Source organism: Escherichia sp. MOD1-EC6819 (assembly GCF_002965765.1).
GTDB classification, from domain to species: Bacteria; Pseudomonadota; Gammaproteobacteria; order Enterobacterales; family Enterobacteriaceae; genus Escherichia; species Escherichia ruysiae.
Window position 1 is genome coordinate 1 of sequence record NZ_PTRG01000008.1, and the last position, 57,671, is coordinate 57,671.

Genomic DNA, 57,671 nt, shown 5'->3' on the forward strand with positions numbered 1-57,671 from the left:
TCCAAACATAGGTCATCGAGATCATAAATACAAAGCCATTCTTAATGAGAGTATTAGGCTTTTCACGAAAGCTGGTTTAATTGTTTATAAAATAACAAATGGATTCATTGAAGGAACTCGATTCCCCCTAATTAAATTACGAAGAAAGATAACTAATAATATAAAAGTATCATATGCATTAACAGATATATCAGCAATGGAAGTTCAGTTTCACTCTCGTAAAATACCATGCGGCGTTATAGTCAATGGTAATTGTAAAGAAAATGTTTTTATTCCTAAAAAGCTATTATCTTATTATAAACATAATTTATTTCACATTAGTGATGACATATTAAATATTGAGTCTTGTCCTGAATATATTCAAAAATACCTTTTGTCATATTCATTTGCATCGCTTGAAAATATGAGTTTTAAGCAACGTGTTAGCTGGCTGTGTGAGTATTTAAAGGAAGATGCAAAAATTAAAAAAAATAAGTTAGAGAGTTTGTATTAATATATTGTAATTTGTTTTTTATAAAGTTAAGATATGTTCGTTTTTTGATTGTTTAATTAATAATCTTGACGTTTTTTATAATTGATAATTTCGTGTTTTTGCAGTTTGTTAAATAGTTAACAAGTACTGATTAGCCATGTTTTGTTAAAAATTATTAATCTTCAAACTTGACGTGTAAAACCAAAAAAATCCTTATCTTTCATTATGTTATGGTAAAAACATCTACCCCCATAATAAACCCCATTAACCTGCGTCCTCACCAATAAATACCCCCGAAACTTCTTAAACAGTTTCATATCCGGTTTAAAATCGGCCTGCCAGAACTGGTGCAAATGCCCTTGATACGTCAAGCCCTTGATATCGTACAGGGCATTGCCCATCACTTTAAGTGGTTTGTTATGAATCAGCGCAGAGATCCCCGCCGTACTGTTAATCGTCACCACCGCTTTTGCGTGGCGTAATAATTCCGGCATCGGGAGATCGTGCACGTATATGACTCGCTCACCTAAGCCATATTCCTTACTCAACCGTTTAATTAATGGTCGATAGAGTCTGTGACCACGATCCATCGGATGATGTTTGATCACCAAATAACTTTCTTTCGGCGCTTTACGCGAAAATGAGTACATGACTTCATTAATATAGTCACGCACATCGTTATAATTGCTGTGGTTACGAATCTGGCTATCGTTATATACCTGCAAAACGGCAAGATAATAACGCTGATCCAGCTCGTTCATTAACCTCGGTAATACCTTACGCTGTGTTACCTTGTAAAGTTGCTTGCGCCAGTACGCACGAACCCAGCAACGAGCCTCATACCAGGGAGAAAACGATTTGTGGTGGCGGTAGCGAGGAAACTCATGACGGTAATGCCAGCCCATCAGGTAATACCACATCGCATGGCCTATACGTTTCATCGTTGAAGGTGTTAAGTTCTCAACATGCGGCGCAGGCATATCTGGTAACTTACGATAAAAATCCGGATCGCGCGGTAGCGATGAATATGCGTTCACTCCGCCTTCTTCAACGGTTATAAATTGCGGGCGTAAATATCCTTCTTCAAATGCCAGAAAACGGATACCTTTCGACTTTGCCCAGCGTTTTGCTTCTTTATGCAATGGGCGGCAGTCGCCAAAGCAGAGGATAGTGTCAAAGTCATATTGCCGGTGGAGATCTCGCAACCATCCGGGAAACTCTTTCGGTGTCTGGTAGTAAGCCAGATAATGTCGATGGCGGCAGTAAAAACGATCCCCGCCGTTGAATACAACATTCACAGCGTTACGGCCTAATGACTCTAGCCACTCGGCGACATCACTGAAAAAGGGTCCCATTGGCCCCTGCAATAGCAGATATTTTTTACCGGATAATAAAACGGTTAGTGCATTACCTTGCATAAATAATTTGCGTAATAGTCAATAATGTAATTGTTTAGCCAAATCTGACCTTGCAGAACATAATTAATTTGCGGTAATAGCGTATTACTCGCCCCGCTTTTTTTCTGGTAATAAACATCGGCTTGCGCGGAGTCTGGATCAAATATTCCGCCGCCTCTTCAACCGTAATAGGTTGTAGCCGTGTTGGGTGGATATAGGTTGGATAAACAATTAGCGCCTGATATAGCAGATCCGCTAACGTTAATTTTCGCTCGCGACGCGGGCAGCGATGTTCATCAACGGTTAAACCCCAACCGGCATAGAAGGGCAGGCCGTAACAATGAACTTGCTTGCCATGTAATAACGCTTCAAACCCGGACAATGATGTCATGGTATGCACTTCATCTGCGCGTTGGATGCATTGAATAATATCTGCGTCCAGTGCCTGATAATCAGCTAGTTCAGCAGTCAGTTCTGCCGAAATATCGCCCTTGCGATTCCCCACCAGTACATCCGGGTGCGGTTTATAAATAATGTAGGCGTGCGGATTACGCTCGCGTACTGTGCGTAATAACTCAAGGTTGCTCTTAATCGAGACGGTGCCTGTTTTAATAGATGCATCGTCCTCTACCTGACCCGGCACCAGGATAACTTTTTTACCTTTGGCTTCGGCTGGTAGAGAGAAATCGGCTCCCAGGTTGTACTTGCTCAGTTTGCTCTCAACCAGTCGCAGGCGTAATTTTTCCGCTCGCATCTTCTGCGCCAGCGTTAGCTGGCTATCATTCAGCAGCACTTCCAGATCGCTGGGGCGCGTGGCGTCATAGTAAATACCGCGTTTATCCAGCACCAGCGATAGCGGCGGCAGCAGGTCAGAGCCAAGTCCGGATGAACGCAGAAAACCATCTTCCATTCGCCATAATGGCAGTGATTTTCGCTGCGCTTCGGCTCGCCATTGCTGTTCTCCTTTTACACCCCATACCACGCAGGCGCTCGCCGCAGTACAGCGACGTGAAAAACTCAGCCGGTTTGTCGCCGTTCGTAAGAAAGGTTTCAGGATCGCCGACTTCCACAGCGTTAAGCCTGGCGCCCATAGATAGCCATTACGCTGTTGCTGATGGCGGCGTTGTAATTGCAGCCATTGCAGCACGGTAAACAGATCGCTTACTGCTCCCGTTTGCGGATCGATATAGCGACAGTAACGCAGGTATGCAGCGGCAAAAAGTTCTTCCAGCGTGGCAGAACCGCGTCGGGCAGATAACAAAGCGGACTGCGGATGACGATCGTCCGTTAACCCCCAGCCTGCATACCAGGGCTGACCGAAGCATGTCACTGGTTTTCCTGCCAGCAAGGCTTCAAAGCCGTACTGGGAGGTCACGACGTAAACCCTGGAAACGTGTCGCAACAGCGAGTGCGGACTGACATTCTCCGCAATCAAACGTACTCGTTGCGTGGCGCGCAGATCGGCGAAATAACCTGTTTTCTTTCCTTCCAGTACATCAGGGTGCACCTTCACCCAAATTGTCGCTTGAGGATTTTCCGCCATCGCGGCCTCCAGCATGGCGGCAAACTCATTCGGACCCGCATTACCATACGTCACTGACATATCATTAAATGTCTGATCGACAACCAGAACGATGTCTGAATGTTCTGATTCATCAGCCACAAACGCAGGCGCCAGATTATATTTCGACAAATCTTCGGCCACGATGGTGTGCATCGCTTCTCTGGCCTGATCTGCCAGTGCCGCATTTCCGGCTTTATCCTGTACCAGTTTCTCCAGCGCCGAAGGCTTGCTGGCATCGTAGTAAATGCCGCAATCATCCACCACCAAAGAAAGTGGCGGCGCGCCATTGACGCCAAGATCCAGCGAACGCACAAATCCATCTTCCAGACGGATGACCGGCTTTCCCGCTGCTTTGGCGATGGCGGCTGGTTTCGCCGCGCTGGGGCGATGTCCCCACACGGCGATAGCATCAACTTCTTGCGGAACAGGGCGCAGCAGAGAAAGTTTCTGGCACGGTTGCGCCAGAAATTTCTCCAGATTTGGAATACGCCAGATGCCGGACGAGAAAATGCCAATCATGCGTTTTCAGCCAGTTCCTGTGCCATCAGGGCGCGCACTTTTTCAAGACATGCAGGGGTGTCAACGCCCGGACCGGTTGCGGCAACCTCAAACGTGCGAATGTTGATTCCCGCGTTCATTAACCGTAGCTGCTCCAGTGATTCCGCCTGCTCCGGCATGGACTCCGGTAACTGGCTGTAGTTTTGCAGCACATCGCGACGATAAGCGTAAATACCGACGTGTTTCAGATAGCGTGCTTTTTCAGCATTACGCGGATACGGAATCGGCGAACGGCTGAAATAAAGTGCATCGTGGCGGGTATTCACAACCACTTTTACTGTGCTGGGTTCAGTCGCCTCTTCGGCAGAAATCGCGTGGCATAGCGTTGCCACCGGCAACGCGGGATCGTCACGCATTCCTTGCAGCAGCGTTTCTACATCCTGCGGGCGAATCATTGGTTCGTCGCCCTGCAGGTTAATGTAGATATCTGCCTCGACTTTATGCATCACTTCGACCAGCCGATCGGTGCCGGATTCATGATCGGTACGCGTCATAATGGCTTTCCCGCCAAACGCCTGTACGGCCTGTTCAACACGCGGGTCGTCAGTTGCCACCCAAACTTCAGCGACGCCCGCCACCTGTAACGCACGCTCGTAGACATGCTGGATCATCGGTTTGCCAACAATATCAAGTAGCGGCTTACCCGGCAGGCGCGATGAGCCATAACGAGCCGGAATGACAATAACTGCTTTGCTCATTTCAACTCCTTACAACGACAGAATTACTTTTGCACCCACCGCCAGCTGATAGAGGATGGTGGAAATACCACGGGTAACTTCAATATTTTTCGATTCATACTTCGGCAGAACCATAATCTCATCGCCCGGTTTGAGTGAATCCACATCTTCCGCGTTGACGGCTGCACCGTTCTGACGAATGACGATAATTCTGGCGTTACCCGATTTCTGCGTCAGGCCACCACATTTCTCGATGTAATCCTCGGTGGTCATCCCCTTCTGCCAGCTCACCGCGTTCGGGAACAGCACCTCGCCATGAACCATAACCAGCGATGTTTTCTCCGGAATATTGATGACGTCGCCATCTTCCAGCAGAACAGAGTCAATATTGGATTCGTTGAGGATCACTTCACCTTTCGGAACCACGGTGCGCGCTTTCGCCACAAAGCGGCTGATCAGTTGCGCTTCCTGCATTCGCAGGCTGGCTTCTTCTTTGGTGGAGGACTGGGCAGAAAGTGACGCTTCCTCCAGCTTTTGCAGCGAGAGATTCAGCATCTCTTTCTGACGCTGAGCCACTGATGGGCGATAAAGCTGAACCGCATTCATCTGCGACATGCTGTTCGGGCGGACTTTTTCCAGAACCGCACGCATGGTTGAACCATAAGGCAGCACCATGGCGTGTTCACCGGAGTGCGCGCCTTCAACCCGCACCTGAATGGTGCCGGCATAGCGGTCAGTGCTCACTATTAAGGTATCGCCGTTCTGCAACATGCGGCCTGGCGCAGAACTGATCGGATAGTATTCGCTACGTTTTTGCAGCCCCTGTTTACGCATAATCGTAATGTGAGTCGCGCCAGGCTTAGGGCGCGCCCAGCTCAACGCTTCTGTTACAGGAATGCTGCTTTCACGGAACTCAAAGTCGTAGCTGTTAAAGACATCGCCCTGAACGCTGAACGTATGTTGACGAGGCCCAACGATGATAGTGTCACCATCGGCGAACTGTGAAAGCCCCAGCTTACCGTTCAGCAGGAAGTCGTACAGGTTGACGTTGGAGCGCACGCGGTTGCCGCGCTTGACCACAATATCAACGTAGCTCCCACGCTCTGGATCAACGCCGCCAGCCTTGATCAGATAATTCAGTAAAGAATCGGAGGTCACGCCGCCGTACAGACCGGGATTACGTACAAAGCCGGTCACGTACACTTTTACTGGCTGCGCCTGTAATAAGGAGGCGTAGACGTTGACGTTGGACTGGTACACCTCCTTCACTTTTGATGTAACCAGAGTGTTCAACTGGCTATTGCTAACCCCGGCAACTTTCACTGGACCAACGTTCGGCAGGAAAATATTGCCTTTGGGATCAATCTGTAAGGCACCATCAAAGGTGAACGCACCCCATAAACGAACCTGAATGCTATCGCCCGGATTCAGAATATAGTCAGGGTTGAATCCCACTGTCGCACCGCTATCCGCGCTGGTGCCGTTGAAAAGTTGAGCACCAAACATACGGCTCATTACCACCGGCGGTGCGGGCGGCGGGGTATTGTCGAAGCCGCTCATGTTTTGCGTATCCGACTTTTGTCCGCTCAGAATACCGGGCAGTGGTGCGGCTCCTGTCAGGTTTGGGTCAGCGTTAATATCAATGGCCGCGCTGGCCTGCGCCGCGTGACAGGCGGCAATCAGTAAAATTGATTTAAATAATTTCATCACAAACTCATTCAGCGACAGCGTTAATCTCGGTGATCTTCAATAACAGCCAGCAACAGTTTCAGGGTGCCGAACAGCAGGCAGCACACCAGTAACCAACAGGCGATCAAATAAGGGATGTTTGGAAAAGATGATTCCTGCGGCAACTGTGGCGAACTGATAACCGACAGCACCTTGAGCTTACGAGCCGCTTCTACACGGGTCTTTTCAATGGAGGTCAGGGTCAGTTTGTACAGCTCGCTGTTGAACTCTACTTTTGATTTGATTTCTTCAAAATCCACCGCCATGCGGTTTAATTTGTCACCTTGTGGCGCCGTGATTTTGCTTTTTTCTTCGTCGATTTGTGCCTGCAATGACTGAATCGCATTACGCGCGCTCACCACTTGTGGTGCATCTTCACGCAGATATGTCAGCAAGTTACGCAGATCCGCTTCCATCTGGATCTTCTGACCCATCAGCGTATTGACTAATGTGCTCGCCGCCTCCGCCTGGGCTTGTGGGTCCAGGACGTTGTTGCTGTCCTGATAAGAGAGCAGTTCCGCCTTGCTGGCATCCAGACGCTGGCGCGCTTTTTCCATCTCGCTTTCTGCAAAGGCAAGCTGATCGCGCGCAATGCGATGCGACATCTCATTGATAAAGCGTTCTGACTCTTTCAACACGGTCTGGTTAAATTTAAGCGCAAACTCCGGGCTAAAGCCCTGCGTCTGAATATTCAGCAATCCGGTCTTATCGTCATACGAAACGTTGATACGATCCTTGTAGTACTTGAGGAAGCCTTCTGCGGTTTCATCCTTGCTAAGATGATTAAGAAAATCGAGCCCGCTGTGGCTAAACGCTTCACGAAAATTCAGTTGCTTATCCAGCGCCACCAGCATATCCGGCGAGTTGATGTACTCTTTCAGATACAGCGCATCTTCTGCGGAACTGGGGTTAGAGGCGCCCAGAAGCAGACCAAAATTCAGGCTGCCGCTGTTTAAATCATCTGAGCGTTTAATGGCGACTTTCGACTCGCTCATATAGCGAGGCTGGCTGAAGATGGCCAGATAGATCAGCAGCACCGCCATCGGTGCCAGAATGATGATTTTCGCCAGGTGTTTTTGGATATCTGCCAGTGAGATGGCAGACAGACGAGCACGCATCCAGGATACGGCAGACTTCACTTTTATCAACATGTAACGATTATCAAAGTTTCAGTGGGGCGCAAACTCAATGAGAGACTAAACTCTCGCACCCCGTTGCTTAATTAGTCGAAAATGCGCACAAGGCCAGTGACTTTATTTGCCTTGTTAGTCACCAATAACGTTGAGACGCGGTGCTTTTGCATTTTTTCTTCCGCTTCAATGATCATGGTGTCTTCCGGTAGCGTCAGCGGTTCACGCGTCATCATCTGCGCCGCCGTGGCGGACGTCAGAGAATCCTCTTTTTCCATAAAGCGACGCAGGTCACCGTCGGTGATAATGCCCGCCAGTCCGCCTTCTGCGTCTTCTACCATCACCATTCCCTGGCATCCGCTGGTGATACGTTGAATCACGGTTTTAAATGACGCATCCAGCTGCACCGCAGGAACATCATGCTGCATGACATCCGCAACGCGGGTCAGCAGGCGGCGGCCTAATGAGCCACCCGGGTGATAACGTGCAAAATCATTTGGCATAAATTTGCGCTGATGGATCATGGCAATAGCCAGCGCATCGCCGATCGCCATGGTCAGCGTGGTGGACGTTGTTGGTGCAAGATTATTCGGGCAGGTTTCATTCGCCATATGGAGTTCCAGCACGGCATCAGCATTTTTCGCCAGCGTGGAATTTCCATTATTAGTAATGGCGATAATTCGGTTGCCGAAATTTTTCAGTGAAGGAACCAGCTTGAGGATTTCATCCGTTTCACCGCTGGCGGAAATAAGGATCAGGAGATCGTAGGGCGTAATCATCCCCAGATCGCCATGGAACGCTTCTGCCGGATGAATAAAGAAACTCGGTGTACCGGTAGAGGCCAGCGTCGCTGACATTTTACGACCGACATGCCCCGATTTACCCATTCCCGAAAGAATAACGTGTCCTTTACAGTTCATTATCAAATTAAGGACACGCTGGTACTGCCCGGAATCAAGTTGTTTAGACAAGTTTTGTAATGCTGCGCCTTGTTCTGCCAGGGTCTGGCGAACAGAGGTAATTAAATATGGATCGATAGTACTGCTCTGGTCATCAGGTAAATGTCTTTCAGACATATCAGCTCCTTTGCACGGAAATAATGCCACAGTCACAACAAACCCGAACCAACAATAAATTATTGATATTAAATCAATGGGTTATAACGAAATATTTTTATGAATATAAAACCATGGTCAGCCCATGCGCTTATGCAGGGCTTATCACCTTCTTATTAAGTCGCAATGTCTCATGGGAGTGCGAAGATGCTGCAATATTACAGGCGAGAAGGGGGAACCAAATTTTGCCCACCTATTTAACACACCCCTACATTATGAACAAGGAATTTAGGATTTTTATCATTTATTAAAATGTTTCGCGCTTAACTATTAAGTCAAAAAACAATTTAGCAATTGATTGTTTCTTTGTAAAAAAAGAACGTATGGCACTGTTATCAATGAATAAAACACGTCAGCAATGGCGATGATGTTTTGTGATTAACTATTTAAACCGGACATAATAAACAGATTGACAATTTCCCTGTAAAGCAGAAGAAAATAATAAAATTTTAGCGGTGACTATTAAATGACATGATAGTTATAGGGTTGATTATTTCTGATGATGGATGCGGAATTAAGCCAGGCAGGATTGAATTTTGGCTATATCTATTTTTCAGGAGATTATTATTAAATAAAAAATAACGATGGTGATTATCATTGGTTGAGCTGGAGCCACATATGCCAGCGAGTACTTCCGTCCGGAGCCTTCCTTAATTTCAGAGAAAGAGCCGATGGAAGAACAATCATCAGGCTCTTTTAGAGTTATACGTGCCGATAAGGAGATGCCTTGTATGAAGGCGTTTCCGACAACCACCAGTCCACTCCTGACTCAGAGTGGTTTATTAATCGCGTCATAAAGATGGTTCAATGTTTTCAGGCGCTGCTTGTATGCTTTTGTCAGGCAGGTTATATCGCCACCACACTGGCGACGTTCAGCCAGCCATAGTACCTGTGAGTCATGCAGTTCCCCGGCGGCTCCCATCGCGTAAAGCCCATGAAGAAATTGATACTTAACGCTCATCTCCACATCCAAATCGTTCAGGCTATGTGATGAACAAATTGCTTTTTCATCCGCACTGCGGGACTGCCGACAGTCAAAACTGGCTGCTGTGGCGGAGAAAGCAGGGAGAGTGATGATGAGAAATGCGGTAAGAATATTTTTCACTGGCCGATCTCCCCGGAACGAATAACGGGCCCCGGAGCCATGGTCAGGGTTTTATTTCTCAACAGCCTGAATCCCATCGCCTCTCCGGTTTTCACTGACAGTTCACAGGCGAAGTGAAAAGTCGTCCAGTTAATCCCTCTACGGTACTGGCCATTACCTGTCAGCAGTGCAGGTGAGATCAGACGCTGCATATTATGTTTTCCCTGATCGAAAATAACCTTATCTACGTCGGTATACCGCTTCTGTAGTTCTTTCAGTGCGAGTGGTCGGCAAATAAATTCGGCCACACGTTGAGCTTCTGTCCAGTTGGTATAGACAAAATTACGGTCATCTTTCCCTTTTACCTCGTGATTAATGACGTTATTCAGGTGTTCTACCTGGGCAGGGTTCAATGTGACGTTCGCTGCAAATGCAAATCCGGTATACATACAGGATATTGCGGTAATTATAACCAAACGTTTAAAACTCATAAATACTCCGTTACGCATAAGTTTCTACATTTACTGTGCAATGACAATGTAAGATCCAGGAATAATTAACATGCTGCGCTGAATCAATTTTTTATGGTTAATCAGGTCGTTCGGGTGTAGGCCTGAATATGCTGTAATGCAAATTTCCGCTTGCCTAAAATAAAATCTCCTCGCCGATATTGAGACCTGTGGATACGGGGATGACCTGATTGCCGGACAAGAATTTAATGTCATTACACGGCGAATACTTATGAATTACTTAGGCAACATGGGTATAACTATCAGATAACAGTATCTGTGGCATAGGCGCAGGTAAGTCAGTATTTTGCACTATGTATAGCCTGTCTATTAACAGATGTTGTGGTAAATAAAAAACAAAATAACATAATAAAAATATAATTAGGAATATTTATAAAGACGTTTTTAATCAATTGATATGGCTGCGATTATTTTTATTGTCAGGCAATTTTCCCATTATTTTTTATTCTCAATATGTTGATCTGCATTGCTTTTTTGATTTCCACATTGCCTTAGCATCGAGTTAATGAAGTATTGTGATTAATTTGACTTTAATTGAATTACGAGAGGGAACTATGAGTGACAGCTTCCAGCGGGAGATACCGAAGGCCCGTATTAATCTGAAATTAGATCTGCACACCGGGGGAGCAAGTAAGAAAACAGAATTACCCCTGAAGTTACTGGTTGCGGGTGATTTTAGTAATGGTCAGGAATCCGCGCCATTATCTGAACGTAAAAAGGTTAATCTTAACAAAAATAATTTTGATGAGGTTCTTTCTGAATATTCCCCAAAAGTAAATCTTATCGTTAATAACACACTTGCTGATGACGGTAGTGAAGACAGCATCAGGTTGACATTCCAGAGCATAAAGGATTTCTCCCCGGAACAGGTCTCCCGACAAATACCACAGCTAAAAGCCATGCTTTCCATGCGTAATTTACTTCGTGATTTAAAAGCGAACCTTCTGGATAACCAGACTTTCCGTAAAGAACTGGAAAACATTTTGCTGGACCCGGCATTAAGTGCAGAACTCAGAGCAGAACTTTCCGCTCTGGCACCTAAACAGCCGTAACGGTCATGACGATTTAACGGATTAATAAGGAAAATGTTGATGTCTGTAAAAAATGAGAATGCCGCTGGTGGCGAGAGTGTGGTGCTTGAACATCCTGCTGCCGCTGGAGTTTATGCTTCCCTGTTTGAAAAAATTAATCTCAACCCGGTCTCTGAGCTGAGTTCTCTGGATATCTGGCAGGACGCACAGGCGATGTCGGATGCCACTGCGGATGAACGTTTAACGGCCGGGATGCAGGTGTTCCTGGAGTGTCTGACAAAATCGGGATCGAAAGTCGAAAAGCTCGACAAAAATCTGATTGACCACCATATCGCTGAACTGGATTACCAGATCAGCCGTCAGCTTGATGCCGTTATGCATCATGAGGACTTTCAGGCGGTAGAAAGTCTGTGGCGCGGCGTGAAATCGCTGGTCGATAAAACAGATTTCCGCCAGAACGTGAAAATTGAACTGCTGGATATATCTAAAGAAGACCTGCGTCAGGACTTTGAAGATAGCCCGGAAATTATCCAGAGTGGTTTGTACAAACATACCTACATTGATGAGTATGACACGCCGGGTGGCGAGCCAATTGCCGCGCTGATTTCCGCTTATGAGTTTGATGCATCTGCGCAGGATGTGGCGCTGATGCGTAATTTATCGAAAGTGTCCGCAGCGGCTCATATGCCATTTATCGGTTCTGCAGGTCCGAAATTTTTCCTGAAAGAGTCAATGGAAGACGTTGCGGCCATCAAAGATATCGGTAACTACTTTGACCGCGCCGAGTACATTAAATGGAAAAGTTTCAGGGATACGGACGATTCCCGTTATCTGGGGCTGGTTATGCCACGCGTGCTGGGTCGCCTGCCGTATGGCCCGGACACTGTACCGGTGCGTAGTTTTAATTATGTTGAAGAGGTGAAAGGCCCGGATCACGATAAATACCTGTGGACCAATGCCACCTTTGCTTTTGCGGCCAACATGGTGAAAAGCTTCATCAATAACGGTTGGTGTGTACAAATCCGTGGTCCACAGGCGGGTGGTGCGGTGCAGGATCTGCCAATTCACCTGTATGATCTTGGCACCGGCAACCAGGTAAAAATCCCCTCAGAGGTGATGATCCCGGAAACCCGTGAGTTCGAGTTCGCGAATCTTGGTTTCATTCCCCTGTCGTACTACAAAAATCGCGATTATGCGTGTTTCTTCTCGGCGAACTCCACGCAAAAACCCGCTCTCTACGATACTGCGGATGCTACTGCCAACAGCCGCATCAATGCGCGTCTGCCTTACATCTTCCTGCTGTCGCGCATCGCTCATTACCTGAAGCTGATTCAACGTGAAAACATTGGCACCACCAAGGATCGCCGGTTGCTGGAACTGGAGCTTAACACCTGGGTTCGTGGTCTTGTGACTGAAATGACCGACCCGGGTGATGAGTTGCAGGCATCTCACCCGCTGCGTGATGCGAAAGTTGTGGTGGAAGACATTGATGATAATCCGGGCTTCTTCCGCGTGAAACTCTACGCCGTACCGCACTTTCAGGTGGAAGGGATGGACATCAATCTCTCACTGGTTTCCCAGATGCCGAAAGCCAAGTCGTAAGGCGAGGGGAAATCAGGGATGAAAATTTTTCGCCCACTTTGGGAGGATGGGGCCGCGCTGGCCCCACAACAGTTCCAGCAGCAGGCTCGCTGGGACGAACATATTGCTGACACTGTTGCAGGAATGGGAATTTCCCATCCCTGGGGCGTGGTGAATGCTGAATTCGATACCGCAGCCCTTGTATTGTCACGCCTGAATGCTACCCGTCTGGTGGTACGTTTTCAGGACGGCACGATGGTTGATACTGACCTGGCGGATAATCTTCCACCGGTCTGTGATTTATCCGTCGCAAACGGCTCTGAGGTTGTTGAAGTCGTTGTGGCGCTGCCGTTGCTGAGTGCCAGTGGTGGCAATCTGGATAATGGTCAGGACAGTGAGCGCCCGCGTCGCTGGAAATCTGAACGCGTAGTGGTTCAGGAGCTTGCCGGGCATGAAAGTGGTGAACTGGCCATTTTGCGTAATGCCGTCACGCTTCGTTTATCTACGCAGGAAAATACCGCTTACCTGACTTGTCCGGTGGCTCGTCTGGCACGTAATGCGCAGGGACAGTGGAATCGTGATCCGTCTTTTATCCCGCCGATGCTCTCGATTGCGGCAAGCCCTTTGCTTGTGGCTGAACTGAGCGACCTGTTGGTTCGTCTGCAGGCACGACGTAAGCGTCTGATGGCGATGCGTCGTGAAAGCAACGAGCGTCTGGCCGATTTTGCGGTAGCTGATGTTTCTCTGTTCTGGCTACTCAATGCCCTGAATAGCGCCGAGCCCGTGCTGACCGAACTGATGCAGACTCCGGGACGCCACCCGGAGTTGCTCTACCGTGAATTGACCCGCCTGGCAGGCAGCCTGCTGACGTTTTCACTGGAGCACGATGCCAGTGATATTCCTGTTTATCAGCATGATACGCCTGAACGAGTGTTCCCGCCGTTGCTGGCTCTGCTCGATAAATTACTGGAAGCCAGTCTGCCCTCCCGGGTTATCAGTATTCAACTGGATCATGCCGATCAGTTCTGGAAAGGATCGCTGCATGATGCCCGCTTGCGTGAAGGAGCTGATTTCTATCTTTCCGTTCGCTCCTCCATGCCGAATCACGAACTGCAAGTGAAATTCCCGCAGCTTTGTAAGGCGGGCAGTCTCGATGACGTTTCAGATGTCGTGAACGTGGCGCTGAGTGGCATGGTTATAAAACCACTCAGCCATGTGCCTGCGGCGATCCCTCTGCGCCTTGAAAACCAGTTCTTCTCTCTGGATCTGAGTACCGATGCGGCGCGGGCGATGCTGGAGGCGGGTAGCTGTACCTTTTACACCCCGTGCTCACTGGGGGAGGTGAAACTTGAACTGTTTGCGGTGCTACGCGCATGAATAATTCCAGTCTCAGCCAGATTGAACAGATTTTCTATCCAGGCTGGTTGATGGCCAGCCAGCTACGCGGCGGGCAAGAAGTTCGGGACGGGGAAGGGCTTTATCGCCGGGCCTGTCGTCTGGTTCAGGAAGCGCGCAAATCGCTTTCGGATGCGGGCTACAGTGATAGCAGCCAGGAGCACATGGTATACGCGCTGTGCGCTTTGCTGGATGAAAGCGTTCTCAATCGCGGCACTTCTGACGATGGTTATCTGGCCTGGCGCCGTGATCCGCTGCAGGCGCATTTCTTCGGTACTTTGAACGCAGGTGAGGTGTTATGGGAGCGTATCCGCAACCTGCTGAAAGAGTCCGCACCGGACATGGCCGTGCTGACCTGTATGTACCGTACTCTACAACTGGGATTTGTTGGACAGTACCGGGCGCAGAACGACGAACGTCGTGAAGACGTGGTGCGTGCGCTGGGGGAACGAGTGCCCGCTTTTACGCTTGCTCAGGATGCGCCGATTGTCGCCAGGGTATCCAGTCTGCGCAGCGGTCGCCGACTGTACTGGCTTTCCTGGATTATCGGGGCGGCAGTACTGGCTGCGCTGTGGTACTTCTTCTCTTCCTCCCTCACCGAACTGGTGAGTCAGACGGTCAGGCCGGGGTAAAGGATGCGTGATGTTTACCGGAGTCTGTTAACCGTCCTGGCGGGCGTACTGGCACTGTGGCTTATCCTGGGATTCTGGTCACCGTCGGTCGGGAGCCGTGCGGCATTCAGCCTGCTGATTATTTTGGTCTGTGGGGGAATGCTCTGGCGTCAGTATCGGACATTACTGATACGGGCACCGGCGCTCAGAGATATTGTGGTTAAGTCTCTGCCACCGGAAGATTTTCAGGGTGCAGTCATTCTGGTGTGTGGCGATAACAGCGCATTATTTGCTGAGGGGACACGGCATCGTGAAACCCGTCAGGGCTGGTATCTGTGGGTAAAAGATGCAGAGCAGTTGCCATTGTTGGCTCAACACCTGAGTCAGATTCGTTCGGCTCTGGTGTCACAGATCTCGATATTGTTGGCTATCTTACCCGAACGCCACACCTCGGATGCGGAGTTAACCCAGAGTCTGCGTGGTTGGCAGCGTGCTGCTGCGCAATGCCATATCTCACTTGGTCAACTCCCGCCGCAGTGGATCGTTATCTGGCTGTCACCGCCAGTCGCTTGTGTTGATGCTGAGCCGGTCTGGTTTACTACTGTCAGCCAACGGGCAGGACTCCAGGTATATCAACCCGGTCAGGGGAATTTATCACTGACCGACTGGGCTCAAGAAACAACTTCGGGTGAGTGGCTGTCCCGCCTGAGCCAGGTGCTATGGCTGGACAGTGGACTTGCCTGGCTGAATACCGCAGTTAACAGTCTGCTGTCGGAGCGTCAGGGAGAACTGCCAGCTCTGAAGCCCTGTATACAAGGGCTGTGCATGGCTCCCGTGAGCGGTCTCGCCGGCAATCTCTGGCAACAACACATTGCCTCTGTTACTGCGCTGCCGCCTGATACGGTGGAGAGCGGTGAGCTTTTGCCGTTGCCTGAACTACTGCTGTCGGCGCTGCCGCGTCGTCGTGGCGTCAGTCGTCGGATGGTGTTCTGGCGCTATGCCGGACTGCTGGGGGGCATTTTTCTTGCACTGGCGATGCTGGCGTCCTGGGTTAACAATCAGCGTCTGATCCGCAATGTCGGCGACCATCTTGCCTTATACCACCGTCTCTCCGACGCCCCTCTCACGCCTAAACTCCAGGCACAGCAGCGTCTGCGCGCTGATGGCGCACTGCTGGAAGACTGGCAGCGGCGCGGTGAACCTCTGCGTTATCGCCTCGGGTTGTATCAGGGGGGGCGTCTGATACCTGCTGTTGAAGCCGCCGTGAATGACTTGCCGCTACCACCATCACTATCACCGTCACCGCAGACGGTTATCAAAAAAATCGTACAGGAGCCGAAGACTATCCGCCTTGACAGCATGTCGCTGTTCGATTCCGGCAAATCGGCGCTGAAAGCCGGGTCCACCAAAATGCTGGTTAATTCGCTGGTGGGCGTCAAGGCAAGGCCTGGCTGGCTGATTGTGGTCGCCGGTCACACAGATAACACCGGCAACGCACAACGAAATCAGACGCTTTCTCAGAAACGTGCCGAAGCGGTGCGCGACTGGATGCATGACACCGGTGACGTGCCGGAAAGCTGTTTTGCGGTGCAGGGCTATGGTGCAAGTCGCCCGCTCGCAACCAATGACACCCCGGAAGGCCGTGCGCTAAACCGCCGTGTCGAAATCAGTCTGGTATCACAGGCTAATGCCTGTCAGATACCGGGTCACACCCTGGCGTCATCGCAGGATGATGGCGCATCACAACATAATAGAGAGTAATTCCATGGCAATTCCTGTTTATCTTTGGCTGAAGGACGATGGCGGCGCGGACATCAAAGGGTCTGTGGACGTTCAGGATCGTGAAGGCAGCATCGAAGTGGTGGCTCAGGAACACAACCTGTACATCCCGACCGATAACAACACAGGCAAGCTGACCGGCACCCGAATCCACACTCCGTTCCTGTTTACCAAGGAAATCGATTCCTCCAGCCCATATCTGTACAAGGCGGTGACCACCGGACAGACCCTCAAGTCTGCAGAATTCAAGTGGTACAAAATTAACGATGCGGGTCAGGAGGTCGAGTACTTCAACACCAAACTTGAGAACGTGAAAGTGGTGAAGGTGAACCCTGTAATGCACGACATCAAAGATCCTTCTTTCGAGAAGCACAACCACCTTGAGCAGATCGAACTGCGCTACGAAAAAATCACCTGGACCTACAAAGACGGCAACATCATTCATTCCGATTCATGGAACGAACGCGCGACCGCGTAAGTCACGAGCGGGCAGAGATTCTCTGTCCGCTTTTTCGTTTTTGCTGAACGTCTGAAGCCAACGGGCTTTCAGCAAAGAACCCACAATCTGCCAGCCTGACCGTATGCGCTTTGGTCTCCTTCCTGGGAAACAGCGAGGGGCGGTAGCGTGTCCAGGAACCGACAAAGAGAGAAACTCATGGAAAATCCAGCCATCCTGCTGCGACGTTTGAACCCTTACTGTGCCCGTGCGATGGAAGGGGCGGCTTCGCTCTGCCAGACCCGTGCGCATACGGAAATTCTGCCGGAGCACTGGCTGCTGAAATTGCTGGAGCAGGGCGAGGGCGATCTCACTGTGCTGGCTCGTCGCTACGAGTGGGACATGGACAGCCTCTGGCAGGATTTGCTTGGCTGGCTCGACAAACAACCGCGCTCAGTGCGCCGTCGTCCGCAGCTTTCAGAAAACATCCAGACGCTGATGCAAGAAGCCTGGCTGATTGCCTCACTGGCGGGTGAGGCGCAGATCCGAAGTCATCACCTGATGATGGCACTGGTTGATAAGCAGAACCTGGTGCGTTGCGATGGTCTGTGGCCATTATTGACCCTGGGTCTGAGTCAGTTGGAACGCCTGCGTCCGTTACTGGATGCTCAGTCAGACGAGCGTCCTGAAGTGCAACAGGAAGCGGAGCTGGCGTTTGTTGGAAGTCCCGTTGTCGCGGAGATAAAAGAGGGAGAACTCAGCCCGGCACTGCAAAACGTGCTGGATAAGTTTACCCTCGACGTCACTGCCAAAGCCCGCGAAGGCAAAATCGATCCGGTATTTGGGCGTGATACTGAAATCCGCCAGATGGTGGATATTCTTTCTCGCCGCCGAAAAAACAACCCGATTCTGGTCGGTGAGCCGGGTGTCGGTAAAACGGCACTGGTAGAAGGGCTGGCGCTCAGAATCGCTGAAGGCAATGTGCCGGAGCCGCTCAAACCTGTCGTGCTACGCACTCTTGATCTCGGTCTGCTGCAGGCAGGAGCGGGTGTGAAGGGGGAATTTGAACAGCGTCTGAAAAACGTGATTGATGCAGTGCAGCAGTCACCAGTACCAGTTTTGCTGTTTATCGATGAAGCGCACACTATCATTGGCGCGGGTAACCAGGCTGGTGGTGCGGATGCCGCCAACCTGTTGAAACCGGCACTGGCGCGTGGTGAATTACGAACCATCGCCGCTACAACCTGGTCTGAATACAAACAATTTTTCGAACGCGATGCCGCACTTGAGCGCCGCTTTCAGATGGTGAAAGTGGACGAGCCCGACGATGACACCGCCTGCCTGATGCTGCGTGGCCTGAAATCTCGCTACGCCGGACACCATAATGTGCATATCACCGACGATGCGGTTCGCGCTGCCGTTACGCTTTCCCGACGTTATCTCACAGGCCGCCAGCTACCGGACAAAGCCGTTGACCTGCTCGACACCGCAAGCGCCCGTGTGCGCATGAGTCTCGACACCGTGCCTGAACAACTGACCCGTATCCGTTCCCGGATCACCGCTCTTGAAATGGAGAGGCAGGCACTACAGGAAGACATGGCTGTCGGTAGTCAAAACTACGGTGAACGCCTGACGGCAATAGAACAGGAAAAGAACACTTTCAGCGTTGAACTCAACGAACTGGAAACCCGGTACGGTCAGGAGCTGAAACTTACCGAACAACTGCTGGAAAGCCGCCAGGACATTTCCCGTCAGAGTAAAACGTACTCCCTGCAACAGGAGTTGAACGGTATGCAGCACAGCAACCCGTTACTTTCAGTCGATGTGGATGTGCGTACCGTTGCTACCGTGATTGCTGACTGGACGGGCGTCCCGCTGTCGTCGCTGATGAAAGACGAGCAGACCGAACTGCTGACGCTGGAAAACGAAATCGGCAAACGCGTAGTCGGGCAGAATGTGGCGCTTGAAGCCATTTCCCGGCGCCTGCGTGCCGCGAAAACAGGCCTCACATCTGAGAATGGCCCACAGGGTGTGTTCCTGCTGGTTGGCCCAAGTGGTGTAGGGAAAACCGAAACGGCGCTGGCGCTGGCTGACGTCATGTACGGCGGTGAAAAATCACTGATTACTATCAACCTGTCCGAGTATCAGGAGCCGCACACCGTCTCCCAACTGAAAGGCTCTCCTCCGGGCTACGTCGGCTACGGGCAGGGGGGCATTCTCACCGAAGCGGTGCGCAAGCGCCCGTACAGCGTGGTGCTGCTCGATGAAGTCGAAAAAGCGCATCGTGATGTGATGAATCTGTTCTATCAGGTTTTTGATCGGGGCTTTATGCGCGATGGCGAAGGCCGTGAAATCGATTTTCGCAATACGGTCATTCTGATGACCTCAAACCTTGGCAGCGACTATGTGATGCAGTTGCTTGATGAACAGCCTGATGCCAGTGAAGGCGACCTGCACGAACTGCTGCGCCCGATCCTGCGCGAACACTTCCAGCCTGCGCTGCTTGCCCGCTTCCAGACAGTGATTTATCGCCCGCTAACGGAAGCGGCGATGCGTGCCATCGTGGCAATGAAACTCTTGCAGGTCAGCACGCGTTTGCATCGTCACTATGGCCTGACCACATATGTTGACGAGAGTCTGTATGACGCTTTGACCAGTGCCTGCCTGCTACCGGACACCGGTGCGCGCAATATCGACAACCTGCTCAACCAGCAAATTTTGCCGGTACTGAGTCAGCAACTGCTGGTTCATATGGCGGCGAAACAAAAGCCGATTTCGCTGACGCTGGGCTGGAATGATGATGAAGGGATTGGACTGGAGTTTAAACCTGGCTAAAGGAGCTAAGTGATTATCCGATGGAACAGCAGGCACGGATTATTGCTGATAATTTTGTACTGCAAAAATTTGGGTATTTTGAAATGAGACTGTTGTTATTAAAGGTCATTATTAGTGCCGTTGGGCTGGAGCCATAATCACTCTTTTTCTTACCGGCTGAGTCCCTTATTTAATCCCGCAACCTGCCCGCCGGTAACAGCGTCATGGACAACGGGTTATCTCATGGAGTCAATATTATGAGTCTGACAGATACGCTGAATAACGCACTGTCTGCATTAACTGAAGGCGGGCTGAACCGCTACCGTCTGGATATTCCGTCCTGTACCGCATCGCCGGATGTGGAGTCCTTCAGGGGTGAGGAGCGCATGAGCGGGCTGTATCAGTACACCGTTCTGTTTACCTGCAGAGACCTGAACATCAGTGCATCGCAGTTACTGAGTAAACCGGCGACGCTGACCATGGGAACCGGGCCACTGACGGGGCTGAGCGGGCAGAAAGTGGTGCACGGGGTGGTGACAGATTTCAGTCGTGTCAGCGGTTCACGTGACCAGGCGACGTACCGGATAATTATTGAGCCGTTTCTGTCCCTGCTGGGCAGGCAGTACCGCACCCACCGTTTTTTCGTCAATAAATCTGTACCGGAAGTGGTCACCGAAGTCCTGCAGGAGCATGGTCTCAGAGGCTGGGAGTATGAATTCACTCTTAAAGCCGGTTATCCGAAGCGTGAGCAGATAAACCAGTACCGGGAAAGTGACCTGGCGTTTATTGAGCGCCTGCTGGCTGAAGTGGGGATATTTTATTTTTTCACCCTGCAGCCGGACACCCTGACGGAAGTGGTGCGCTTTGCCGACAGGCAGAGCGCCTGGACCTTCGGTAAAACGCTGGCGCTCAGCAGTCCGTCGGGGATGAGTGACAATGGCGCGGATTCGGTGTGGGGGATTCACGTCCGGCATCATGTGGTGGCGCGTTCGGTGACGGCGGATGATTACAATCACCGTGAAGCGCAGAACATCCTGACGTCGGTGCCGGCGGACATGACCCGTGGCGACGGGGAAGGGAACACCTACGGTGATGTGTACCATTACCTGCCGCGTCATCTTGAACGGGGCGACAAAATCACCCCGGCGGCGGAAACCGGCAATTTCTGGGCGCGGCTTGAGCATGAACGCTTTCTGTCCGGGCAGACAATGGTCAGCGGCAGCAGTAATGATGCCCGGCTTTCCCCGGCTCAGGTGCTGACCATCAGTGAACGGGCTGTTCCGCCGACCCTGCCGTCAGAAACGGACAACGGTATTGTGATTATCCGCACGGTTTACAGTGCGAGCCGTAAGGATGCCCTGACCGTGACGTGGGAAGGGATGCCGTATTACGAAAACCGCTGCTGGCGCCCGGCGGCTAAAAAACGGCCGGTGGTGAGCGGGACAATGACGGCGCGGGTGACCAGCGCCAGGGACAACGATATCCACGCGTGGCAGGATGCGTCGGGGATGTACCGGGTGAAGTTCGATGCCGACCGTGACGACAAAGGTCAGGGCATGGAAAGTATGCCGGTGCGCTTTGCCAGACCGTACGGCGGGGATAAATACGGTTTTCACTTTCCGCTGATACAGGGGACAGAGGTTGCCATCGCGTTCCATGAAGGCGACCCGGACCGGCCGTATATCGCCCATGCGCTGCACGACTCGCGCCACGCAGACCCCGTCACCGAAGCCAACAACACGCGCAATGTAATCCGCACAGCCGGCCTGAACAAACTGCGGATGGAGGACAGGCGCGGTGAGGAGCATATCAAGCTCAGTACGGAGTACGGGGGAAAGACGCAGCTGAATCTGGGGCATAACGTGGATGCCTCCCGCGAACTGCGCGGGGAAGGGGCGGAGCTGCGCACGGACAGGCATATATCCATTCGTGGTGGGGCAGGGGTATTTATCACCGCCGATAAACAGGCATTTGCCGGCGACAGGATGCTGTCAATGCAGGAGGCAGTTTCTCAGCTGGAAAATGCCCTGAGTATTGCCCGGAGTCTGTCAGATGCGGCAGAAACGGCGCAGGCGTATCCGGCGGATATCCGGAGTCAGAAAATGCTGACGGATGCCCTGACGGACCTGGCACAGCCGGGGATGGTACTGAATGCACCGCAAGGCGTCAGCATCAGCAGTCCGGAAGGTGTGCGCGTTTCCTCGGGCAGTGCCAGCGTGGGGATAATGTCCCGACAGAATACGGATATCAGTGCACTGAAACGTTTTACGGTGGCAGCGGGTGAAGCCATCAGTATGCTGGCCTGTAAGACGGGGATGAAACTGTTCGCCGCGAAGGGAAAGGTTGAAATCCAGGCGCAGGATGATGCGCTGGAAGCGGCAGCGAAAAAAGATGTGACCGTGACCAGTACAGAGGGAGGGGTTGAAATCACCGCCGCGAAAGATGTCGTGCTGAAAAATCTGGACGGGTCGTTCATTCAGTTGCAGGGTAAAAATATTATTCTGGGCTGTGAAGGTAATATTCTGTGGAAATGTGTTAATGCTCAGAAAATGGGAGCCGCTTCGCTGAATACGCCAGCCCCTGAATTTCCGAAAGGATACGGTGGTATTTATTCTCTGACTGATGAAAACGGGAATATTATCTCACAGACTGAGTATAAAGTGACGACAGCTGACGGGCAGGTGTTTCATGGTATTTCAGATGACAATGGTAAAACGTTGCCAATTTATACCTCAATGCCCAGCAAATTAAACATTGAGATCCTTGGAACCGGTAATTCTGCAGCAGGGAGAAAATAAGCATGAGTGATTTCCATGCTTGGGAAGCCAGTGAGTGCGAGCACTTTACTGATGTGAATGTGTCAGAGAAAACAGTTATCTGTAAGCGTAAACCTGTACCAGGTATTACGATTACTATCGGGATGTTTTTTGATGGTACAGGGAATAACGTCTTTAACATCGATAAACGCTTGCTGAGTACTTGCACAGATATGGATGTTGGTGTAAAGGAAGTTGATGCCGAATCCTGTATACATAAACTGGACATGAGTAGCAATGAGGCCGGGAGCTACCTTGGATATTACTCCAACATCCACTGGTTAAATAAATTATATGCCATTGACGGTCAAGTGATATCAGATAAAACATTATATCAACAGGCAATATATATACAAGGTATAGGTACTGCGAAAGATAAAGAGGATAGCCTTATTGGCATGGGTATAGGCGAGGTTTTTGAAGGTGTTGTTGATAAAGTCAACGAAGGGATCTCACAAATATCGGATGCAATTTGGCGAGTTTTTAGCAGTGATTCTAAAGTTGACTATGCTATCGAAAAAATCCAGTTTGATGTATTTGGCTTTAGTCGGGGAGCTGCGGCTGCGCGCCATTTTTCTAATCGCGTCAAAAATGGGGACAAATCAATACAGCAAGCAATAACTAAGGGATTAAACGGACGAAATCAACATGGAAAACCTACCGGAGAGATTCGCTTTCTGGGGCTATTTGATACGGTTTGTGCTGTTGGTTCAGTGAGTGATTTGTTTGATGTACATGGAGGTGTGAACCCAGGTATTGAGTTGGCATTATCGAAAGATATCGCACAGAAAGTCTTCCAGATTGCCGCCATGCATGAATGCCGCTATAACTTCAGTCTTAACAGTATAAAAGAAGCGTGGCCGGAACTCACTTTACCAGGTGTACATTCTGATATTGGTGGAGGATATAACCCCAATGAACAGGAATATTGTTTTCTGACAGAACCTCGTGGTGAGAAAGTTAAAAAAGATGTTATAAATGAAAGTACGCAGATTTATAAAAATATTGCCTCCAGGTTACTTGAGTTAAAGGTGGTGCCAGCTCTTGAATATATTTTACCATCTGGCGAAGTGAAGATGGAATGCTGGTATAACTATATTATAGATATGGATAAACAGCGTGTCGGAACGATAGAGAAACATGTTGGAGTAGGCATTACACTAAAGCGCATTGTGCCCAACGACTGGTCTAAAATTTCGCTAAGAGTAATGCTGGATGCAGCAAAAGAGGCAGGGGCAAGGTTCAAATATGTTGACCCCGAAGCCCCTGATATGAAGTTACCTGGCGAACTTGAATTATTGAGCCAAAAAGCAATCAAACAGGGGAGAATAATCAGGGCAGGAGGTATTCCCGTTCCATTCACTCCTGATGAATTACTAATTATTGGTAAATATATTCACTGCTCGGCAAACTGGAACGGTATAAAATTTAAAAGGGTCTGGTTGGATGGAAAACAGGTAAGAACAATCTACGGAGCAGAGAAAATGACACATCTTATTGGTTATGTGAATATGCCAAATAAAAACTGGATACGGTCCATCTGGAATATGAAGGGAGAAAAAGCATGAAGCTCATGATTCAGCTACTTTCATTTTTATTTTTAGTTGGATGCAATGACACTACTGCGCAGGATAAAATAAAAGTACCTTGGGATAAATGGTATTTCACGTTCAGTACTCCAAAAGCGCTTCCTGCAACGGTTACGTTGGTCAAATTGCTGGATGTTGACGGCTATGGTTATGTGTTCAAAACCATAGATCAGCCTCAAGGGAATAGTGTTGGAACATGGGGGACACATGTAGGAATACCAGGAGCTACTTTTAATAAGGCTGATGCACCGCCACAGATAATTAAGTTTTGTTGGGACTCAATTATTGACAAAAAAACTTATGAAACCACTTTGTTTTTTTCTTCTGATACTAAGAAAAAAATGATTTCCAAAGAGCCTGAGTGGAATAACCCCGGTGAGTTTTATTTTTTTCGTTATATGGTGATTGGTTTGGCACCTGAAGGAAAAGTCCGTGTTTGGTTGCAAAATAACGGAAAGCCAAATATTGAGCAAATATCCACAAAAATTACAACCACTTCTGGGGAGGGGCTTGATATGTGTAAAGAGGTTACAGGGCATCCTGATGGATATGTTTACTATGGAGATACTCCTGATTTTATTAAGGGGAAAAAGTATCCTTATGGAACTTGGTGAGTAGAACTATACTAGTTGGCAAAAAACCTACAGTTTTATGCTACGATAAGGTTTTTTATGAAACTATTTCTCTACATGTTTTTTCTGCTTATTTCTATCCGTATTTTCTCTCAATCAATCGTTATCGATCCTACATCAATATCTAAAGCGGATGATGCAAATATAATTGCCAATATGTATCTTATGGGCATGGGAGTTCCGAAGGATATGAAAAAAGCATTTAAACTCTATTAGAACGCTGCTGAACTCGGAAACACGAATGCTCAAGTTGATTTAGGCGATATGTATTATTTCGGAAAAGAAACCATTCAGAGCTACGAAAAGGCTGATTATTGGTATGAGAAAGCTGCGAATAAAAACAATGCTACAGCTTAGATGTATTTAGGTTATACATACCTTAATGGTAAGGGAGTTGCATTGAATTATTCTAAAGCCAGAAAATAGCTTGAACTTTCGGTAAAACAAGGCCAGCCTTCAGCTATGTATCATTTGGGTACGATGTGCTTCGATGGTAAAGGAATTACTAAAAATCAAAATCAGGCTATCGACCTATTCAAAAAAAGTTGCTCTGAAGGTGATTCAAATGCGTGATAAGTTAAAAAAATTAAAACAGAGAAGTAATAATCTTATATATAGTGAAATATATATGTATAAGTTAAATATGGAGTTTCATATGTCTAAAGGTGTTGTGTTACTTGGCGATAAAACCACGCATGGTGGTGCAGTGATCTCAGTTTCTTCAACCATGATTGTTAACGGCAAAAATGTTGCACTTATTGGGGACAAAATCAGCTGTCCGATAATAGGGCATGGTATTAACGCCATTATTGAAGGATCGCCTGAATGGTCTTCCGATGGCAAAGCCATTGTTGTCGATGGCTGCCATTGTGTATGTGGCTGCCAGGTTCTCTCCAGTGCCCCGGATTGTGTAACAGGATAAGTAATGAGCTGGGAACGCCACAATCCCTCCAGAACCAGAACAACCTTCACTGGTTTAGGGGCTGATTACAGGCCTTATTGCTGTTAGTGCCGGAGTCCTGCCCTTTGTTTTCTACATCTGTCAGGTTTTTAGGGGGATTACAAATCACTCTTTTTCTTACCGGCTGAATTCCTTATTTAATCCCGCAACCTGCCCGCCGGTAACAGCGTCATGGACAACGGGTTATCCCATGGAGTCAATATTATGAGTCTGACAGATACGCTGAATAACGCACTGTTTGAGAGCTGTGTTTTTGGTTCTGAAGGTGAATACGAAAGAGATAAAATCCAGGAATGGTAGCTTTTACCATCTGATACTACAGCCGAGATAGAGCAGCAATCAGCAGTATATCGTTACGGAGAACAGAGAAAGGTAACGCAAACTTTTTTGGAAGGTGATGATGCCTGGGCTGTTACAGGTCAGTCGTGGCACTGGCAACCAACGACCGCTGATGATGTCTATGAGGGAATTAAATGAAACTTAGATTAAAACAGAAACATATATTGTATTGTTGGGCGGTGTTTGATCTCTTTTTCATCGTCAGATTTATCTGGCTGAATATCTCTCAGGGACGAATTCCTTTAATTGATGATATATTGTCTTTTAGCCATATTTATCCTCAGCAAGGGGCGTATTCGCAAGTCCTTTTTTCTTTTTCGTTATTGCTTAATGTCTCGATTGTTTTTTCTGCTGTAATGTTCTTAAAAAAGTGGAAGTATGTGAATTGGGTTGTCTATATTCAAACACCATTCAGATTGTTCTTCATGATCCCTTCTATTTCGATATTGCCATGGATGTTTAAAACTATGTCAATCAAAGTAGGGGCGATATTTCTTGCCGCTGTATTCTTATCGGAGATAATTAAGGTTGGGACATTTTATCTTACAAGAGAAAAGAGCTCATAAATTTTTTAACCTGCATAAAGAGGGATGTTTATGGTAGGAAATACATTAGTAACATCTGTGACGCATACAGAGGAAAAAGCTACGACTGGAAAACAGAAACCTTACTGGGTTGAAATTCAGTTGGTTGATGAGCAGGGAGATCCCGTAGCGAATATACCATGGCGTGCTGAAAGTTCGCATCCAGTATCCGGACCAGTTGATAACCTTACGTATACGGGTCAAAGTCAGGCAGATGGGCTTATTCGCATTGATATGCCGCATGGGCTTGAATTAAGGCTGGCGTTAGATGGCAATCAACTGGCTACGGAAATGGAAAAACGTGCCTTACGTGTTAGCCGCGATGCAGAAAATGATTCTGTTGTGCGTCCTGAAGCTGAAGAAAAAGGGTATATCTGGCATTATGCCGTTATCGGTGAACTTTGTCAGAGTTCACCAAACCTTGAATTAAGACCTGGGGAAATGTTACCCGCATATCACTTTCCTGCAAATACGGCATTTAAGGGCTTTAAATTCCGAACGAATGAACTTGAAAAACGTCATGTAATAGAAATATGCCCCTTCAGATCGTGGGAGCTTGTTCTACACCATCAAAAGGACTATTCCATTGCGAATGGAATTAACCTTGGGGCGGCAGCGACGCTTGCCTATGCAAATGGCAGTACTCTGGATACGGTGTCAATTACACGTTTTTTTATTAACCAGTGCCAGGATCTTTCTCGCTTACCCCAACTTTATAAAGATGGTTCCGCATGGAATACATTAGTACAGGATGTTCCCTACAGTAATCGATATTATCCTCCAGTGTTTATGGATACCTCGCGAGATACTTCGCCTAAGGTAGACAGTAAGAATTCGCATGGAACAGCACAGGCAAAGGAAAATACTGCTGTGACAAAGGCAGACGGTGATACGCAGCTTTATTATGTTTATAACGTGGATAAGATAATCGTTGCCTGGCGTGGGACGGCTAGCTTGTTTGATGTAGGAACGGATATTGAGTTCAGACCAGTAAGTCCAGAACTATGCGATATAAATAAAACGGGATGTAGTACGTTACTTTCTGCTGGAAAAGTACATACGGGATTTTGGAGTGGATATAGTCGGGTTGAAAAGAAATTTAATAAAGAAATACTAGAGTTATTGAAAACCATTGAAAGTAGAATGCTATTTATCTGTGGGCATAGTTTAGGTGGTGCATTAGCATTAATTCATGCAGCAAAACTGAAGGACTATTATCCGATACTTTACACCTATGGAATGCCGCGAACCTTTACCCGCGATGCAGTGATGCAATTGTCGGAGATTACCCATTTCCGTCATGTTAACGATAATGATCCAATTCCAGCCGTACCCGTAGAAGCCAACCTGGATAACGAGTTATATAAATTATGGGGATGGTTGGGGGGGACACTGGGCTTTTTCTGGTCGTTGGGTGAACTTCTGGCTTACCAGATGGTAACCTGGGGGGATTGCTTCTGGCATCACGGCAATACGGTAGCCTTTCTCACGGTTACTCAGAGTCGGGAATGGAAAGAATGCAAAAGAGATCTGCCAACGCCGGCAGGGTGTATTACCATCAGAAAATTACTTCCACTTAAAGCTAAACTTTACCTGGTTCCTGCGTTGGCGGAGCAGGAGATGCAGCAGGCAGGTCAGAAGCAGAAAGAATTTAAAGCATCACTGACGCAAGCAGATCTAACTGACTTTTTCCCCAAAGGTTGTAATCCGGACAGAGGCGTAAATGTAAATATTTTTGACCACTTTATGACCTCCTATATGCCCTATATGTATAACAAAGTATTAGAGCTGATTGATAACGCTGGAATAGTGGAAAAGCGTACTTTTACTGAGCATCAGTATAACGTTGATTCATTCAGAGAGCAGATGGCAGAAAATAAAAATGACATACCGGAGAGAGAATTAGTAAGAAATAACATTTTTCTGAATATAGAAGGACTGCTTGACGCATCGCTTTCCCCAACGTTGTCCATGCCATCTGGCAACGATACGCTTTTGCGGTTTGCTCAATATGGAGAAGAGGTAATGGAAAATGTATAACCAATCAAAAATTATACTGCTTTCCTTAGTATTGTTTTCATCGGCAGGTTGCAGCATAAGTAGAGCTGTTAACAAGACTTTATCTCCACCGCCAGATACAAAATGGGTCAATGTTGAAGTAAAAAATCCATCTCAGTATACGAAACCTTTCCCGCTTGAGGTCAGATACATCTCGTATGAATGTATGAAAAAAAGAATCAGTGGATTTGATGGCTCTGTTATCACAGAACCCAGCTACAACGTTATTGGGATCCCCATGCAGCAGGAGAGTGGGGACATCTGGAAAGGGAAAGTCGCTATGACAGGTGGCGGCTCATGCAAATGGACGTTGAGTGCGGTCAATTTAGGTATCGAATATATAGATGCTACACATCTTGGCAAAGATCTTGTACCCGGAACAGCGGTAGGGGTTTCGCTCGCTTTTGATAATGATGCTTCCAGAAATGGGCAGTTTTATATGGAAACAGGTAATAGATTAAAATTAGCGCCTAATTATTATCCTTTGATTCACACTAACAAAAGGATTCAGGAAAAAGGTGCATTAGAACTTTTTGGTAAAGAAGATTTTATACAAAAAAGAATTATTTTCAATATCAACAATGATGTAATTGTTATATTTTTGCCAAAACTTGATGAGTCAAAAATTGTAAAAATGGTTGCGCCAGTAGAGTATCGAGTGGGCGCATATTATAAAATAATATATCCTGATGGTACTGTCGTATCTGATGGCTCAACTCATCCCGACATCAAGATAATGGAAAAATAGAAGATGTATAATCAATCAAAAATTATTCTGCTTTCCTTAGCTTTGTTTTCATCATCAGGATGCAGCATCAATAGAACTGTTAACAAGACTTTATCTCCACCGCCAGATACAAAATGGGTCAATGTTGAAGTAAAAAATCCATCTCAGTATACGAAACCTTTCCCGCTTGAGGTCAGATACATCTCGTATGAATGTATGAAAAAAAGAATCAGTGGATTTGATGGTTCTGTTATCACCGAGCCCAGCTACAATGTTATCGGGATCCCCATGCAGCAGGAGAGTGGGGACATCTGGAAAGGGAAAGTCGCTATGACAGGCGGCGGCTCATGCAAATGGATGTTGAGTGCGCTCAATTTAGGTATCGAATATATAGATGCTACACATCTTGGCAAAGATCTTGTACCCGGAACAGCGGTAGGGATTTCGCTCGCTTTTGATAATGATGCTTCCAGAAACGGACAATATACTGCAACTGAGGGCGATTTAAATTTATCACCAAAATATTATCCCTATATATCTGAATGGAATCTAGGCGAAAAAAAGAAAGAATTGTCCCTTTTAGGTAAGGAAAGCTTCCTGTCCTTAAGTGTTTATAATGTAAATCAAATTAAATTTGCACCTGTAATAGATGAAAGCAAAATTGTGAAATATATCGGGATAGAAAAGAAAATTAAAGGAGCGCATTCAAAAATAGAGTATCCAGATGGCAGCATTATATCCGATGGGACTGTGTTTCCTGATTTTGATAAGGTTGGTAAAATGAAAATTAAAAAATAAAAATGGCAGTTTTTTTGTTAAATGCATGAGGCAGGTTAATTATTGTAAGTGCAGACCTGTAACATATTTTTACGATTGACTTAATACGGAGAAGAAGGGATTGAAAATACATAACCAATCAAAAATTATTCTGCTTTCCTTAGTATTGTTTTCATCGACAGGTTGTAGCATAAGTAGAACTGTTAACAAGACATTATTTCTATCAGTAGATACAAAATAGTTCAATTTCGTTTTTAACTCTTTATTAGTGACAGAATTCTTTAAACCTTAACAGGATAAATTCATTGTGGCTAACGGTCTGGTATTACTTGGAGATAAAACAACGCATGGTGGCAAAGTTAACTCGGCCTCCTCCAATATTACTGTTGATGGAAAAAAGGTTGCTTTAGTTGGTGATTTTGTTTGCTGTCCGATTATAGGGCATGGAACGAATCCCATCGTGGAAGGATCACCACACCGTACCTTTAACGGTCGTGCTGTTGTCGTCGATGGTTGCCAATGCCTGTGCGGGTGTAAGGTCATTTCGAGTGCTAAGAATAGTACGGTAGGACAATAAATGGGCTGGGAAAGGTCGAAAGCAACAACGATGGAGTTACCTTCTGAACCCTCTTTCATGGGGTGGCTTTTAGCAGGTGGTACTACCGTGGTTGTGGGTGTGTTGCTGTTTATTCTTCATGCGTCAGGCATGGTTAAGGCATTGTCTGGATTCAACATTTGGTGGCTGGCATCAAGCCCAGTGCTTTGCTGGTTTTTCCTTTTTTGCTTGCGGGGCTGGCTTTGGGGCAGAACGTTTGATGAGCACCAGTTTTTGCAGAAGGAAGCTGAATATGGGCAACATCAGTGGGAATCCTGGGCGGGGCGTTATCTGGCGGTGCTTGGTAGCAGCATTCTGTTACCTTCAGGTGTAACCGCCAGGGCCATCTCGAAATCAGAGGCATCAGATGTGCCGTCCCTTTTTTCACTGACCAGCCATTTTGACGCTCAATCCGTAATGTCTGGTTCTTTATTAGAGCTGGGGCTTGCCAGTGTGCAGAACGCAATCGCGATGCTGCCAGATACAGTGCTACTTAATATTACTGTTGTAAGTGATGAAATTTCTGCAGACTCCGATTCCCAATTTCGAAAAATCTGGGAAAGCATATATCCAGAGCGCGCTATCTCTGGTTCTATTTCCTTTTGCGAAACCCTTTCTTTTTCCTGGATTGAAGAACGCCTTAAGAGCCCAGTTATGGATATCGATTTGCTCCTCATATTGCAGAAGCATGGGGCTGAACAATATTCCGATGCACTGGCGAGTGTGCTTCTTACCAGCGATGATGTAGCTGAAAAATATCAATTTCCTCATTCTGCCCGCATTTTGCGACCGATGCCGCTGGATATGGCTCATTTCAAAGCTGATGTGGGATTGTTTCTGGAAACACAAACGATCGCATCTCAGACATCAAAAGTTTATTGCGACTATGGGCACTGGAATGACTGGTTTGCTGAATTAATGATGGCTTCTCAATTACATCAAACATCATGGGCTCCCCAGGATATTGATGCACTGGAAAAATATAACGGTATTCCGGGGGCAGGTAGTGCATGGTTTTTGGCCGCATTACTCTCCGATATTACATCTGTTAGCCAGACATCAGTTTTAGGTCTGTTTACTTCTGGAACTGATCATTTTGTCAGTACAGTTACTTCAGGGAGCAATAATAATGATGTCGGCTAGTTTATGGAGCAGAGGAGGGCTTGTTGGCATCGTTGCCCTAATTTCTCTTGCCATACTGAGTTTGATACTGCATTTCGGCCCTCAGTATGGTCTCGATACACGCCTGAAAGAGGCGCTGGCATTTGTATCTGTGTGGCTTGTCCTGCTGATTATTCGTTACACGCCGTTTGTGTTCCGATTTATGCGAGAAAAATATCACCGCTGGCAGGAACAGAAGAATAATGTGTTGCCTTTTGATGAACAGAGAGTTGCCAGGACGCCACCCCACAATGTCACCGTCGACACCATCCGTCTCGCCATGCGTAATCTCTACGGTCGTCGCTGGGGACGTAAAACCCGCATCCTGTTGATAACCGGTACACCCTCAGATGTTGAGCTGCTGACCCCTAAACTGACCGCTCAATTCTGGCAAGAAGATCGTGGCACTCTGCTTTTGTGGGGCGGTGATCTCAATACGCCAGCCGACAATATCTGGTTGACTGCACTACGCAAACTGCGCCGCCGCCCGGTGGATGGTCTGGTGTGGGTCACCTCGGCTTTCGACCAGTTGTCTGTTCCTGGTCTGGAACAGCCGTTGCCCGTGCCTTCTGAAAGCGCAATGGACTCTCTTTCTCATGCCATAAGCAGCCGCATGGAGGCGCTGGGCTGGAAGATTCCCCTGTATATCTGGTCATTGCATCCGCGAGCGGGTAAGCCTGAAGGACGTGTTGTGCAGGCTGCTGGCTGCCAACTGCCCGCCGGGTGTTGTACCGAAGGGTTAGCTAAACAATTGGCTATCCTGACGCCGGAACTGACTTTACAGGGGCTACAACAGACCTGCGGTGAGGTGAAACATAACTTTTTGCTGAGGCTTGCCGACCAGCTTATCCGTAAACCGGAGAGCGTGACCGCACCGCTGTCGGCGATGCTTAATCCATACCGTCCGCTGCCCCTGGCTGGGCTGGTGTTCAGTCAACCCTCTGCCAGCGGTGAACGTGCCGTGCCGCATCAATGGGGAATGGACAAATGCTGGGATGCTCTGCCTGAATCTGTTCGGATGCTTCCTGCCGCACTGCGTCCCGTCAGGCCGGGCATTCCATGGCAGAAGGTTATAGCGTCTGTTATTGCCCTGGTGATGGTGGGTTGGGGAGGCTGGATGGGCGTCTCCTGGAGGACTAATCGTGGTCAGATTAATACTGCAAATACCCAGGCAGCGATGGCTTCCCGACAAAACCAGCCACTGGAGCAACGCTTGTACGCACTGTTTGAGCTGCAAAAAACGTTGGCTCGTCTGCAGTATCGCTCTGAGCATGGTGTGCCCTGGTATGAAAAGGCGGGATTAAGTCAGAACAATGTGTTGCTGACGGCACTCTGGCCTCGTTATCAGGAAAGCGCACTGCCGCTGTTGCGGGATGCGGCGGCAGATCACCTACAAAAGCAGGTCAGCGCCTTTAATGCGCTGCCACCAGGTAGCCCGCTGCGGGAGCAAAGGGCAAAAAGCACCTGGGAACAGCTTAAGCTCTACCTGATGCTGGCGCGTCCTGAACATATGGACGCCGCCTGGTTCAGATCTGCTTTGCTGAACAACTGGCCGAAACGTCACGGTGTGAAAGACGGTGTCTGGCAAGGAATGGCTCCATCATTGTTGTCGTTCTATGCTGCGCAGTTGGTCACGCATCCTGAGTGGAAGATCCATGCTGATGAAAGCATGGTCAGCCAGGCTCGCTCGCTGTTGGTTCGGTTGATGGGGGTGCGTAACAGTGAGTCGAGCCTCTATCAGAAGATGCTTTCGCAGGTGGCGCACTTGTATGTCGATATGCGCCTGGAGGATATGACCGGTGATACCGATGCTGCCCGCCTGTTCAGTACTACCGAAATTGTGCCGGGGATGTTCACCCGTCAGGCATGGGAGCAGACGGTACAGCCTGCCATCGAGAAAGTAGTGAAGGCGCGGCGGGACGAGCTCGATTGGGTACTCACGGACAGCAAGCGTCAGGCGAATAAATCGGAAGAGACCGCCCCTGAGGCGCTGAAAAATCGCCTGACGGATCGCTATTTCGCAGACTTTGGCGGAGCCTGGCTGGAGTTCCTTAATAGCCTGAGCTGGAACCAGGCCGCTACGCTGTCGGACTCCATTGACCAGTTGACCCTGATGGCTGACGTGCGTCAGTCACCTCTGGTGGCGTTGATGAACACCCTGAACGTGCAGGGGCGCACCGGGCAGACCGGTGAAGCAATTTCAGATTCATTGGTGAAATCAGCCAAAAATCTGCTGGGCGATGCCAACAAGGATGCTATTGACCAGAGCGTAGGTGTACATGGACCGCTGGATGCAACATTCGGCCCGGTGCTGGAGTTGATGGACAAGAGCCGCACGGGGGCACAGGAGCAGAGTCTGCAGTCGTACCTGACTCGTGTGACGCAGGTACGCCTGCGCCTGCAACAAGTGACCAATGCCGCCGATCCCCAGGCGATGACCCAAACAATTGCTCAGACGGTATTCCAGGGCAAAGCTGTAGATCTTACCGAAACTCGTGACTATGGCAGCCTGATTGCCGCCGGGCTTGGTCAGGAGTGGAGTGGCTTTGGGCGCGCGGTGTTTGTAAATCCGATGGAGCAGGCCTGGCAGTTGGTTCTGACCCCTGCGGCGGACAGTCTTAATGCCCAGTGGCAGCAAGCGGTGGTTGCCGAGTGGAACTCCGCCTTTGGCGGGAGTTATCCGTTCAACAACGCCAGCAGCGATGTATCTTTGCCGCTGCTTGCCAAATACCTCAATGTTGATTCCGGTCGTATTTCGCAGTTTTTGCAGACACGCCTGAAAGGCGTACTGCACAAGAATGGGAATAATTGGGTGCCGGACAGTATCAATTCGCAAGGGCTGGCTTTTAACCCGGCGTTTCTCAACGCTATCAACACATTGAGCTATATCTCGGATGTTGCCTTTACCGAAGGTAATGCCGGGATGAAGTTCGAACTGCGCCCAGGCACTTCTGATGGCGTGATGCAAACCGACATGATTATCGACAGCCAAAAACTGACCTATGTGAATCAGATGCCGGCGTGGAGGAGCTTCACCTGGCCTGCGGACACAGAAGCGCCTGGCGTGAGCCTGAGCTGGATAAGTACCCAGGCTGGCACCCGTCAGTATGCGGATATTCCCGGAACGTGGGGCTGGATACGCCTGCTTGATAAGGCTGAGATCAGTGCTTATCCAGGCGTCGGCAGTAGCTACACACTGAGCTGGAAAGCTCAGGATGGACGCCTGCTCAATTATACCTTGCGTTCCGAGGCGGGAGAGGGGCCGCTGGCACTGTTGAAACTGCGTAACTTTCGTCTGCCGGGAACCATCTTCAACACGGTCAGAGTGGCAGCGTCAAACCAGCTTGCCAGCGCGACCAGTAATGCAGAGGCGGTTGACTGATGAGTACGCTGGATACTTTATTTAGAGCTTGCCAGACAGAGCAGGCGATACTGCTAGGCGCTACTGGTGAGCGTGTGGTGCAGTGGAACAACTGGTTGCTGCCGTTATCAGGGACATCATCTGTAGGGGAAGACCCGGGGTATGACGATGACTTCCAGCAAATGCGCGAGGAGGTCAATAAACTCTCCGGGGCAGATACCGAACTCATTTGCCGACTGGCGGAGAAGTTGCTCACCACCACCGCCAAAGATATCCGTGTGGCGACGTATTACTGCTGGGCCAGGCTGCATCGTGAAGGCGAGCAGGGGCTGGCAGAAGGTCTTGAGCTGCTGGCCGGTCTGATAGACCGCTTCGGCACGCAGCTGCATCCGCAGCGTGACCGCAGCCGTAAGGCAGCACTGGAGTGGCTGGCTGGTTCACGTATGACTGATTCCCTTTCACTGTATCCGGAAGTGGTCAGGGAAGATGCGTTGCGTACCACCGGTGCGCTGCTTCTGATAGCTCAGCTAACCGAAAACGAATCGGATGAAACCCGTCCTGAACTGAATGCGCTGTATGGCGCACTGGAAAACCGCCTGCAGAAAGCGGGTGGCGTGGATGCGGTTGTACCACAGAACGCCAGCGGCACCGAGATACCGTCCACGGCGAGCCACAGCGATGCTCCGGATATCGGGCGGATCACTTCCGGCCAGGATTTGCTGGCGCAGGCACGCACACTCAGTGAATACCTGCGAGAACAGCCCGACGGTTGGTTGTCAGCGCACCATCTTATGAAAAGTCTGCGTCACGACACCCTGCGGGCTATTCCGGCTCCGGATGCGCAGGGACGCACACGTATCGAGCCTCCCAGGGCTGACCAGCGAGCACTGCTCAAGCGCCTTTACCTGCAACAAAACTGGGCGGAAATGCTGGAAACGGCAGACAGCACTTTTTCCCGTGGTGCTAATCATTTGTGGCTGGATCTGCAGTGGTATATCCATCAGGCACTGACGAAGTCCGGTAAAGACACTCTGGCCGCCATCATTGCCGCTGACCTGAAAGGGCTACTGAAGCGGCTCTCCGGGCTGGAGACGCTAGCGTTCAGTGACGGAACGCCGTTTGCCGATGAAGTAACGCTGAACTGGCTCCAACAGAGTGTGCTGGATACGACGGGGGGATGGAGCAATGACACATCATCTGCCCCGCTAATAGCCAGTAATGATGACATTCTGGCGCTGGAACCTGAAGCCGTGGCACTGGCTGATAATGAAGGCCCGGAGGCTGCATTGGGATGGTTACAGACCCAGCCCGGCATAACGACAGTTCGCCAGAAGTGGCTGTTGCGCCTGTTGATGGGGCGCATTGCTGAACAGTACGGTAAAAATGATCTGGCGGTGCACCTGTTTGCTGAGTTGGGTGAGCGTGCCAGAGAAGTGGTTCTTAGCGACTGGGAACCTGAACTGTTGTTTGAAGTTCAGGCTCGCCATCTGAAACTCCTGCGGCTGAAAGCCGGTCGAAGTGAGGCAGACAAGGTTCGGCTCGGACCAGTCATGGAAAAATTGCTCGGCGGGCTGATTCAGCTCGATCCGGCGCGAGCCGCAGTGTTGTGTAGTTAGAGAATGTTATTAACTGGATAAAAATTTATTTATCAGGAGGATGAATCGGAATGGCTCATAAAAAAGAAGGAACATTACGGAGGTTAAATTTGGGTGAAATTTCACTGACTAGCGCAATATTTATGTCAATCACTCCATATAACAAAATATGAGTTCATTGCAGTAGTTGTCTTCCCTTTAATTTACAGAGCGAATAAAAATCTCTGGCTTATACATCTTTTATTGATATCTGTTTATTCATCCTTACGGGTTGTCCTGGTTCTGGAGATGGAATCATGCCAGAAGAGGAGGTTAAGGTTAGTTCATCTGATGGAATTGTCTGTTTTTGTGCTCTCAATACTGAAGGTTATCGATGGTCAGATATCGCTATTTATCCCAGAAATATGTCTGGCGGTCGGCGGAAATATATATTTTGAGCTGGCTTTAAGATATTGGGTGGGGAATATGTTCAGAAAAATATCTGCCGGATTTGAAATGTTAAATGAGAAGATAAAACCCATTTCTCTCACTCCCTCAAAGTGGTGAGATAGCATTCCCTTTTAGGGAAGAGGACATTCTTTTCTATATATTGAGCCATTCTTTTATGAAAGATCTAACACTACGCTATTTTGATGCGGAAATGCGCTACCTTCGTGAGACGGCGAAAGAGTTCGCACAAACTCATCCTGATCGGGCTGCGATGTTGGACATGGATAAAGCCGGTACACCGGACCCGTATGTCGAACGTCTGTTTGAAGGCTTTGCCTTTTCGATGGGGCGGCTGCGTGAAAAAATTGACGACGACCTGCCAGAGCTTACTGAAGGGCTGGTCAGTATGCTCTGGCCACACTATCTGCGCACTATTCCTTCACTTTCAGTCGTGGCACTCACCCCGGCGCTACACGCCATGAAAATGGCGGAAGTAGTGCCTGCAGGTCTTGAAGTGTATTCCCGACCAGTAGGACCGAAGAACACCGTTTGTCGTTACCGTACCACGCAGGATGTGATGCTCAATCCCCTCAGTGTTTCAGGCATCACTATGACCACCGAACCTGACGGTCGCTCGCTGCTACGGATACGCTTTGCCTGCAGCAGTCAGGCGGACTGGTCGAATGCTGATCTTAGTTGCCTGAGCCTGTATCTTGGGGCTGATGCTCCGGTCAGTAGCCAATTGCACCTGATGCTAACGAAACGCCAGGCGGCGTTGTATATGCGCCTGCCCGGTCAGACTGATCGTATCCGCCTTGACGGGTATTTCTCGCCGGGCGGGTTTGCCGAAGAAGACCGTCTGTGGCCGAAAGGCGATAGTGCTTTCAGCGGCTATCAGTTGCTGCTGGAATACTTTACCTTCCGGGATAAGTTTATGTTCGTCCATCTCAACGGCCTGGAGGGGATCACACCTCCTGCCGGGGCGGAGTATTTCGACATTGAAGTGGTGCTCAGTACACCGTGGCCGCCTGATCTGCCAGTCACCGATGATGCCATTCGCCTCCACTGCGTACCGGTGATTAACCTGTTTACCCTGGAGGCTGATCCGCTCATCATCACCGGACTTGAAAGTGAATATCTGCTGCGTCCTAAACGGCTGCAGGACGGGCATACCGAGATTTATGCTGTGGATTCGGTTACCGGTTCAAACCGAACCAATGACGCAGAGTATGTTCCGTTCAGCAGCTTCCGCCACAAAGGGGGGATGATGCGTCGCCATGCGCCTCCGCGCTATTACCATACGCGCGTTAAGCGCAGCGTGACCGGACTGTATGACACCTGGTTAATTCTTGGGGGGCATCAGTGGGAAGATGATCGACTTGTCGAGCGTGAAGTTGTGTCGCTGCAAATCACCGGCACGAACGGTCAACTGCCGCGCCGGGCGCTGCAGAGTACACTGCTTGACCGCTGTGAGCAGGTCGTGGATACGCAGCTTTCAGTGCGCAACCTCTGCAAGCCAACGCTGCCGGTTTACCCGCCCGCTGAAGACCGTTTCCACTGGCGAGTACTGAGCCACCTGGGATCAGGGTTCCTCAACATGATGAGTACCGCTGAAGTGCTGCGTGGAACGCTTGCGCTGTACAACTGGCAAGATGATGAACTGAACATCCGGCGTCTGGAGGCGATTCAGCATGTGGCTCATCATCGTCTGCAGCGGTTCGAACAGGGCTTCCTGTTACGAGGGCTGGATATTGAAGTGATGCTCGACAACAACGGGTTTACGGGCGAGGGCGATATTCATTTGTTTGGTGAGATGCTTAACCGTTTCTTTGCGCTCTATGCCGATATGAACCAATTTAACCAGCTTACCCTCATTATCCAGCCAGAAGGAAAATGCATCCGGTGGAAAGAGAACCACAGCCCGCGCCTGCCCGGTTAATTGCACAGTGGGGTGACCGGCTGTCGTATATGAATTTTTACCGCTTCTGCCAGTTGCTGGAGCAAAGCCAACCGGATCAACCGGTCACCGGTAGTACCTGGCAGGTACGACATGAACCGGTGCGCTTTCGCCCGCATCCGGGGATGGGGTTTCCGGCCTCTGAAATCAAAGGTGTGGAATTACCTGAGTATCCGCACTTACCCCCAACGGTACGCATCACATTTATGGGGCTTTACGGCGTGGAATCTCCATTGCCGACGCACTATATCGATGACATCACCCAACGCCGCGAAGGGTACGAAGCCACCAGCGATTTCCTCGATATCTTCAACCATCGGCTGATTGCCCAATACTACCGCATCTGGCGTAAATACTCGTACCCGGCCACTTTTAAAGAAGGCGGTAAGGACAAAATATCGCAGTATCTGCTGGGGTTGGCTGGGCTTGGGATTGACGGCTGCACCGACAGTATCGCCGCTCCCGCCTCACGCTTTCTGGCGCTGCTGCCGGTGATGTTGCTGCCGGGGCGTACTGCGGAAGGTATGGCCTCTCTGGTGCGTTTGTTGGCACCCAATACACAGGCGAAAATCTGGCATCACGACAAACACCGGGTGCCACTGAAAAAAACGCTGACCATGAGCGTGAGTAATCCCTCCACTCTGATAAATCGCCCAGTGATGGGCAACTATGCCACTGACGTTAACAGCCGGGTGTTGATGCGCCTTACCACGACGAACCCGGCTGAAGTGCAGGGCTGGTTACCCGGTAGTGAGCTTCATACAGATTTAATGGCTCTGCTGCATGTCTATCTTGGCTCACGCCTTGATGTCCGCCTGCAGTTGTGTGTCGACCGTAGCCTGCTACCGGATGCCACAATGAACAGCAAGCCTAAAGTCGGTGCAGTGCAATTAGGGCGTACAGCCGTAATGCGTCCACTGAGTGTGGCGGACACTGCTACATACAGTAAAACAATAACCATCAATCTTGGCCGCTATGAGCGGGTACAGGAAAATATTCACCGCAGGGAGACCGATGAAGATGGCGATTATCGCTGGTAAATTTCCCCTGGTTGCGCTGACTACGGGCATCACACTGATGCTGGCTGGGTGTGGCCTGACCCAGAGCATTACGGACGGCACTGTCGCCGTGACAAAATCGATTTTTTATAAACAGGTGAAAACCCTGCATCTGGATATTCGGGCACGCGAGGCGCTGAACCTCAATGCCAGTGAAGTGGCGCTGTCCATAGTGGTGCGCATTTACCAGCTCAAGGATCGCAAAACCTTCGACAGCACGGATTACCCTTCGCTGTTTAAGTCTGACAGTCAGGCTATTAAGGCTGATCTGGTGGCGGAGAAAGATATCCGCCTGCAGCCGGGTGGGGCAGTGATGGTTGATATGCCGATGGAGGAAAGTGCGCAGTATGTGGCGGTGGCGGGCATGTTTATGTCGCCGGATCAGGTGAGTAACAGCTGGCGGGTGGTGTTAAGCCGTGACGATCTTGACCCGGATAAAGCCCGAATCATTGAAGCAGGAAGCAACCAACTGACTCTGAAGGTGCTGAAAGATGAATGACACTCCCCATCCGTCATTGTATGAGATCCTGTTTGGGAATTTTACCGGAGGGCTGGATCTGCATCAGGTTAGCGAGCAGAACCAGACGATCCTCTCAGTGCTGGACAATATGCAGCGCATTCTTAACTGTCGTGCCGGTACGCTGGCGCATTTACCTGACTACGGTCTGCCGGATATGACCAAAATCCTTCAGGGGATGCCGGGTATGGCGCATGAACTTATGGGGGCATTATCTGCTGTACTGCTCAAATATGAGCCACGCCTGCAAAAAATAACCGTTGTTTTGCTGGAACAAGAGATTCCCGGTGAGCTGTGCTATGCCATTGATGCTGAACTTAAAGGTATTGGCCTGGTGCGTTATAGCACCGAATTTGTACCCGAAGGTCGAGTTCTGTTGAGGCATTTGAAGCAACAACAGTATCTCGACACGACAACTCGTATGTAATGTTTCTTCCTTAATTCGGCAACGCTCTGAATATGCCGCAGAAACGATAGTCTTCTATAACCGCAAGCACGTCAGATGGACAACAGGTCATGAATGACATTACCCCACGTAAAATCAAAACCGGCGGTGACCCGCGCACGCTACCGGATTATGCTGCCCTGCGCGATGAACTGAATAAGCTTACACATCCGGCGCGTCCGGATGTGAACTGGCATTATGTCGAGAAACTTTGTCTTTCACTGTTTGATCAAAATGGTGTAGAGCTGCAGACGGCAGCCTGGTATACGCTGGCTCGTACGCAACTGGCTGGATTATTCGGTCTCAATGAAGGTCTGGCAATACTGGAGGCTCTGATAAGTCATGAGTGGGGCGTGCTCTGGCCGCAGCCTGTTCACGTTCGAATGGAGATCCTGAGTAATCTGAGTCAGCGTTTGCAGCAACGTATACGCTCGCTGCCGCTGATATACAGCGACCTTGGTCAGTTGTATCGGGCAGAACAACTGCTTACCCGTCTGGGGGAAGTATTACAGCGTCTGGAGCTTAGGCATCTCAGCCAACTGGATACTTTGCGTGCCCTGATACACAACAACGCTGTCAGCCTGGAAAGCAGCGATGGTACAACCAGCACAGGGACGACAATTCAGTCTGGTATCGTGTCGCCTGCCACAGTAATAAATAGAACCGATATATCAATAGGTTCCCATGCTGAAAGCCTGTTTGAAGATCCCCGAAGGCCAGGCGGTACGGTGAAGTGGGTATATGTTACACAACCGAACGTAGAGGTACTTCCGTCAATACCCGCGCCAGTAAAAAGGTGGAAATCTTTTGTTGCTGGGATGTGTTCCATGCTGATGATAAGTGCAGCAATGGTATGGGGCTGGCAATATTTTCACCGGTCGGATCCATTACAAGCCCAGCTTACTGCCTCTTTAACTCCATTACCCGCAATACTCACGCCTGAACAACTGGATATATTGCGGCAGCAATCTCCCTTGCCACAAACTTTAATAACGCAAACACAGCAGCAGCTTGCACTTCTGGACAAGCTACCACCGGACTGGCTCATTACCCGAGGATGGCAGCTTGTCGAACAAGCCCGGGCGATTTGGCCGGAGCAGGCAAAACCTCTGATGCAACAGTGGCAGCAACAACTTAATGTTGCCGCATTGCCGACAGGAAACCTGAATGGCTGGCATCAGGGAATGATGACGCTACAGAAACTGAGTGAACGACTGAACGGACTGGATGAGCATAAAGGGAAATATATGACGGTCAGTGAACTGAAATCTGTGGTGTATTCCGCTATGCAGCTATTTAACCAATCCATACCGGCTGAAGAACAACTGCGGATACTGGCACAATCGCCGGTAGGGCAGCCACTCCCTCCTGCCGCAGGGGCTCAGGCAGAGATGCGCCTGAAACAACTTATCGCCAGGTATGCCGACATTAAACAGAATGCTTCGAAGTTAAAAGGTGTGAATGGTTATGAATGACTCAGCTTGTTATCGAAATGTCTGCTGCGGAGATTGCTGCACAATCAGGGAGAGTGCCAGAGAGTGCCCCGTATTTTTGCTTTTAAACCAGAATAATGAGCTCGCACGTTTTAAAGTGCAGTCGGTTCGATAATTTAGTTCGATTCCTTTTAAATATATCGTAATGACATCTGCGTTACACGTGTTGTATACTTAATATCCACAGAAACACAAGAGGACAACACCATGCCAGCCGCAAACAGTATGGCGATGAAACGCGAAACCCTGAATCTGCGCATCAGAGCCGCCGAGCGCGATCTTATCGATCGGGCGGCGAAAGCCAGAGGAAAAAACCGCACTGACTTTGTGCTGGAGGCCGCCCGCGCTGCCGCCGAGGAAGCGTTGATCGAACAGCGCATCATTATGGCCGATCCGCAGGCTTATCAGGAATTTCTGGCTCGTTTGGATCAAGCTCCAGCGCCTAATGCAGCACTGCGTAAAACCATGCAAACACCTGCGCCGTGGGAACAGAATAAATGATCTCCGCCCCTGAGCCTCTCCACGCCGTGCATGTGTTGACTTCATTTTGCTGCGGCGTGGATTCTATGGATAACTGGCTGAAACAGCGGGCGATGAAAAATCAGGTTACTGGTGCATCGCGTACCTTTGTTTGCTGTGACAACAATTCTAAGGTACTGGCATATTACTCGCTGGCGTCCAGCGCTGTGACGACAAATACAGCTCCCGGTCGCTTTCGCCGCAATATGCCTGATCCGATCCCTGTTGTAGTGTTGGGTCGTCTGGCGGTGGATCAGTCTCTACATGGGCAAGGCGTAGGTCGGGCGCTGATGCGGGATGCAGGACTACGGGTAATCCAGGTGGCGGAGACCATCGGCATTCGCGGGATGCTGGTTCACGCTCTGTCGTATGAAGCCCGGGAATTTTACTTGCGGGTGGGGTTTGAGCCGTCGCCGGTGGATCCGATGATGCTGATGGTGACGTTAGGGGATTTAGTTCATGCCTGATTAGTAATATCTGGAGCTAATAAGATGGTCGTTTCATGCCTAAAATTATCAATGATATTGTTGTCCGGCATGTCCGCTGTCTGAAGCCATAAGTTATCTTTAGTGGGTAATGTGAAATAAAATAAGAGCCAGACACAACTGTAAATAGACCCTTTTTAGTTCCAGGCATTTTTGAACTGCCGGCCAAATAATGGTGTTGTCGAGATTCCTCCTGCATCATATTGTTCAGTGATTCATGCGGGCGTTTACCGTTATATTCTGACAACCATTTTTCCGTGATTTTCCGCACTTCATTCCGTGTTCTGAACAGATAAAAATCGGACGGTATGTCCGTTTATAACGCTCAATGAAAGCGTTCTGTGTCGGCTTATCCAGCTGAATAAACTCCAGTTTTACTGCATGTTTCTCTGTCCATTCAGCCATTGTGATTCCACAAATATCCCTCTCGCCGCAGAAAAGTGTCGGAAAACTGTATCGTGGATATCGCTCTTCCATCGCCTGCAAGACGACAATAACGGGTTCGTCACGCGTGGTATCCGGACGATAATGATAAACCGTTCTGCTCAGGTTCAGACTCCAGCAGGCCTGACGAATACTGAGTCTGAACGACGTTATCAGATGAGTGAGCAGCTCACGCTTAAAGGCTGGTTTTAAAGTTTGTTTCGATAACGTCTTTCAGGCTCGGTTCTTCAGGTTCTGGTCGGCAATCATCTGTTTGAGACGGTGGTTTCCGGGCGCTGTTGGGTATGATTAATGTCATTGTGTGCAGGAAATTGCTGAGCCATGTCAGCATCACATCAACGCTGGAATCCATTGATGAAAGTGTTGATAGTCTGCGGGATATACTGGAAACAGAGTTGATGTAGTGGCCTGATGAATATGGCGTTGACACAATTTGATATTCGCAACGAAGAACTGTAAATATTACGGACGAAAAAAACAGACTTGCGTCAACAAGTCTGTTCTTCAAGAGATTTTCTTTCAACTACGGTAACAACGTTACATCGTGTTTTTACTGGCTAGCTTTCGTGTCCGTCAGGATTGCATCTTGCAAAACTGACCAACCGGCTTTGAATAGTGGTGCCCGGACTCGGAATCGAACCAAGGACACGGGGATTTTCAATCCCCTGCTCTACCGACTGAGCTATCCGGGCAACGGGGCGCATTAAACCTGATTCGCCTCGTCTCGTCAATCAAATTTCTTCAAATTACTGCAGACTGCACAATCTATCATCACTTTGCCGCTATTACACACATTTCAGGCAAACCAGGCGGTCCAGGCGGCGGAAAGAGGCATTGCCAGAAGCAGTGCTGGAAGCATGTTGACTACCGGGAACATTTTAATGCCACAGATGCGCAAACCGGTCGCCAGAAGCAATAAACCGCCTACGGCGCTAAAGTCCGCCATCATCGCCTGTGTCGTTAGCGGTAATATCAGCGCGGCTCCCCAGGCCAGTGTTAACTGGATGATGAGCAATGGAATGCTAATCACTGATACCGCAATCCCCAGAGAGCAGGCGAAGATCATCGCCGTAAAGAAATCAAGAAATGACTTGGCGATTAAAATACTCGGATCGCCGGTCATTCCTTCATTCATCGCGCCGAAGATCCCTGTACCGCTGGCACAAAACAGGACGATAATCGCAACAAAATTTTGAATAAATGATTCATGCGCTGGCTTCTTGTGCGAGTGGCGAAACAGATTTTGCGCTCTGGCAACCGCTGTATTGACTCCTTTCTCCAGCAAACACATTTCGCCGATTAGAGCGCCAAGTAGCGTTGCTAAAACCATCGCCGGAAGGTTGGCGCATTTCACCACCAGTAAAATACCAATCCCCAACGATGCCAGACCAAAAATCGATGTCATTGAGACGCGGATACGTTCCGGTAAACGTTGGCTAAGCAGTGCGCCGAGAATGCCACCCAGTAATACTGCACTCGCGTTGATAAAAGGGCCGATGACCACAAGAGTTCCTGTTAACTGTATTGTTTGATTTTTTTATTATGAACTTTTTGCCCCGTTTATAGCTTGCCTGGACGCAAAGTCCTGGCTTGCACGCTTTAGCGAAAGGTGCCATGATTGCGCGGATTTTCTCCTCTCTGTACGGAGTTTGCCTGATGCATGCCACCTCCTTACATTCTCTCGCTCCTCGCCGTTTTGCGCGAAAATATTCCCTTTCCATGTTACTGTTCATGCGGTGAAGTTAACGCACGCTCACTGCAGGACAACAGTAAAATCAGAGCGTTTCTGCTTTTACTGATGTCTGGCGGTCGGAGCTGGTGACCAGTTTGACCCCCATCTCATGGGGCAAGGTTTTTCACCTTGTCCGATATTCTTACCTCCCCGAAACGGGTTTTGCGTTTATGAAATCAATGAGTATTGCCGCCAGTAATGAACTGGTTTCCCGACTTTCTACCCATCGTCGCGTGGTGGCGCTGGAAGATACTGATTTTACGGACGTCGCGGCAGTCGTCATTACCGCTGCGGATAGTCGTAGTGGCATTCTTGCGTTACTTAAGCGAACCGGTTTTCATCTGCCGGTGTTTTTGTATTCTGACAATGCTGTTGAAGTGCCTGCGGGCGTTACGGCGATTATCAACGGTAACGAGCAGCAGTGGCTGGTGCTGGAGTCTGCTGCTTGCCAGTATGAAGAGAATTTGCTGCCACCGTTTTATGACACGCTGACGCAGTACGTTGAGATGGGCAATAGCACCTTTGCTTGCCCTGGGCATCAACATGGCGCGTTCTTTAAGAAGCATCCAGCTGGACGCCATTTTTACGATTTCTTCGGTGAGAACGTCTTTCGCGCCGATATGTGTAATGCCGACGTAAAATTGGGCGATCTGCTTATTCATGAAGGCTCGGCGAAGGATGCGCAGAAATTCGCAGCCAAAGTTTTTCATGCCGATAAAACCTATTTTGTTCTTAACGGTACTTCAGCAGCGAATAAGGTCGTGACTAATGCGTTGCTAACACGTGGCGATCTGGTGCTGTTCGACCGCAATAATCATAAGTCGAACCATCACGGCGCGTTGATTCAGGCCGGTGCGACGCCGGTGTATCTGGAGGCCGCGCGTAACCCGTTCGGTTTTATCGGCGGTATTGATGCGCGCTGTTTTAATGAAGATTATTTGCGCGAGCAAATTCGCGACGTTGCGCCAGAAAAAGCTGAGCAATCGCGCCCGTTTCGCCTGGCGATCATTCAGTTAGGAACCTATGACGGCACTGTCTATAACGCCCGTCAGGTGATCGATACCATTGGGCATCTGTGCGATTACATTCTGTTTGATTCCGCATGGGTCGGTTATGAACAGTTTATCCCGATGATGGCGGATAGCTCGCCGCTGCTGTTAGAACTTAACGAAAACGATCCGGGGATCTTTGTTACCCAGTCGGTGCATAAACAGCAGGCGGGATTCTCGCAGACGTCGCAGATCCATAAAAAAGATAACCATATTCGCGGGCAGGCGCGTTTTTGCCCACATAAGCGGTTGAATAATGCCTTTATGCTCCATGCTTCCACCAGTCCGTTCTATCCGCTATTTGCCGCGCTGGACGTCAATGCCAAAATCCATGAAGGGGAGAGTGGGCGTCGGCTATGGGCTGAGTGCGTTGAGATGGGGATTGAAGCGCGCAAGGCGATTCTTGCGCGCTGTAAGCTGTTCCGTCCGTTTATTCCGCCCGTTGTCGATGGCAAATTGTGGCAGGATTATCCGACGTCAGTGTTGGCCAGTGACCGCCGTTTCTTCAGCTTTGAGCCAGGAGCAAAGTGGCACGGCTTTGAGGGATATGCCGCAGACCAGTATTTTGTTGATCCGTGCAAGCTGTTACTGACCACGCCGGGAATCAATGCCGAAACCGGTGAATATAGCGATTTTGGCGTACCGGCGACGATTCTGGCGCATTATCTGCGTGAGAACGGCATTGTGCCGGAAAAATGCGATCTCAACTCCATTCTGTTCTTATTAACGCCGGCTGAAAGTCACGAGAAGCTGGCGCAACTGGTGTCGATGCTGGCGCAGTTTGAACAGCATATTGAGGATGATTCGCCGCTGGCTGAGGTGCTACCGAGTGTTTATAACAAATATCCGGTACGCTACCGCGACTACACTTTGCGCCAGTTGTGTCAGGAGATGCACGATTTGTATGTCAGCTTCGACGTCAAAGACCTGCAAAAAGCGATGTTCCGCCAGCAGAGTTTCCCGTCAGTGGTGATGAATCCGCAGGATGCGCATAGCGCCTATATTCGCGGTGAAGTGGAATTGGTGCGGATTCGTGATGCCGAAGGGCGAATTGCGGCAGAAGGGGCGTTGCCTTATCCACCTGGCGTGCTTTGCGTGGTGCCGGGGGAAGTCTGGGGGGGAGCGGTTCAGCGTTATTTCCTTGCGCTGGAAGAGGGCGTGAATTTGCTGCCGGGGTTTTCGCCGGAGCTACAAGGTGTCTATAGCGAAACCGATGCGGATGGCATGAAACGGTTGTACGGTTATGTGTTGAAGTGAGAATAAAAAACGGGTCACCTTCTGGCGACCCGTTTCTCTTTGCGTAATTAGTGGCTAACAGTCTGTGTGCCCGCAGGGACACGAACGTGTTTGTATTTAAACATCGCCATGAACGCGAAGGCCAGAACCACAGAGTAACCTGCGAAAATCAGCCATACGGTCTGCCAGTCGGTAATGCCGTTTTGGGTGTACATCTCAACCACTTTACCGCTCACAATACCGCCGAGGATACAGCCGAAGCCGTTGGTCATCATCAGGAACATCCCCTGCGCACTGGCACGAATTGCCGGGCTGACTTCTTTTTCGACAAACACTGAACCAGAGATGTTGAAGAAGTCGAATGCGCAGCCGTAGACAATCATTGACAGCACCAGCAGTACAGTACCGAACGGAGTCGGGTCGCCATAAGCAAACAGCGCAAAACGCAGGATCCACGCCACAATACTGATCATCATTACGTTCTTAATACCGTAGCGGCTTAAGAAGAACGGGATGGTCAGAATGAACAGAGTTTCAGAGATCTGCGAAATCGACATGATGATTGACGCATGTTGCACGATGAAGCTGCTGGCAAACATCGGGTCTTTGTCGAAGCTGTGCAGGAAGGTATTACCGAACATGTTGGTAATCTGCAGTTCCGCACCCAGCAACATAGAGAAGATGAAGAAAATCGCCATACGCTTGTTTTTAAACAACGCGAACGCATCAAGCCCCAGCAAAGTCGTCCAGCTCTGATTCGCTTGCTGTTTAGCAACCGGAATATGCGGCAGCGTAAAGGTAAACAGCACCAGAACGGCGGAGAGAGCTGCGCCAATATACAGCTGCATGTGGCTTAATTCGAAGCCAGACAGGCTCACCACCCACATCGCCATAATAAAGCCGATGGTGCCCCAGATACGGATTGGCGGGAAATCCGTCACAATATCCAGCCCGGCATTTTGCAGGCGATAGTAGGAGATTGTGTTGATTAACCCAAGCGTTGGCATATAAGCAAACGAGTTAATCAATATCACAAGGAACATCGCCTCCGGCGTGGTGACTTTCGCCGCCATGAAGAGAGTGATCGCACCAATAGTGTGACAAATGGCGTAAACCCATTTCGCACTTAACCATTTGTCGGCCACAATCCCCAGCAACGCAGGCATAAAGACAGCGGCGATACCCAGTGAACTATAAACTGCGCCGATAGAAGCACCGTCGAACTTCAGGGTAACAAACATATAGGAGCCGAGGGTCGTCAGCCAACTTCCCCACAGGCAGAACTGCAGAAAAGAGAGAATTTTCAGCTGCAGCTTAAGATTCATGTTAATTTCCTCACATCATGATGCGGATGAGTGTTTCAAAAAGCACATTTGACCGTGCAAGATGATGCGATTCTATCAACTTCACTGACTGTTTTTTTGTTACCCGTGGCAAATAATTGCAAATAATATCGTTTTGCAAAACATAATTGTGATGTAGATAACACTTTTGCCCCAGGACATCGTCAAGGGGCGATAAGTGCAATTATCGGCGACGGTAAGATTTTTGCGCCGTGTTCACTTTATAAAGATAGCGGCGAGATTCCGCAGAAGGATGGCGGGTCGTTAGCGTCTGATAAACATCGCCCGGGGTCATGGTATTAATAATATTAGCAGCTTGAATCTTATCGTTAGAGAAAACGCGTAACACGCTGCCTGCACCACCGTTATAAGCGGTGATGACGGCATAACGCCGCGACGTTGGGTTATCAATGCCGCCAAGATAAACATTGTTCAGCATCGCCAGATACGCAGTGCCGGTATCAATATTGCTGGCAGGATCAAACAAGAAACTGCGGCTCGGCGTGCCGGATTTCCCCTGCGAGCGGAACACATCTTTCCCGGCAGTATGTTGTACCACCTGCATTAATCCCAGCGCATCGGAACGGCTGACCGCATACGGGTTAAAGGAAGATTCGGTCTGCATAATCGCCAGAATCAGCGACTCATCAACGCCATATTTCCGTGACGCCTGGCGGACCATGCCGAGATATTTGTGCGCACGTTTATCAAGGTGGTTCGGCACCATGTTAATGGTGACGCTGTAGATGATACGCAGCCCGTTGCTGCGGCTTTTCAGACGGTTTTTCAGCAGATAATCCGCGAAGTTGCTTGCGCGACCTTCCCAGCGAATCGGCTGCCCGGTGTTGTCCACCACCTGACCGTAAAGAAAAGGTTCTTTCGAAATCGTAATATCATCAACGTCGGAATAGAGATCGACCGAACTCGGATCATCCCCCATCAGTAACGTTTTGATAATTGCCCGACGCAGATGTGCGGCAGGTTCTGTCCCGGCGATGGTTTCGATAGTGATCGTACCGTCATCAAAGTTGATGTGGCTGCGGGTCTGGTATTGATCGGTGTATTTCACGTAGTCCTTAGGACCGGCGATCACCACCTCTTTGAATCCCCAGATGTTCTCAATATTGTGGGCAAATTGCCCCATCAGAATATCAAAACCGTTGGTATCTTTGACCCAGGCTTCATTATAGGTATCGCCTTTTTTGGTCGTCGAGCAGGAGATGAGCAACGGCGCAATCAAAGCCAGCGCGAGATATTTTTTCATCATTCCGGGTGCGTGTTGTGTTTGTTTTTATGCAAGTTGCCGGAGGCGTACTCCGGCTCTGTTTTTATTTTTTATCTTCCGGCGTATAGCCCTCGATATGCACCTCTTTACCCTCGAACAGGAAGTTGACCATCTCCTGCTCCAGCAGCTTGCGGTGCTCGGCATTCATCATGTTGAGTTTCTTTTCGTTAATCAGCATGGTTTGTTTGTGCTGCCACTGCGCCCAGGCTTCTTTGGAAATCTCGTTGTAGATGCGTTTTCCCAGTTCGCCGGGGTATAGCTGAAAATCCTGACCTTCTGCTTCACGCTGCAGGAAAGTACAAAAAATCGTTCTGCTCATAAATCATCCTCTTTATCGACTCACGCGCTAAACCGGCGCGCCAGTGCGTAACTGCTGTAACAAACGCTCCACGGGAGCCGCCAGACCAACTGACGGCGGTTGCGCTAAGTTATACCAGAGCGCATTGCCTTCATCCATGCAACCGGTGAATGACGACACGGGAAGCCACATAGGCACAATATCTAAATGGAAATGGCTGAAGGTATGCCGAAACGCGGTGAGTTGCGTCAGGTTATCAGCAGCAATCTGCCGTTGCGCCAGCCACTGCCGCAAACTTTCTTCGTCGGCAAACTGCGGGAAACAGTATAAACCGCCCCACAATCCGCTCGGCGGACGCTGCGCCAGAAATACTTCATCTTCGTGCTGTAACAGCAAAAAGTAGCCGGTGCGCTCCGGTAATGTCTGTTTCGGTTTTTTGCCCGGATAAAGCGACCAGCTATTGTTGGCGGCGGCAATACACCCGTTTTGTAGCGGGCAGAGCGAACACTTCGGCTTCGAGCGCGTACAAATCATCGCGCCTAAATCCATCATCGCCTGATTAAACCGCTCCACGCCGACGGCGGGCGTAACCTGCTCGCTTAAACTCCACAGTTTATTTTCGACCTCTTTTTTCCCTGGCCAGCCGCTTACAGCATAGCAGCGAGCCAGCACGCGTTTGACGTTACCGTCGAGAATCGGAAAGTGCTTACCCAGAGAAAGCGAGAGTATTGCGCCTGCGGTGGAGCGTCCGACGCCCGGCAGCGCGGCGACTTCCTCAAAGGTTTCCGGGAATTTACCGTCGTGTAAGGTGGCAACTTGCTGTGCCGCTTTATGCAGATTGCGCGCGCGGGCGTAATAGCCAAGCCCGGTCCACAAGTGGAGAACTTCGTCCAGCGGCGCGTTGGCGAGATCGGTCACCGTCGGGAAGCGCGACATAAAGCGTTCAAAATAGGGGATAACGGTCGCAACCTGGGTTTGTTGCAACATCACTTCTGAGAGCCATACTTTGTAGGGCGTCTTGTCAATTTGCCAGGGCAGAGTTTTTCGCCCGTATTTATCGTACCAGTCCAGAACCAGGGCTGAAAATTGCGACGCTTGCATGGTCACCGAATTCATTGTTGTTGGGGGCAAGATTGCAGCACAGCGACGGCAGGGTGTAAACCGGAACTTTCCGCAGCCACGGCCTTATCATGCTTGCATCCGGCAACTAACTTTGGATAATGCCCGTTTTCAGAACACTTTCACAAGCGACTAAATCTTTATGAAAAACGACGTCATCTCACCGGAATTTGATGAAAACGGCCGCCCATTGCGCCGTATCCGTAGTTTTGTGCGCCGCCAGGGGCGACTGACCAAAGGCCAGGAACATGCGCTGGAAAACTACTGGCCGGTGATGGGCGTTGAGTTCAGCGAAGATATGCTGGATTTCCCTGCGCTTTTTGGCCGTGAAGCGCCAGTGACGCTTGAGATTGGTTTCGGCATGGGCGCTTCGCTGGTGGCAATGGCTAAAGAGCGCCCGGAGCAGGACTTCCTCGGCATTGAAGTGCATTCGCCGGGCGTTGGCGCTTGTCTGGCTTCCGCGCATGAAGAAGGGTTAGATAACCTGCGTGTGATGTGCCATGACGCAGTCGAAGTGCTGCATAAAATGATTCCTGACAATTCATTGAGCATGGTTCAGCTCTTTTTCCCTGACCCGTGGCACAAAGCGCGCCATAATAAACGCCGTATCGTTCAGGTGCCGTTTGCTGAGCTGGTAAAAAGCAAACTGAAACTGGGGGGCGTATTCCATATGGCGACTGACTGGGAACCTTATGCGGAACATATGCTTGAAGTGATGTCTTCCATTGACGGTTATAAAAACCTGTCAGAGAGCAACGATTACGTACCGCGCCCGGCATCACGTCCGGTGACGAAATTTGAACAACGTGGTCATCGTCTTGGTCACGGAGTATGGGACTTAATGTTCGAGAGGGTGAAATAATGGCAAAGAACCGTAGCCGTCGTCTGCGTAAAAAAATGCACATCGACGAATTCCAGGAATTAGGATTTTCGGTGGCATGGCGATTCCCGGAAGGTACATCGGAAGAACAAATTGATAAAACCGTTGATGACTTTATTAACGAGGTTATCGAACCGAACAAACTGGCCTTTGACGGCAGCGGCTATCTGGCCTGGGAAGGTCTGATCTGTATGCAGGAAATCGGCAAATGCACTGAAGAACATCAGGCGATTGTGCGTAAGTGGCTGGAAGAGCGCAAACTGGATGAGGTACGCACCAGCGAACTTTTCGACGTTTGGTGGGACTAAGAAAACATACGGGCGATGACAAATGCAAAACTGCCTGATGCGCTACGCTTATCAGGTCTACAAAGATGCACGATCGAGTAGGCCGGATAAGGCGTTTACGCCGCATCCGGCATGGACAACGCGCACTTTGTTATCAATCTGGGCCAGCAAATGCTGGCCTGATTTGTTCTTGAGGGAAGATTATGATGCGCAAAATGCTGCTGGCGGCAGCACTTTCAGTGACGGCAATGACCGCTCACGCCGACTACCAGTGCAGCGTCACGCCGCGTGACGATGTGATTGTCAGCCCGCAAACCGTGCAGGTGAAGGGCGAAAACGGCAATCTGGTGATCACGCCAGACGGCAACGTGATGTATAACGGTAAGCAATATTCCCTGAATGCCGCCCAGCGCGAGCAGGCGAAGGATTATCAGGCTGAACTACGTAGCACCCTGCCGTGGATTGATGAAGGCGCGAAAAGCCGCGTCGAGAAAGCTCGCGTCGCGCTGGATAAAATTATCGTTCAGGAGATGGGCGAAAGCAGCAAAATGCGCAGCCGTCTGACCAAACTGGATGCGCAATTAAAAGAGCAGATGAACCGCATTATCGAAACGCGCAGTGATGGCCTGACGTTCCACTATAAAGCTATCGATCAGGTTCGCGCCGAAGGCCAGCAGTTAGTGAATCAGGCAATGGGCGGTATTTTGCAGGACAGCATTAATGAAATGGGCGCGAAAGCGGTGCTGAAAAGCGGCGGTAACCCATTACAGAACGTGCTGGGAAGCCTGGGGGGGCTGCAATCCTCAATCCAAACCGAATGGAAAAAGCAGGAAAAAGATTTCCAGCAGTTTGGCAAAGATGTCTGTAGCCGTGTCGTGACACTGGAAGACAGCCGCAAAGCCCTGGTCGGGAATTTGAAATAATCCTCTATTCTAAGACGGCATAATACTTTTTTATGCCGTTTAATTCTTCGTTTTGTTACCTGCCTCTAACTTTATAGATCTCCAAAATTCATTCACGTTGTAAATTGTTTAACGTCAAATTTCCCATACAAAGCTAAGGGATAATACGTAGCGTTCACGTAACTGGAGGAATGAAATGGAGTTTTTCAAAAAGACGGCACTTGCCGCACTGGTTATGGGTTTTAGTAGTGCAGCATTAGCATTACCGAATATCACCATTTTAGCGACCGGCGGGACGATTGCCGGTGGTGGTGACTCCGCAACCAAATCTAACTACACAGCGGGTAAAGTTGGCGTAGAAAATCTGGTCAATGCGGTGCCGCAACTGAAGGACATTGCGAACGTTAAAGGCGAGCAGGTAGTTAACATTGGCTCCCAGGACATGAATGATAATGTCTGGCTGACACTGGCGAAAAAAATTAACACCGACTGCGATAAAACCGACGGCTTCGTTATTACCCACGGCACCGACACGATGGAAGAAACCGCTTACTTCCTCGACCTGACGGTGAAATGTGACAAGCCAGTGGTGATGGTAGGCGCAATGCGCCCGTCCACTTCCATGAGCGCAGACGGTCCATTCAATCTGTATAACGCGGTAGTGACCGCAGCCGATAAAGCCTCCGCCAACCGTGGTGTGCTGGTGGTGATGAACGACACCGTGCTTGATGGTCGTGACGTCACCAAAACTAATACCACCGATGTAGCAACCTTCAAGTCTGTTAACTACGGTCCGTTGGGTTACATTCACAACGGTAAGATTGAATACCAGCGTACCCCGGCACGTAAGCACACCAGCGACACGCCGTTCGATGTCTCTAAGCTAAATGAACTGCCGAAAGTCGGCATCGTTTATAACTACGCCAACGCATCCGATCTTCCGGCAAAAGCACTGGTAGATGCAGGCTACGACGGTATCGTTAGCGCCGGTGTGGGTAACGGCAATCTGTATAAAACCGTGTTCGACACCCTGGCGACCGCTGCGAAAAACGGCACTGCGGTAGTACGTTCTTCCCGCGTACCGACGGGCGCAACCACTCAGGATGCCGAAGTGGATGACGCAAAATACGGTTTCGTCGCTTCTGGCACGCTGAACCCGCAAAAAGCGCGCGTTCTGCTGCAACTGGCACTGACGCAAACCAAAGATCCACAGCAGATCCAGCAGATTTTCAATCAGTACTAATCGCCTCGCCCCGGTATCGTGCCGGGGCTTTTTCACTTCAGACTCACGTCCATTGCCAATTGTTATTACCCTGATGATAATCACTGGAATAAATTATTCCTCGCGAGGGTTTTCTGGTGAAAAAGCAATGGATTGTAGGCACGGCGCTGTTTGTGTTGATGTCTGGTAATGGCTGGGCCGATGGCGAACCGCCAACTGAAAATGTCTTAAAAGATCAATTCAACAAGCAGTATCACGGTATTCTCAAGCTTGATGCCATCAGTTTAAAAAACCTTGATGCGAAAGGTAATCAGGCCACCTGGTCAGCGGAAGGCGATGTTTCTTCCAGTGATGATCTCTATACCTGGGTTGGTCAACTGGCAGACTACCAACTACTGGAGCAGACCTGGACGAAAGATAAGCCCGTAAAATTTTCGGCGATGTTAACCAGTAAAGGAACACCTGCGTCTGGCTGGACGGTGAGCTTTTACTCTTTTCAGGCAGCAGCCAGCGATCGTGGACGGGTGGTCGACGATATCAAAACGAATAATAAATATCTGATCGTGAATAGCGAAGATTTCAATTATCGCTTTAGTCAGCTTGAGTCAGCGTTGAATACCCAGAAGAACTCGATTCCTGCGCTGGAAAAGGAAGTGAAAGAGCTTGATAAGCAAATGGCGGCGGCGCAGAAAGCAGCAGATGCATATTGGGGAAAAGATGCAAACGGCAAGCAAATGACCCGCGAAGACGCCTTTAAAAAAATTCACCAACAGCGTGATGAGTTTAATAAACAGAATGATAGCGAGGCGTTCGCGGTTAAATATGACAAAGAGGTTTATCAACCGGCGATTGCGGCATGTCATAAACAAAGCGAAGAGTGTTATGAAGTGCCGATTCAGCAGAAACGGGATTTCGATATCAACGAACAGCGGCGACAGACCTTTCTGCAATCACAAAAACTTAGCCGTAAATTGCAGGATGACTGGATAACGCTCGAGAAAGGGCAATATCCGTTAACGATGAAAGTTTCAGAAATAAACAGTAAAAAAGTCGCGATATTAATGAAGATTGACGATATCAATCAGGCGAGCGATCGCTGGAAAAAAGATACCGAACAATTACGACGTAATGGGGTGATTAAGTAATTATTGCGATGACGTATGACCTGTAGCCGGATGCTGCGTTCACGCCGCATCCGGCTACAAGTTTACTCCGCCAGAAAAAGCTCCAGCAGCGAATTTAAAAACAACTTCCCATGTTCCGTTATCTGCCAGTAATCTGCACACTCAGTGAGATAACCCTGAGCGATAGCCTCGTCTAACTGTTGGCGAATCACCTCTTCAGAAAGACCTGTGTACTGGCTAAACTCCACGCGCGGTGCGGCTTCCAGCAAACGGAAGCGATTCATAAAGAACTCGAATGGCTTATCTGCGGTTTCAACATCGCGCTGGCTTTCCAGATACCTTCCCTGCATAAAACCACGCGGATGACGCGTTTTGGTGGTACGCAGAATGCGCCCGTTCGGGAAGCTCACTTTGCCGTGTGCACCGCAGCCGATGCCGATGTAGTCACCAAATCGCCAGTAGTTAAGATTGTGCTGGCACTGATAACCCGGTTTGGCGTAAGCGGAAGTTTCATATTGCTGATAACCCGCTGCGGTTAATAACTGATGCCCCTGTTCGAAAATATCCCACAGCGCGTCGTCGTCCGGCAGTACCGGCGGTCGTGAACCAAACAGCGTATTAGGTTCGATGGTCAGTTGATACCAGGAAAGATGCGGCGGATTCAGTTCAATAGCCTGGCGCAGATCGCCAAGCGCCTCTTCCAGCGATTGATCCGGTAGCCCATGCATTAAATCAAGGTTAAAGCTACGC

General features: G+C 49.4%; 47 protein-coding genes, 1 tRNA gene and 3 pseudogenes (1 of these 51 running past the window's edge). 35 read left to right on the top strand and 16 right to left on the bottom strand.

Annotation, left to right across the window (positions count from 1 at the left end; genetic code table 11):
* Positions 1–493: pseudogene (locus tag A7Z06_RS12475) on the top strand (hypothetical protein); the annotation flags it as partial.
* Positions 494–654: 161 nt separating this feature from the next.
* On the opposite strand, the gene A7Z06_RS12480 reads toward A7Z06_RS12475, so the two are convergent.
* The 8 genes from A7Z06_RS12480 to A7Z06_RS12515 form a co-directional block, all read right to left on the bottom strand.
* The gene (locus tag A7Z06_RS12480; RefSeq protein ID WP_001161854.1) at positions 655–1,890 is read right to left on the bottom strand and encodes a capsule biosynthesis protein; all 1,236 of its coding nucleotides are present in this window, start codon (positions 1,888–1,890) and stop codon (positions 655–657) included.
* 34 nt (positions 1,891–1,924) lie between these two features.
* Positions 1,925–3,952, bottom strand: a complete 2,028-nt coding sequence (locus A7Z06_RS12485) for a capsular polysaccharide biosynthesis protein (RefSeq protein ID WP_105279443.1) — start codon at positions 3,950–3,952, stop codon at positions 1,925–1,927.
* Positions 3,949–4,689 (bottom strand): 3-deoxy-manno-octulosonate cytidylyltransferase, encoded by a 741-nt coding sequence (gene kdsB / locus A7Z06_RS12490; RefSeq protein WP_010348155.1) that lies wholly within the window; start codon positions 4,687–4,689, stop codon positions 3,949–3,951. The genes A7Z06_RS12485 and kdsB overlap by 4 nt, the downstream gene beginning before the upstream one ends.
* 9 nt (positions 4,690–4,698) lie before the next feature.
* Positions 4,699–6,375 carry a polysaccharide biosynthesis/export family protein gene (locus A7Z06_RS12495; protein ID WP_010348153.1) on the bottom strand — a complete coding sequence of 559 codons (1,677 nt, stop codon included), beginning with the start codon at positions 6,373–6,375 and terminating at the stop codon, positions 4,699–4,701.
* 23 nt (positions 6,376–6,398) lie between these two features.
* Positions 6,399–7,547: a Capsule polysaccharide export inner-membrane protein kpsE gene (locus A7Z06_RS12500; protein ID WP_000905928.1), complete on the bottom strand. Its 1,149-nt coding sequence runs from the start codon at positions 7,545–7,547 to the stop codon at positions 6,399–6,401.
* A 71-nt stretch (positions 7,548–7,618) separates the two neighbouring features.
* Positions 7,619–8,602, bottom strand: a complete 984-nt coding sequence (locus A7Z06_RS12505) for a KpsF/GutQ family sugar-phosphate isomerase (RefSeq protein ID WP_001298261.1) — start codon at positions 8,600–8,602, stop codon at positions 7,619–7,621.
* An 808-nt stretch (positions 8,603–9,410) separates the two neighbouring features.
* Positions 9,411–9,746, bottom strand: a complete 336-nt coding sequence (locus tag A7Z06_RS12510) for a lysozyme inhibitor LprI family protein (RefSeq protein ID WP_000789900.1) — start codon at positions 9,744–9,746, stop codon at positions 9,411–9,413.
* Positions 9,743–10,216, bottom strand: a complete 474-nt coding sequence (locus A7Z06_RS12515; RefSeq protein WP_000008716.1) for a hypothetical protein — start codon at positions 10,214–10,216, stop codon at positions 9,743–9,745. The genes A7Z06_RS12510 and A7Z06_RS12515 overlap by 4 nt, the downstream gene beginning before the upstream one ends.
* Positions 10,217–10,809: 593 nt before the next feature.
* Between A7Z06_RS12515 and tssB the strand changes: the two genes are divergently transcribed.
* The 27 genes and pseudogenes from tssB to A7Z06_RS12660 all read left to right on the top strand — a co-directional run bounded on the left by tssB (position 10,810) and on the right by A7Z06_RS12660 (position 43,982).
* Positions 10,810–11,307, top strand: coding sequence for a type VI secretion system contractile sheath small subunit (tssB, locus tag A7Z06_RS12520; RefSeq protein ID WP_001283991.1), 498 nt, complete (start codon positions 10,810–10,812; stop codon positions 11,305–11,307).
* Between the two features lie 33 nt (positions 11,308–11,340).
* Positions 11,341–12,888: a type VI secretion system contractile sheath large subunit gene (gene tssC / locus A7Z06_RS12525; RefSeq protein ID WP_000930188.1), complete on the top strand. Its 1,548-nt coding sequence runs from the start codon at positions 11,341–11,343 to the stop codon at positions 12,886–12,888.
* An 18-nt stretch (positions 12,889–12,906) separates the two neighbouring features.
* The gene (gene tssK, locus A7Z06_RS12530; protein WP_000689244.1) at positions 12,907–14,244 is read left to right on the top strand and encodes a type VI secretion system baseplate subunit TssK; all 1,338 of its coding nucleotides are present in this window, start codon (positions 12,907–12,909) and stop codon (positions 14,242–14,244) included.
* On the top strand, positions 14,241–14,894 hold the full coding sequence (gene tssL / locus A7Z06_RS12535; protein WP_001066085.1) for a type VI secretion system protein TssL, short form: 654 nt from the start codon (positions 14,241–14,243) through the stop codon (positions 14,892–14,894). The genes tssK and tssL overlap by 4 nt, the downstream gene beginning before the upstream one ends.
* Positions 14,895–14,897: 3 nt before the next feature.
* Positions 14,898–16,634, top strand: coding sequence for an OmpA family protein (locus A7Z06_RS12540; RefSeq protein ID WP_001205808.1), 1,737 nt, complete (start codon positions 14,898–14,900; stop codon positions 16,632–16,634).
* Positions 16,635–16,638: 4 nt separating this feature from the next.
* Complete coding sequence (gene hcp / locus A7Z06_RS12545) at positions 16,639–17,130, top strand: type VI secretion system effector Hcp (protein ID WP_001007319.1); 492 nt, start codon at positions 16,639–16,641, stop codon at positions 17,128–17,130.
* Between the two features lie 177 nt (positions 17,131–17,307).
* Positions 17,308–19,923 (top strand): type VI secretion system ATPase TssH, encoded by a 2,616-nt coding sequence (gene tssH, locus A7Z06_RS12550; RefSeq protein WP_000431138.1) that lies wholly within the window; start codon positions 17,308–17,310, stop codon positions 19,921–19,923.
* A gap of 236 nt (positions 19,924–20,159) precedes the next feature.
* A complete protein-coding gene (locus tag A7Z06_RS12555) occupies positions 20,160–22,700 on the top strand; it encodes a type VI secretion system Vgr family protein (RefSeq protein ID WP_000059652.1) in 2,541 nt (846 codons plus the stop codon).
* 2 nt (positions 22,701–22,702) lie between these two features.
* On the top strand, positions 22,703–24,286 hold the full coding sequence (locus tag A7Z06_RS12560; protein WP_010348137.1) for a T6SS phospholipase effector Tle1-like catalytic domain-containing protein: 1,584 nt from the start codon (positions 22,703–22,705) through the stop codon (positions 24,284–24,286).
* Entirely contained in the window at positions 24,283–24,921 is a 639-nt protein-coding gene (locus A7Z06_RS12565; protein ID WP_000772477.1) for a DUF2931 family protein, read from the top strand. Before A7Z06_RS12560 ends, A7Z06_RS12565 begins: the two co-directional genes overlap by 4 nt.
* 270 nt (positions 24,922–25,191) lie before the next feature.
* Positions 25,192–25,296: pseudogene (locus A7Z06_RS22060) on the top strand (SEL1-like repeat protein); the annotation flags it as partial.
* Positions 25,297–25,419: 123 nt separating this feature from the next.
* Positions 25,420–25,512 carry an SEL1-like repeat protein gene (locus tag A7Z06_RS22450; protein ID WP_353598268.1) on the top strand — a complete coding sequence of 31 codons (93 nt, stop codon included), beginning with the start codon at positions 25,420–25,422 and terminating at the stop codon, positions 25,510–25,512.
* 82 nt (positions 25,513–25,594) lie between these two features.
* A complete protein-coding gene (locus tag A7Z06_RS12580; protein WP_010348132.1) occupies positions 25,595–25,861 on the top strand; it encodes a PAAR domain-containing protein in 267 nt (88 codons plus the stop codon).
* Positions 25,862–26,835: 974 nt separating this feature from the next.
* Complete coding sequence (locus A7Z06_RS12590) at positions 26,836–28,863, top strand: lipase family protein (RefSeq protein WP_000232996.1); 2,028 nt, start codon at positions 26,836–26,838, stop codon at positions 28,861–28,863.
* Positions 28,856–29,629, top strand: coding sequence for a hypothetical protein (locus A7Z06_RS12595; protein ID WP_000282715.1), 774 nt, complete (start codon positions 28,856–28,858; stop codon positions 29,627–29,629). The genes A7Z06_RS12590 and A7Z06_RS12595 overlap by 8 nt, the downstream gene beginning before the upstream one ends.
* Before the next feature lie 3 nt (positions 29,630–29,632).
* Positions 29,633–30,406, top strand: a complete 774-nt coding sequence (locus A7Z06_RS12600) for a hypothetical protein (RefSeq protein WP_000282714.1) — start codon at positions 29,633–29,635, stop codon at positions 30,404–30,406.
* A 286-nt stretch (positions 30,407–30,692) separates the two neighbouring features.
* Entirely contained in the window at positions 30,693–30,962 is a 270-nt protein-coding gene (locus tag A7Z06_RS12605) for a PAAR domain-containing protein (RefSeq protein WP_094185004.1), read from the top strand.
* A complete protein-coding gene (locus A7Z06_RS12610) occupies positions 30,963–32,123 on the top strand; it encodes a hypothetical protein (protein WP_105279444.1) in 1,161 nt (386 codons plus the stop codon). It abuts the gene before it with no gap.
* On the top strand, positions 32,110–35,523 hold the full coding sequence (locus A7Z06_RS12615; protein WP_000986638.1) for an ImcF-related family protein: 3,414 nt from the start codon (positions 32,110–32,112) through the stop codon (positions 35,521–35,523). The genes A7Z06_RS12610 and A7Z06_RS12615 overlap by 14 nt, the downstream gene beginning before the upstream one ends.
* Positions 35,523–37,118, top strand: a complete 1,596-nt coding sequence (gene tssA / locus A7Z06_RS12620; RefSeq protein WP_105279445.1) for a type VI secretion system protein TssA — start codon at positions 35,523–35,525, stop codon at positions 37,116–37,118. The genes A7Z06_RS12615 and tssA overlap by 1 nt, the downstream gene beginning before the upstream one ends.
* A 583-nt stretch (positions 37,119–37,701) precedes the next feature.
* Positions 37,702–39,465: a type VI secretion system baseplate subunit TssF gene (tssF, locus tag A7Z06_RS12630; RefSeq protein WP_000654177.1), complete on the top strand. Its 1,764-nt coding sequence runs from the start codon at positions 37,702–37,704 to the stop codon at positions 39,463–39,465.
* On the top strand, positions 39,420–40,523 hold the full coding sequence (gene tssG / locus A7Z06_RS12635) for a type VI secretion system baseplate subunit TssG (protein WP_105279446.1): 1,104 nt from the start codon (positions 39,420–39,422) through the stop codon (positions 40,521–40,523). The genes tssF and tssG overlap by 46 nt, the downstream gene beginning before the upstream one ends.
* Entirely contained in the window at positions 40,504–41,040 is a 537-nt protein-coding gene (gene tssJ / locus A7Z06_RS12640) for a type VI secretion system lipoprotein TssJ (RefSeq protein WP_024165233.1), read from the top strand. Before tssG ends, tssJ begins: the two co-directional genes overlap by 20 nt.
* Positions 41,033–41,485, top strand: a complete 453-nt coding sequence (tssE, locus tag A7Z06_RS12645) for a type VI secretion system baseplate subunit TssE (RefSeq protein ID WP_001000321.1) — start codon at positions 41,033–41,035, stop codon at positions 41,483–41,485. Before tssJ ends, tssE begins: the two co-directional genes overlap by 8 nt.
* Positions 41,486–41,574: 89 nt before the next feature.
* Positions 41,575–42,978, top strand: a complete 1,404-nt coding sequence (locus tag A7Z06_RS12650) for a VasL domain-containing protein (RefSeq protein WP_105279447.1) — start codon at positions 41,575–41,577, stop codon at positions 42,976–42,978.
* Positions 42,979–43,203: 225 nt separating this feature from the next.
* A complete protein-coding gene (locus A7Z06_RS12655) occupies positions 43,204–43,497 on the top strand; it encodes a type II toxin-antitoxin system TacA family antitoxin (RefSeq protein ID WP_001110457.1) in 294 nt (97 codons plus the stop codon).
* Positions 43,494–43,982, top strand: coding sequence for a GNAT family N-acetyltransferase (locus A7Z06_RS12660; protein ID WP_000622312.1), 489 nt, complete (start codon positions 43,494–43,496; stop codon positions 43,980–43,982). The genes A7Z06_RS12655 and A7Z06_RS12660 overlap by 4 nt, the downstream gene beginning before the upstream one ends.
* Before the next feature lie 175 nt (positions 43,983–44,157).
* On the opposite strand, the pseudogene A7Z06_RS12665 reads toward A7Z06_RS12660, so the two are convergent.
* The 3 genes and pseudogenes from A7Z06_RS12665 to A7Z06_RS12680 all read right to left on the bottom strand — a co-directional run.
* A pseudogene (locus tag A7Z06_RS12665) lies at positions 44,158–44,711 on the bottom strand (integrase core domain-containing protein); the annotation flags it as partial.
* A 349-nt stretch (positions 44,712–45,060) separates the two neighbouring features.
* Positions 45,061–45,136, bottom strand: a tRNA-Phe gene (locus tag A7Z06_RS12675).
* Between the two features lie 104 nt (positions 45,137–45,240).
* Positions 45,241–45,948, bottom strand: coding sequence for a DUF554 domain-containing protein (locus tag A7Z06_RS12680; RefSeq protein WP_105279448.1), 708 nt, complete (start codon positions 45,946–45,948; stop codon positions 45,241–45,243).
* Between the two features lie 152 nt (positions 45,949–46,100).
* Between A7Z06_RS12680 and A7Z06_RS22065 the strand changes: the two genes are divergently transcribed.
* Together A7Z06_RS22065 and speC are read left to right on the top strand one after the other, a co-directional pair.
* The gene (locus A7Z06_RS22065; protein WP_213090444.1) at positions 46,101–46,184 is read left to right on the top strand and encodes a hypothetical protein; all 84 of its coding nucleotides are present in this window, start codon (positions 46,101–46,103) and stop codon (positions 46,182–46,184) included.
* 162 nt (positions 46,185–46,346) lie between these two features.
* Entirely contained in the window at positions 46,347–48,482 is a 2,136-nt protein-coding gene (gene speC / locus A7Z06_RS12690; protein ID WP_105279449.1) for an ornithine decarboxylase, read from the top strand.
* 47 nt (positions 48,483–48,529) lie between these two features.
* On the opposite strand, the gene nupG is transcribed toward speC, so the two are convergent.
* The 4 genes from nupG to mutY form a co-directional block, all read right to left on the bottom strand.
* Complete coding sequence (gene nupG, locus A7Z06_RS12695) at positions 48,530–49,786, bottom strand: nucleoside permease NupG (RefSeq protein ID WP_001049785.1); 1,257 nt, start codon at positions 49,784–49,786, stop codon at positions 48,530–48,532.
* A gap of 202 nt (positions 49,787–49,988) precedes the next feature.
* On the bottom strand, positions 49,989–51,068 hold the full coding sequence (gene mltC, locus A7Z06_RS12700) for a membrane-bound lytic murein transglycosylase MltC (RefSeq protein WP_000760323.1): 1,080 nt from the start codon (positions 51,066–51,068) through the stop codon (positions 49,989–49,991).
* 64 nt (positions 51,069–51,132) lie between these two features.
* Positions 51,133–51,408 (bottom strand): oxidative damage protection protein, encoded by a 276-nt coding sequence (locus A7Z06_RS12705; RefSeq protein ID WP_000091700.1) that lies wholly within the window; start codon positions 51,406–51,408, stop codon positions 51,133–51,135.
* A gap of 27 nt (positions 51,409–51,435) precedes the next feature.
* A complete protein-coding gene (mutY, locus tag A7Z06_RS12710) occupies positions 51,436–52,488 on the bottom strand; it encodes an A/G-specific adenine glycosylase (protein WP_105279450.1) in 1,053 nt (350 codons plus the stop codon).
* A gap of 160 nt (positions 52,489–52,648) precedes the next feature.
* Here mutY and trmB point away from each other — a divergent pair, with 160 nt between their 5' ends.
* From trmB to A7Z06_RS12740, 5 genes are all read left to right on the top strand, one after another.
* Positions 52,649–53,368 (top strand): tRNA (guanosine(46)-N7)-methyltransferase TrmB, encoded by a 720-nt coding sequence (gene trmB / locus A7Z06_RS12720; protein ID WP_000786919.1) that lies wholly within the window; start codon positions 52,649–52,651, stop codon positions 53,366–53,368.
* Entirely contained in the window at positions 53,368–53,694 is a 327-nt protein-coding gene (locus tag A7Z06_RS12725; protein WP_001107564.1) for a YggL family protein, read from the top strand. The genes trmB and A7Z06_RS12725 overlap by 1 nt, the downstream gene beginning before the upstream one ends.
* Before the next feature lie 182 nt (positions 53,695–53,876).
* On the top strand, positions 53,877–54,596 hold the full coding sequence (locus A7Z06_RS12730; protein ID WP_000984799.1) for a DUF2884 domain-containing protein: 720 nt from the start codon (positions 53,877–53,879) through the stop codon (positions 54,594–54,596).
* 175 nt (positions 54,597–54,771) lie between these two features.
* On the top strand, positions 54,772–55,818 hold the full coding sequence (gene ansB, locus A7Z06_RS12735) for an L-asparaginase 2 (RefSeq protein WP_000394145.1): 1,047 nt from the start codon (positions 54,772–54,774) through the stop codon (positions 55,816–55,818).
* A gap of 116 nt (positions 55,819–55,934) precedes the next feature.
* Positions 55,935–56,942: a DUF1202 family protein gene (locus A7Z06_RS12740; RefSeq protein ID WP_000745197.1), complete on the top strand. Its 1,008-nt coding sequence runs from the start codon at positions 55,935–55,937 to the stop codon at positions 56,940–56,942.
* Between the two features lie 62 nt (positions 56,943–57,004).
* On the opposite strand, the gene hemW is transcribed toward A7Z06_RS12740, so the two are convergent.
* Positions 57,005–57,671, bottom strand: partial view of a radical SAM family heme chaperone HemW gene (gene hemW / locus A7Z06_RS12745; RefSeq protein ID WP_105279451.1) — the 3' portion only. The gene runs 470 nt beyond the window's last position; 667 of the gene's 1,137 nt are visible here — the last part of the coding sequence; its start codon lies beyond the right edge, outside the window; the stop codon is at positions 57,005–57,007.

Coding starts and splice junctions, on each gene's coding strand:
- A7Z06_RS12480 (WP_001161854.1), bottom strand. CDS start 1,890: ATGCAAGGTAATGCACTAACCGTTTTATTATCCGGTAAAAAATATCTG.
- A7Z06_RS12485 (WP_105279443.1), bottom strand. CDS start 3,952: ATGATTGGCATTTTCTCGTCCGGCATCTGGCGTATTCCAAATCTGGAG.
- kdsB (WP_010348155.1), bottom strand. CDS start 4,689: ATGAGCAAAGCAGTTATTGTCATTCCGGCTCGTTATGGCTCATCGCGC.
- A7Z06_RS12495 (WP_010348153.1), bottom strand. CDS start 6,375: ATGAAATTATTTAAATCAATTTTACTGATTGCCGCCTGTCACGCGGCG.
- A7Z06_RS12500 (WP_000905928.1), bottom strand. CDS start 7,547: ATGTTGATAAAAGTGAAGTCTGCCGTATCCTGGATGCGTGCTCGTCTG.
- A7Z06_RS12505 (WP_001298261.1), bottom strand. CDS start 8,602: ATGTCTGAAAGACATTTACCTGATGACCAGAGCAGTACTATCGATCCA.
- A7Z06_RS12515 (WP_000008716.1), bottom strand. CDS start 10,216: ATGAGTTTTAAACGTTTGGTTATAATTACCGCAATATCCTGTATGTAT.
- tssB (WP_001283991.1), top strand. CDS start 10,810: ATGAGTGACAGCTTCCAGCGGGAGATACCGAAGGCCCGTATTAATCTG.
- tssC (WP_000930188.1), top strand. CDS start 11,341: ATGTTGATGTCTGTAAAAAATGAGAATGCCGCTGGTGGCGAGAGTGTG.
- tssK (WP_000689244.1), top strand. CDS start 12,907: ATGAAAATTTTTCGCCCACTTTGGGAGGATGGGGCCGCGCTGGCCCCA.
- tssL (WP_001066085.1), top strand. CDS start 14,241: ATGAATAATTCCAGTCTCAGCCAGATTGAACAGATTTTCTATCCAGGC.
- A7Z06_RS12540 (WP_001205808.1), top strand. CDS start 14,898: ATGCGTGATGTTTACCGGAGTCTGTTAACCGTCCTGGCGGGCGTACTG.
- hcp (WP_001007319.1), top strand. CDS start 16,639: ATGGCAATTCCTGTTTATCTTTGGCTGAAGGACGATGGCGGCGCGGAC.
- tssH (WP_000431138.1), top strand. CDS start 17,308: ATGGAAAATCCAGCCATCCTGCTGCGACGTTTGAACCCTTACTGTGCC.
- A7Z06_RS12555 (WP_000059652.1), top strand. CDS start 20,160: ATGAGTCTGACAGATACGCTGAATAACGCACTGTCTGCATTAACTGAA.
- A7Z06_RS12560 (WP_010348137.1), top strand. CDS start 22,703: ATGAGTGATTTCCATGCTTGGGAAGCCAGTGAGTGCGAGCACTTTACT.
- A7Z06_RS12565 (WP_000772477.1), top strand. CDS start 24,283: ATGAAGCTCATGATTCAGCTACTTTCATTTTTATTTTTAGTTGGATGC.
- A7Z06_RS22450 (WP_353598268.1), top strand. CDS start 25,420: ATGTGCTTCGATGGTAAAGGAATTACTAAAAATCAAAATCAGGCTATC.
- A7Z06_RS12580 (WP_010348132.1), top strand. CDS start 25,595: ATGTCTAAAGGTGTTGTGTTACTTGGCGATAAAACCACGCATGGTGGT.
- A7Z06_RS12590 (WP_000232996.1), top strand. CDS start 26,836: ATGGTAGGAAATACATTAGTAACATCTGTGACGCATACAGAGGAAAAA.
- A7Z06_RS12595 (WP_000282715.1), top strand. CDS start 28,856: ATGTATAACCAATCAAAAATTATACTGCTTTCCTTAGTATTGTTTTCA.
- A7Z06_RS12600 (WP_000282714.1), top strand. CDS start 29,633: ATGTATAATCAATCAAAAATTATTCTGCTTTCCTTAGCTTTGTTTTCA.
- A7Z06_RS12610 (WP_105279444.1), top strand. CDS start 30,963: ATGGGCTGGGAAAGGTCGAAAGCAACAACGATGGAGTTACCTTCTGAA.
- A7Z06_RS12615 (WP_000986638.1), top strand. CDS start 32,110: ATGATGTCGGCTAGTTTATGGAGCAGAGGAGGGCTTGTTGGCATCGTT.
- tssA (WP_105279445.1), top strand. CDS start 35,523: ATGAGTACGCTGGATACTTTATTTAGAGCTTGCCAGACAGAGCAGGCG.
- tssF (WP_000654177.1), top strand. CDS start 37,702: ATGAAAGATCTAACACTACGCTATTTTGATGCGGAAATGCGCTACCTT.
- tssG (WP_105279446.1), top strand. CDS start 39,420: ATGCATCCGGTGGAAAGAGAACCACAGCCCGCGCCTGCCCGGTTAATT.
- tssJ (WP_024165233.1), top strand. CDS start 40,504: ATGGCGATTATCGCTGGTAAATTTCCCCTGGTTGCGCTGACTACGGGC.
- tssE (WP_001000321.1), top strand. CDS start 41,033: ATGAATGACACTCCCCATCCGTCATTGTATGAGATCCTGTTTGGGAAT.
- A7Z06_RS12650 (WP_105279447.1), top strand. CDS start 41,575: ATGAATGACATTACCCCACGTAAAATCAAAACCGGCGGTGACCCGCGC.
- A7Z06_RS12655 (WP_001110457.1), top strand. CDS start 43,204: ATGCCAGCCGCAAACAGTATGGCGATGAAACGCGAAACCCTGAATCTG.
- A7Z06_RS12660 (WP_000622312.1), top strand. CDS start 43,494: ATGATCTCCGCCCCTGAGCCTCTCCACGCCGTGCATGTGTTGACTTCA.
- A7Z06_RS22065 (WP_213090444.1), top strand. CDS start 46,101: ATGCATGCCACCTCCTTACATTCTCTCGCTCCTCGCCGTTTTGCGCGA.
- speC (WP_105279449.1), top strand. CDS start 46,347: ATGAAATCAATGAGTATTGCCGCCAGTAATGAACTGGTTTCCCGACTT.
- nupG (WP_001049785.1), bottom strand. CDS start 49,786: ATGAATCTTAAGCTGCAGCTGAAAATTCTCTCTTTTCTGCAGTTCTGC.
- mltC (WP_000760323.1), bottom strand. CDS start 51,068: ATGAAAAAATATCTCGCGCTGGCTTTGATTGCGCCGTTGCTCATCTCC.
- A7Z06_RS12705 (WP_000091700.1), bottom strand. CDS start 51,408: ATGAGCAGAACGATTTTTTGTACTTTCCTGCAGCGTGAAGCAGAAGGT.
- mutY (WP_105279450.1), bottom strand. CDS start 52,488: ATGCAAGCGTCGCAATTTTCAGCCCTGGTTCTGGACTGGTACGATAAA.
- trmB (WP_000786919.1), top strand. CDS start 52,649: ATGAAAAACGACGTCATCTCACCGGAATTTGATGAAAACGGCCGCCCA.
- A7Z06_RS12725 (WP_001107564.1), top strand. CDS start 53,368: ATGGCAAAGAACCGTAGCCGTCGTCTGCGTAAAAAAATGCACATCGAC.
- A7Z06_RS12730 (WP_000984799.1), top strand. CDS start 53,877: ATGATGCGCAAAATGCTGCTGGCGGCAGCACTTTCAGTGACGGCAATG.
- ansB (WP_000394145.1), top strand. CDS start 54,772: ATGGAGTTTTTCAAAAAGACGGCACTTGCCGCACTGGTTATGGGTTTT.